Source organism: Chitinophaga sp. (assembly GCF_039596455.1).
Classification (GTDB): Bacteria; Bacteroidota; Bacteroidia; order Chitinophagales; family Chitinophagaceae; genus Chitinophaga.
On the sequence record NZ_JBCNJR010000001.1, the window covers coordinates 461,372 to 519,042 of the forward strand.

General features: G+C 51.4%; 51 protein-coding genes (1 of these 51 cut by a window edge). 20 read left to right on the plus strand and 31 right to left on the minus strand.

Annotated features, from left to right (window positions below; all coding sequences use genetic code 11):
- Positions 1-2,133, minus strand: partial view of a TonB-dependent receptor gene (locus ABDW36_RS01830; RefSeq protein ID WP_343700174.1) — the 5' portion only. 198 nt of this gene lie to the left of the window's left edge; the window shows 2,133 of its 2,331 coding nt (coding positions 1-2,133); it begins with the start codon at positions 2,131-2,133; the stop codon falls past the left edge of the window.
- A 125-nt stretch (positions 2,134-2,258) separates the two neighbouring features.
- On the opposite strand from ABDW36_RS01830, the gene ABDW36_RS01835 reads away from it, so the two are divergent.
- On the plus strand, positions 2,259-2,483 hold the full coding sequence (locus ABDW36_RS01835) for a hypothetical protein (protein WP_343700175.1): 225 nt from the start codon (positions 2,259-2,261) through the stop codon (positions 2,481-2,483).
- A gap of 1 nt (position 2,484) precedes the next feature.
- Here ABDW36_RS01835 and ABDW36_RS01840 read toward each other — a convergent pair whose 3' ends face one another.
- Entirely contained in the window at positions 2,485-4,530 is a 2,046-nt protein-coding gene (locus ABDW36_RS01840) for an ATP-binding protein (protein ID WP_343700176.1), read from the minus strand.
- Positions 4,531-5,184: 654 nt separating this feature from the next.
- Here ABDW36_RS01840 and ABDW36_RS01845 point away from each other — a divergent pair.
- Together ABDW36_RS01845 and ABDW36_RS01850 are read left to right on the plus strand one after the other, a co-directional pair.
- Positions 5,185-6,138, plus strand: coding sequence for a YafY family protein (locus tag ABDW36_RS01845; RefSeq protein ID WP_343700177.1), 954 nt, complete (start codon positions 5,185-5,187; stop codon positions 6,136-6,138).
- Positions 6,139-6,188: 50 nt separating this feature from the next.
- Positions 6,189-6,791: a GyrI-like domain-containing protein gene (locus ABDW36_RS01850; RefSeq protein ID WP_343700178.1), complete on the plus strand. Its 603-nt coding sequence runs from the start codon at positions 6,189-6,191 to the stop codon at positions 6,789-6,791.
- Positions 6,792-6,802: 11 nt separating this feature from the next.
- Here the strand turns inward: ABDW36_RS01850 and rnc are convergent, their stop codons facing one another.
- From rnc to ABDW36_RS01865, 3 genes are read right to left on the minus strand one after another with little or no spacing between them, the layout of a single operon-like run.
- The gene (rnc, locus tag ABDW36_RS01855) at positions 6,803-7,534 is read right to left on the minus strand and encodes a ribonuclease III (RefSeq protein WP_343700179.1); all 732 of its coding nucleotides are present in this window, start codon (positions 7,532-7,534) and stop codon (positions 6,803-6,805) included.
- A 4-nt stretch (positions 7,535-7,538) separates the two neighbouring features.
- On the minus strand, positions 7,539-8,792 hold the full coding sequence (gene fabF, locus ABDW36_RS01860) for a beta-ketoacyl-ACP synthase II (RefSeq protein ID WP_343700180.1): 1,254 nt from the start codon (positions 8,790-8,792) through the stop codon (positions 7,539-7,541).
- A gap of 23 nt (positions 8,793-8,815) precedes the next feature.
- Complete coding sequence (locus ABDW36_RS01865) at positions 8,816-9,052, minus strand: acyl carrier protein (RefSeq protein WP_012788038.1); 237 nt, start codon at positions 9,050-9,052, stop codon at positions 8,816-8,818.
- Positions 9,053-9,446: 394 nt separating this feature from the next.
- Here ABDW36_RS01865 and ABDW36_RS01870 point away from each other — a divergent pair, with 394 nt between their 5' ends.
- The 3 genes from ABDW36_RS01870 (at position 9,447) to ABDW36_RS01880 (ending at position 15,069) form a co-directional block, all read left to right on the plus strand.
- Positions 9,447-10,532, plus strand: a complete 1,086-nt coding sequence (locus tag ABDW36_RS01870; protein WP_343700181.1) for an efflux RND transporter periplasmic adaptor subunit — start codon at positions 9,447-9,449, stop codon at positions 10,530-10,532.
- 69 nt (positions 10,533-10,601) lie between these two features.
- Positions 10,602-13,730: an efflux RND transporter permease subunit gene (locus tag ABDW36_RS01875; RefSeq protein WP_343700182.1), complete on the plus strand. Its 3,129-nt coding sequence runs from the start codon at positions 10,602-10,604 to the stop codon at positions 13,728-13,730.
- Positions 13,731-13,749: 19 nt separating this feature from the next.
- Positions 13,750-15,069 (plus strand): TolC family protein, encoded by a 1,320-nt coding sequence (locus tag ABDW36_RS01880; protein WP_343700183.1) that lies wholly within the window; start codon positions 13,750-13,752, stop codon positions 15,067-15,069.
- A 246-nt stretch (positions 15,070-15,315) separates the two neighbouring features.
- Here ABDW36_RS01880 and ABDW36_RS01885 read toward each other — a convergent pair whose 3' ends face one another.
- The gene (locus tag ABDW36_RS01885) at positions 15,316-16,068 is read right to left on the minus strand and encodes a carboxypeptidase-like regulatory domain-containing protein (protein WP_343700184.1); all 753 of its coding nucleotides are present in this window, start codon (positions 16,066-16,068) and stop codon (positions 15,316-15,318) included.
- Positions 16,069-16,214: 146 nt separating this feature from the next.
- On the opposite strand from ABDW36_RS01885, the gene prs reads away from it, so the two are divergent.
- Together prs and ABDW36_RS01895 are read left to right on the plus strand one after the other, a co-directional pair.
- Positions 16,215-17,144 carry a ribose-phosphate diphosphokinase gene (prs, locus tag ABDW36_RS01890; protein ID WP_343700185.1) on the plus strand — a complete coding sequence of 310 codons (930 nt, stop codon included), beginning with the start codon at positions 16,215-16,217 and terminating at the stop codon, positions 17,142-17,144.
- A 12-nt stretch (positions 17,145-17,156) separates the two neighbouring features.
- Positions 17,157-17,609 (plus strand): GNAT family N-acetyltransferase, encoded by a 453-nt coding sequence (locus tag ABDW36_RS01895; RefSeq protein WP_343700186.1) that lies wholly within the window; start codon positions 17,157-17,159, stop codon positions 17,607-17,609.
- Here ABDW36_RS01895 and ABDW36_RS01900 read toward each other — a convergent pair.
- Together ABDW36_RS01900 and ABDW36_RS01905 are read right to left on the minus strand one after the other, a co-directional pair.
- Positions 17,585-18,085 carry a YcxB family protein gene (locus ABDW36_RS01900; protein WP_343700187.1) on the minus strand — a complete coding sequence of 167 codons (501 nt, stop codon included), beginning with the start codon at positions 18,083-18,085 and terminating at the stop codon, positions 17,585-17,587. The genes ABDW36_RS01895 and ABDW36_RS01900 overlap by 25 nt on opposite strands.
- A 17-nt stretch (positions 18,086-18,102) precedes the next feature.
- On the minus strand, positions 18,103-18,591 hold the full coding sequence (locus ABDW36_RS01905) for a hypothetical protein (protein WP_343700188.1): 489 nt from the start codon (positions 18,589-18,591) through the stop codon (positions 18,103-18,105).
- A 226-nt stretch (positions 18,592-18,817) separates the two neighbouring features.
- Here ABDW36_RS01905 and ABDW36_RS01910 point away from each other — a divergent pair, with 226 nt between their 5' ends.
- Positions 18,818-19,576 carry a diphthine--ammonia ligase gene (locus ABDW36_RS01910; protein ID WP_343700189.1) on the plus strand — a complete coding sequence of 253 codons (759 nt, stop codon included), beginning with the start codon at positions 18,818-18,820 and terminating at the stop codon, positions 19,574-19,576.
- 1,030 nt (positions 19,577-20,606) lie between these two features.
- Here the strand turns inward: ABDW36_RS01910 and ABDW36_RS01915 are convergent.
- Positions 20,607-23,933, minus strand: coding sequence for a vitamin B12-dependent ribonucleotide reductase (locus ABDW36_RS01915; protein WP_343700190.1), 3,327 nt, complete (start codon positions 23,931-23,933; stop codon positions 20,607-20,609).
- Between the two features lie 277 nt (positions 23,934-24,210).
- On the opposite strand from ABDW36_RS01915, the gene ABDW36_RS01920 reads away from it, so the two are divergent.
- Complete coding sequence (locus tag ABDW36_RS01920; protein WP_119078020.1) at positions 24,211-24,972, plus strand: geranylgeranylglyceryl/heptaprenylglyceryl phosphate synthase; 762 nt, start codon at positions 24,211-24,213, stop codon at positions 24,970-24,972.
- Positions 24,973-25,069: 97 nt separating this feature from the next.
- Here ABDW36_RS01920 and ABDW36_RS01925 read toward each other — a convergent pair whose 3' ends face one another.
- From ABDW36_RS01925 to ABDW36_RS01935, 3 genes are all read right to left on the minus strand, one after another.
- Entirely contained in the window at positions 25,070-25,372 is a 303-nt protein-coding gene (locus tag ABDW36_RS01925) for a hypothetical protein (protein WP_343700191.1), read from the minus strand.
- Positions 25,373-25,503: 131 nt separating this feature from the next.
- Positions 25,504-26,232: a response regulator gene (locus tag ABDW36_RS01930; RefSeq protein ID WP_119078019.1), complete on the minus strand. Its 729-nt coding sequence runs from the start codon at positions 26,230-26,232 to the stop codon at positions 25,504-25,506.
- A 37-nt stretch (positions 26,233-26,269) separates the two neighbouring features.
- Complete coding sequence (locus tag ABDW36_RS01935) at positions 26,270-27,304, minus strand: histidine kinase (protein ID WP_343700192.1); 1,035 nt, start codon at positions 27,302-27,304, stop codon at positions 26,270-26,272.
- Positions 27,305-27,480: 176 nt separating this feature from the next.
- Between ABDW36_RS01935 and dxs the strand changes: the two genes are divergently transcribed.
- From dxs to ABDW36_RS01950, 3 genes are read left to right on the plus strand one after another with little or no spacing between them, the layout of a single operon-like run.
- Positions 27,481-29,409: a 1-deoxy-D-xylulose-5-phosphate synthase gene (gene dxs, locus ABDW36_RS01940; protein ID WP_343700193.1), complete on the plus strand. Its 1,929-nt coding sequence runs from the start codon at positions 27,481-27,483 to the stop codon at positions 29,407-29,409.
- Positions 29,406-30,524 (plus strand): ferredoxin--NADP reductase, encoded by a 1,119-nt coding sequence (locus ABDW36_RS01945; protein ID WP_343700194.1) that lies wholly within the window; start codon positions 29,406-29,408, stop codon positions 30,522-30,524. Before dxs ends, ABDW36_RS01945 begins: the two co-directional genes overlap by 4 nt.
- A 52-nt stretch (positions 30,525-30,576) precedes the next feature.
- Entirely contained in the window at positions 30,577-31,746 is a 1,170-nt protein-coding gene (locus tag ABDW36_RS01950) for a PAS domain-containing protein (protein ID WP_343700195.1), read from the plus strand.
- Positions 31,747-31,757: 11 nt separating this feature from the next.
- Here ABDW36_RS01950 and ABDW36_RS01955 read toward each other — a convergent pair whose 3' ends face one another.
- The 12 genes from ABDW36_RS01955 to ABDW36_RS02010 form a co-directional block, all read right to left on the minus strand.
- Entirely contained in the window at positions 31,758-32,135 is a 378-nt protein-coding gene (locus tag ABDW36_RS01955; protein WP_343700196.1) for a hypothetical protein, read from the minus strand.
- Positions 32,136-32,304: 169 nt separating this feature from the next.
- Positions 32,305-33,345: a mechanosensitive ion channel domain-containing protein gene (locus ABDW36_RS01960; protein WP_343700197.1), complete on the minus strand. Its 1,041-nt coding sequence runs from the start codon at positions 33,343-33,345 to the stop codon at positions 32,305-32,307.
- A 111-nt stretch (positions 33,346-33,456) separates the two neighbouring features.
- Entirely contained in the window at positions 33,457-34,170 is a 714-nt protein-coding gene (locus ABDW36_RS01965) for a pirin family protein (protein ID WP_343700198.1), read from the minus strand.
- A gap of 169 nt (positions 34,171-34,339) precedes the next feature.
- Entirely contained in the window at positions 34,340-34,750 is a 411-nt protein-coding gene (locus ABDW36_RS01970) for an OsmC family protein (RefSeq protein ID WP_343700199.1), read from the minus strand.
- A gap of 119 nt (positions 34,751-34,869) precedes the next feature.
- Entirely contained in the window at positions 34,870-35,499 is a 630-nt protein-coding gene (locus ABDW36_RS01975) for an NAD(P)H-dependent oxidoreductase (protein ID WP_343700200.1), read from the minus strand.
- Between the two features lie 13 nt (positions 35,500-35,512).
- Positions 35,513-36,040, minus strand: coding sequence for a YceI family protein (locus tag ABDW36_RS01980; RefSeq protein WP_343700201.1), 528 nt, complete (start codon positions 36,038-36,040; stop codon positions 35,513-35,515).
- A 25-nt stretch (positions 36,041-36,065) separates the two neighbouring features.
- Positions 36,066-36,938, minus strand: coding sequence for a pirin family protein (locus tag ABDW36_RS01985; protein WP_343700202.1), 873 nt, complete (start codon positions 36,936-36,938; stop codon positions 36,066-36,068).
- Positions 36,939-37,162: 224 nt separating this feature from the next.
- Positions 37,163-38,065, minus strand: a complete 903-nt coding sequence (locus ABDW36_RS01990; RefSeq protein ID WP_343700203.1) for a helix-turn-helix domain-containing protein — start codon at positions 38,063-38,065, stop codon at positions 37,163-37,165.
- A gap of 6 nt (positions 38,066-38,071) precedes the next feature.
- A complete protein-coding gene (locus ABDW36_RS01995) occupies positions 38,072-38,863 on the minus strand; it encodes a segregation/condensation protein A (protein ID WP_343700204.1) in 792 nt (263 codons plus the stop codon).
- A 66-nt stretch (positions 38,864-38,929) separates the two neighbouring features.
- The gene (locus ABDW36_RS02000) at positions 38,930-39,874 is read right to left on the minus strand and encodes a DUF3078 domain-containing protein (protein WP_343700205.1); all 945 of its coding nucleotides are present in this window, start codon (positions 39,872-39,874) and stop codon (positions 38,930-38,932) included.
- Between the two features lie 75 nt (positions 39,875-39,949).
- Positions 39,950-40,324, minus strand: coding sequence for a large-conductance mechanosensitive channel protein MscL (mscL, locus tag ABDW36_RS02005; RefSeq protein ID WP_343700206.1), 375 nt, complete (start codon positions 40,322-40,324; stop codon positions 39,950-39,952).
- A 65-nt stretch (positions 40,325-40,389) separates the two neighbouring features.
- Positions 40,390-41,145 carry a PPK2 family polyphosphate kinase gene (locus ABDW36_RS02010; protein ID WP_343700207.1) on the minus strand — a complete coding sequence of 252 codons (756 nt, stop codon included), beginning with the start codon at positions 41,143-41,145 and terminating at the stop codon, positions 40,390-40,392.
- Positions 41,146-41,226: 81 nt separating this feature from the next.
- Here ABDW36_RS02010 and ABDW36_RS02015 point away from each other — a divergent pair, with 81 nt between their 5' ends.
- Complete coding sequence (locus tag ABDW36_RS02015) at positions 41,227-42,093, plus strand: DMT family transporter (RefSeq protein WP_343700208.1); 867 nt, start codon at positions 41,227-41,229, stop codon at positions 42,091-42,093.
- 45 nt (positions 42,094-42,138) lie between these two features.
- On the opposite strand, the gene frr is transcribed toward ABDW36_RS02015, so the two are convergent.
- Positions 42,139-42,702: a ribosome recycling factor gene (gene frr, locus ABDW36_RS02020; RefSeq protein ID WP_343700209.1), complete on the minus strand. Its 564-nt coding sequence runs from the start codon at positions 42,700-42,702 to the stop codon at positions 42,139-42,141.
- 98 nt (positions 42,703-42,800) lie between these two features.
- The gene (locus ABDW36_RS02025) at positions 42,801-43,958 is read right to left on the minus strand and encodes an MraY family glycosyltransferase (RefSeq protein WP_343700210.1); all 1,158 of its coding nucleotides are present in this window, start codon (positions 43,956-43,958) and stop codon (positions 42,801-42,803) included.
- Between the two features lie 158 nt (positions 43,959-44,116).
- Here ABDW36_RS02025 and ABDW36_RS02030 point away from each other — a divergent pair, with 158 nt between their 5' ends.
- The gene (locus ABDW36_RS02030; RefSeq protein ID WP_343700211.1) at positions 44,117-44,953 is read left to right on the plus strand and encodes a transketolase; all 837 of its coding nucleotides are present in this window, start codon (positions 44,117-44,119) and stop codon (positions 44,951-44,953) included.
- Positions 44,954-45,030: 77 nt separating this feature from the next.
- Here ABDW36_RS02030 and ABDW36_RS02035 read toward each other — a convergent pair whose 3' ends face one another.
- Positions 45,031-46,257, minus strand: coding sequence for an ABC transporter permease (locus ABDW36_RS02035; protein WP_343700212.1), 1,227 nt, complete (start codon positions 46,255-46,257; stop codon positions 45,031-45,033).
- Positions 46,258-46,260: 3 nt separating this feature from the next.
- On the minus strand, positions 46,261-46,626 hold the full coding sequence (rbfA, locus tag ABDW36_RS02040) for a 30S ribosome-binding factor RbfA (protein WP_343700213.1): 366 nt from the start codon (positions 46,624-46,626) through the stop codon (positions 46,261-46,263).
- Positions 46,627-46,789: 163 nt separating this feature from the next.
- Between rbfA and ABDW36_RS02045 the strand changes: the two genes are divergently transcribed.
- The 3 genes from ABDW36_RS02045 to ABDW36_RS02055 all read left to right on the plus strand — a co-directional run bounded on the left by ABDW36_RS02045 (position 46,790) and on the right by ABDW36_RS02055 (position 50,791).
- A complete protein-coding gene (locus ABDW36_RS02045) occupies positions 46,790-48,616 on the plus strand; it encodes an ABC transporter transmembrane domain-containing protein (RefSeq protein WP_343700214.1) in 1,827 nt (608 codons plus the stop codon).
- 150 nt (positions 48,617-48,766) lie between these two features.
- Positions 48,767-50,305 carry a glycosyltransferase gene (locus ABDW36_RS02050; protein ID WP_343700215.1) on the plus strand — a complete coding sequence of 513 codons (1,539 nt, stop codon included), beginning with the start codon at positions 48,767-48,769 and terminating at the stop codon, positions 50,303-50,305.
- Positions 50,306-50,476: 171 nt separating this feature from the next.
- A complete protein-coding gene (locus ABDW36_RS02055) occupies positions 50,477-50,791 on the plus strand; it encodes a hypothetical protein (protein ID WP_343700216.1) in 315 nt (104 codons plus the stop codon).
- Between the two features lie 363 nt (positions 50,792-51,154).
- On the opposite strand, the gene ABDW36_RS02060 is transcribed toward ABDW36_RS02055, so the two are convergent.
- Positions 51,155-51,739 carry a TraR/DksA C4-type zinc finger protein gene (locus ABDW36_RS02060; protein WP_343700217.1) on the minus strand — a complete coding sequence of 195 codons (585 nt, stop codon included), beginning with the start codon at positions 51,737-51,739 and terminating at the stop codon, positions 51,155-51,157.
- A 1-nt stretch (position 51,740) separates the two neighbouring features.
- Here ABDW36_RS02060 and ABDW36_RS02065 point away from each other — a divergent pair, with 1 nt between their 5' ends.
- On the plus strand, positions 51,741-52,241 hold the full coding sequence (locus ABDW36_RS02065) for a hypothetical protein (RefSeq protein ID WP_343700218.1): 501 nt from the start codon (positions 51,741-51,743) through the stop codon (positions 52,239-52,241).
- Here ABDW36_RS02065 and ileS read toward each other — a convergent pair.
- Positions 52,221-55,547 (minus strand): isoleucine--tRNA ligase, encoded by a 3,327-nt coding sequence (gene ileS / locus ABDW36_RS02070; RefSeq protein WP_343700219.1) that lies wholly within the window; start codon positions 55,545-55,547, stop codon positions 52,221-52,223. The two genes, ABDW36_RS02065 and ileS, sit on opposite strands and share 21 nt — an antisense overlap.
- Before the next feature lie 234 nt (positions 55,548-55,781).
- On the opposite strand from ileS, the gene ABDW36_RS02075 reads away from it, so the two are divergent.
- On the plus strand, positions 55,782-56,249 hold the full coding sequence (locus ABDW36_RS02075; protein WP_343700220.1) for a hypothetical protein: 468 nt from the start codon (positions 55,782-55,784) through the stop codon (positions 56,247-56,249).
- Positions 56,250-56,642: 393 nt separating this feature from the next.
- Here the strand turns inward: ABDW36_RS02075 and ABDW36_RS02080 are convergent, their stop codons facing one another.
- Entirely contained in the window at positions 56,643-57,569 is a 927-nt protein-coding gene (locus ABDW36_RS02080) for an AraC family transcriptional regulator (protein ID WP_343700221.1), read from the minus strand.
- Positions 57,570-57,671 lie beyond the last annotated feature (102 nt).

Below are 57,671 nucleotides of genomic sequence, written 5' to 3' on the forward strand. Positions count from 1 at the left end.
GTCGTTCCTTTCAGAAAACGCTTTCTCTTCCTGGTACACGGCATATTTGGCCGCTACCGTGGCCGGCACGTCAAAAGGCGTGTACCATTGGCCGCCGGCATAGCTCAGCTTGCTGTCTACGCCAATGTTGAAGCCCGGCTTCAACGTCCACTCCTTACCGGCCAGCATATTGGTAACGTATTGCGAATTGAAGGGCGTGTTGCGCCATACGTGATCGCTACCCCGGTATTTTGAGCTGAACAGGCTTTGTGTGAACAGGAAATAAAACCCTTTGTGCAGGTATTTCTCCAGCGTGAGCTCCACACCGTAATTACGGCCCAGCCCGGCATTCATCAGGTTGGCCTCATTGGGGAAACCAAAACCTTCCCCGGCAGTCAGCAGGCTGAAAGAAGTTGGAAGCCGCTCCACCGCCGCGTCAAACAAATGCTGGTAGTAGGTTTCCGCTTTGAGGCGCAGTTTTTCCGCCAGTTGAACATCGTACCCCAGCACGGCATGCCAGGCGCGCGTGGCGGTGAGATTTTTGTTGGTACGCTGGCCTTCCGTTTCATAAAAATATATTTCGAGCGGCTGCAACTGGCTGTGGAGGCCTCCCCCCAGGCTCAGCGCATGGCCCGGCAAAAAGGCGTACCGCAGGCTGAAGCGGGGCTCCACATTACTCGTACCGTTCAAGGCAAAATGTTGCGTGTACACGCCGGCATTAGCAACCAGTGTGTTGCTGAAGCGGTGCTGCCAGTTTGCCCAGCCCTTTACAAAGCCGGCAGATTCTTTGGTGTTGACAAGCGTTGATAACTGCGTATCACCGTTCCTGATCAGCTCCTTGTGCAGGGCCAGTTGCATCAGCTCTGCGGACACGCCGCCGCTGAGCTGGTTGCGCGCGCTGAAGCGGTGTACCAGCTGGTAACCGGCGCTGGCTTTGGTGAGCTTGTAATTCACCAGCAGGGTACGTTCGTCACGCACTGCGTCTTTCACCATAAATTCGTCCAGCTTGCTTTCTGTGGAAGAGATGGCGGCAAACGCGCGGCCGTAGGTGTTGGAGGAAAAATTGTAACTGTGCGTGAGCCCTGCCACGCCGGTGTTGGAAACAGAGTTCAGCTCCCGGTCTCCTGTGTTGTAAAGGCTGGTAGAATCTTCTCCTGGCATGAAATTGATATTGCTTAAACCGCCCATGGCAAAGAGGTTAAAGGTGCCGGCGCGTTTGGTGGGCAGGTGTATCTTCATGTTGAGGTCCTGGTAATTGGGCACGTTGCCGGCCGTGCCCACGCTGAGGCCCAGGGCCTGTACTGCAGCCAGCAGGGAATAGCGGTAGTCTACCATAAAAGATGCCTTGCCCGGTTTGCCCAGCGGCCCTTCAGCAGCCGCTTCAAACCCGTTGAAGCCCACCTGCGCCAGAAACTCATATTTGTCTTTGTTGCCGTTGCGCAGTGTAAGGTCAAAAGCGCCGGCCAGGGCGTTGCCGTAACTGGCGGGAAATGCCCCGGAAAGAAAATCTGAATTGCGCAGCGTATTGGTATTGAGGATGGTGACCGGCCCGCCGGTGGCGCCCAGGGTACTGAAGTGGTTGGGGTTGGGAACGTCTACCCCTTCCACCCGCCAGAGCACGCCGGTGGGTGAGTTTCCGCGGATGATGATGTCGTTGCGCGCATCGTTGGCGCCGCTTACCCCGGCAAAGTTTTGCGCCATGCGGGAAGGGTCGTTGCGCGTGCCGGCGTAACGCATCCCTTCTTCCATGTTCAGCTGCCGGGCGCTCACCTGCGCCAGCGGGTTGATGGCCGTATGGCGACTGTTACCCACTACGGTGGCGTCTGCCAGCTTTACCACCGTTTCCAGCAAAGTGATTTCCAGCACGGTTTCTTTGCCGGCATTCACCTCTATGCTGCGCAACAACACGGCCTCGTAACCCAGCAGGCCGGCCCTGAGCGTGTGGCGGCCTACAGGCACGGCCGCTATTCTGAACTCCCCGCTTTCATTGGTAACGGCGCCCATGGCGGTGCCTGGAATGGAGATGGTAACGCCTGGCAACGGCCGGTGTGTGGTATGGTCTGTAACCCGGCCCTTCACCGTTTGGCCCGGCAAAGGCTGGGCCAGTGACGGCAGGGCGGCAAGCAGGCAGCAGCAAAGTAAAAATGTTCTCATTGGGGGTTTTTCCTGCAAAAATGCGGGTACTGCCGGCTGCGGGAAAGGAGAACGGACTGAATGGTTGTAAAAGGCATCTGAATGGTGGGAGCGAGAAATGCCATGGCGCCGTATCTTTGCCCAACATGGAGCCGTTTTCAGTAACAATAGGAGACCAAACATATGAGGTGCAGCCATATGCCAGGGGCTACGGCGTTTCTTTTCACATCACCAACGGCCCCTCTACCATTATTTTTGAGCTGGACGAAGAAGATAACCTGCGTGCGCGAAGCAGCGGCGAACCGGCTGATGCCGTGCTGGTAGGGCAATTGGCGGAGGCCATTACCCGGCATTACGGCGGGGCACAATAATTTAACAGGTGCCTGCGGCCAGCGCTTTCCCCAACACGGCGCTGCTGAAGTATTTGTCTATCACCCTGCGCAGCTCGTCAAACTGCACCGGCTTGATGAGATATTCGTTCACACCTTCCCGTAAAGCCAGTTCCTGCTGCTCCCGGAAGGCGTCTGCAGAAATAACCACCAGGGGCACATGCTGCAGCACAGGGTCTTGCCGTATGGCGTGGATCACCTCACGCCCGGTCAGCCGGGGCATGTGCATGTCAAGAATGATCATGTCAGGCAGGTGCCTGCGGGCCATTTGCAAGCCATCTTCCCCGTTGTCTGCCATGAGCAGGGGCATGCCCAGGTATTGAAAAAATTCCTGCATTACCATACGGTTTACCGCATTGTCTTCCATCAGCAACACTTTTTTATCTGCCTGCGGCCGCTTTTCTGCCGCCACCGGCTCCCCGCCGGGAATTTGTACTGCAATGCCCTGCCGCAGCGGAAGGGTTACGGTAAATGAAGTGCCTGCTCCCTGCTGGCTCCACACCGTTATTTGCCCGCCCAGCAGCTCGGCAATGCGTTTGGAAATGGCGAGCCCCAGCCCGGTGCCGCCAAAGCGCCGGTGAATGGAAGCATCTGCCTGTTCAAAAGGCTGGAAGATCAGCAACTGTTTTTCACCGGGTATGCCCTCCCCTTCGTCCGTTACCCTGATGCACCAGGCGTCCGCACCTTCCCGGAAGCAGGAAAGCGTTACTTTTTTTTGCGCCGGCGTGAACTTGACGGCGTTGGCCAGCAGGTTGTTGACCACCTGGGTGAGATGTACACGGTCTCCCAGCAATTGCACCGGCAGCTTGTGGTCTATCTGCACGTGAATACTCACATCCTTTACCCTTGCCGCATGCTGGTACACGCTGGCCACGCTGTGTGCCCATTCCCGCAATACAAAAGGCGCTTCGCAGATGTTATCTGTTTTGCCGGCTTCAATACGCGCCAGCTCCAGCACATTGTTAATGATCTCCAGCAGGTTATGCCCGCTGGTGCTGATATTCTCTATGTAGTTCACAATGCTCAGCGGTATCTTGTTGCGGTTATGCTGATCGTTCAGCAGCAGGTAGCTGATGCCTATAATAGCATTGAGGGGGTTCCTGATCTCGTGGCTTAGTTCCCGCAGAAAAACAGATTTGGCCGCATTGGCCCGTTCTGCTTCGTCGCGGGCCGCTACCAGGCTGCTTTTCAGGGTTTCCAGCTCCTTGACGTAACTTTCCAGCTCGGCATCTTTTTCCCGCAGCTGGTCCATGCTCCGGTTCAGGTCTACCAGCATTTTTTCCTGTATGATGTTGTTGGTTTTCAGCTCCCCGGTACGCTGCTCCACTTCCCACTCCAGCTTTTCATTGTAATGCTCCAGCAGGCGGTTGGCCTTTTTCAGCTCGTTCTCTTTCTGCAGCACCACCTGGTTCCTTCTCCTGAGAGACTCAGCCCTGCGGTGCAGGCGCTGCAAGAGGTTAGTGATATTCTGCTGGTGAAAGGTGATCACCATAAAGTTGAGTATCACCACCACCGTCATGATCAGCCAGCGGAACATATAAGTAGTGCTTCTGTCCATTTCCATAGGCGTAAACACCTGGTAGTAATAATTGGTTTCCAGCAAAAACAGGGTGAGCAATGGCATGGTGAGGCACAGGCAGCGCAGGGCACGTTCTTTTCTTGAGCAGATGAGCAGCGGCACGCCTATCAGGAACAAACCCAGGAAATGTACCTGCGTGCTTTCCCCGAACAGGCAGCCGTAATAAAGCATGACCGAACAGAACACGAACTGCAGCCCGAATTTGGCCGCGGCAAACCGTCTTTTGCTGTTGAAGAGCAGGATGCTGAGAAAGCCGCATACAAAGGCCATAGCGGTATAAAAGATCATCCAGTAGCCTGATATAACGGAGAGGTATATCCCGCAGAAGGTACACAGCAATGCCGTCAGGAAGCTGAAGGAATTGACCACCATGATCTTCCTGGCATCGTCTTCTTCCACAGCGGCCGTAAGCCCTGTTCTTTTGATCTTATTTAAGCTTTGGCTGAACATGTTCCTTCTTTTTTTAAGCCCTTGCACAACAATTGATTAACAAAATAAAGACGGGGCGGCGCAATAAAAGCTGCGCAGGTAAAGTCTGCCATACTATCTGAAATACTGAACTTTTGAGGTGATTTTTTTCGGTTGACTGGATGGAATGCCCTGCCTAAATTAATAACACGGTACGGATCGATTTGTTAAGCTCTCGTTAATGAAAGGCGGCCTTGCAGATATAAAAGGGCCCGGGGAGAACCCCAGGCCCAACAATACGCTCCAATTTAATTCATTGCCGCCCTTGCGGGTGGCAATTGTTCCAAATTTATATGCCCATGCACCGGATAGGTGTTAAAAATTTGTTATTGATTGCAAATGAAAGGGCCGCAGTGGCCCAAAAAGGAAGCCCCGGCAAAGAATTGCCAGGGCTTTACCATTTAACCTAACTATATGCTGTAACAGCAACTAGTACTTTACAACCGCTTAACCGGTTGAATATCTTTCAAATGGTTGTTTTTGACTTATTAGACGCCGTATTTCACAAATACATGCGTGTTGAAACACGTTTTTTTACCAGGTCACATTGTTAGACAGGCAGCCGCTCTGTAAGTTTAAATACGAGGAAAAAAAAGCCGGCGTTTGCTCTAGCGCGGGAAAATGTAAATTTGGCGTATGAATCGAATAGACCGGCTTACTGCCATTCTTGTACAGCTCCAGGGCAAAAAAATAGTAAAGGCCCAGGAAATTGCGGACCGCTTCAGCATCAGCCTGCGCACGGTATACCGCGATGTGAAGGCGCTTACAGAAGCCGGCGTGCCTATTGGAGCGGAAGCCGGCACAGGGTATTACATCGTGGAAGGCTACCACCTGCCACCGGTGATGTTCAACCGTACAGAGGCCGCGGCCCTGCTTACCGGGGAAAAACTGATGGAGCAGCACAGTGACCATTCCAACCGGCAGCAATTCAGCAACGCCATGCAAAAAATACGGGCGGTGCTGCGGGGCAGTGATAAAGACTTCCTGGAGTCTCTGGACGAGAACATTGCCGTACTGCGCGGCCGCCGGGGAGAATCAGCGTTCCCCAACCGCTTTCTGAGTGATATCCAGGACGCCGTGGCCCGCCAGCGCGTGCTCTCCATTGAATACTATTCTTTTTACAGTGATTCCACCAGCCGCCGCGAAGTGGAGCCCATCGGCATATTCCACATGAACAGCAGCTGGCACCTTATTGGCTACTGCCGCCTCCGCAATGACTACCGGGATTTCAGGGCAGACCGCATCAAATCCCTGACGCTCACGGAGCAGGCGTTTGACAAAAACAGCCGTATCAGCCTGCAGCAATACATTGCCAACGAGTTCCAGGCAGACCCTGACCAGCCTACGCTCATCAGGGTGCAGTTCCGGCATGATATAGCGCGTTACCTGGGAGAGCAGAAATACCATTACGGCATGGTGCAGGAAAAAACGGTGGATGATTATGTAGAAATAACCTTTATGTACAACAGCCTTGGCTATTTTTCCCGCTGGCTGCTGATGATGGGCAACCGGGCCACCGTTGTGGAACCGGAAGACCTCAAAATAATGGTGCGCCAGCACATAGAAGAATTACGCGGCCATTACTCCTGACATAGGGCTGTCATACCCGGCTGTTTACTTTGTATGAAATGCAAACAGTCATGCAAAAAACAGACCTCTCCAAAGAACAGAAACACTATTACCGCTCCAAACCCGCCCCCGAGCTGGTAACCATACCTGCCGCCAGCTACCTGGCCGTGGAAGGCAACGGAGACCCCGCCGCGGCGCTGTTTACCGCAAAAATGAAGGCGCTGTACGCGGCTGCCTACAACATCAAAAAGATCTGCAAGCTGCAGGGAAACGATTTTAAAATGCCTGCCCTCGAAGGCCTGTGGTGGACGCCCGGCGGAGAACAGCTCACGGAGGTGCCAAAGGAAGAATGGTACTGGAAACTGCTCATCCAGCTGCCGGCATTTGTAACAGTGAACGATTGCAAGCAGGCCATTGCGCTGGCCGGCAACCGGAAGCTGCGTTATCTCGATGAATTTGCGTTTGACCGCTGCCCCGCCACCCTGGCCGTACAACTGCTGCACACCGGCTCTTATCATGAAGAAGCGCCTTCCCTGCAAAAACTTTACGGTTATATTGCCCAGCATGAGCTGGAAGCCAGCAGCCCCCACCGTGAGGTATACATTACTGACCCCGGCAAAACGCCGGCGGAGCGGTTGAAAACAATTTTAAGAGTGGATGTGAGATCGAGATAAGAAGGGAAGGATCATTTTCCGTCGTCAGTTCCAATGCCCAGCAGCTCTATGGCCTGGGAGGCGGCTATCTGGCTGGCGTCTTTTTTATTGAAGGCCTTGCCGGTGCAGATCAGCTCACCGTTCAGCATGGCGCCCACGGTGAAAATGCGGCGGCCGTTGTCCATTTGTTCTTCAATGAGCTCAAACTCAAGGGTTTTGCCGTTTTTGTTGGCCCAGCCGTAGAGTTTGTTCTTGTGGTTCATTTCTACCGTTTCAAGCGCTTCAAGGTCTATGTACGGTACCAGTATGCGCTTGTGAACAAACTGTTTGGTCTGGTTATACCCGCGGTCAAGGTAAACGGCCCCTACCAGCGCTTCCAGCGTATTGCCGAATATCTGGCTGATCTTGAGGAAGGAGTTGTACTTATCGTAAATAGTGAGCTTGCGCAGGCCCATTTTGATGGCAATATCATTCAGCTGCTGCCGGTTCACTATTTTGGAGCGCATTTCCGTCAGGTAGCCTTCTGTTTTGTAGGGGTATTTTTTGAAGAGGTAATCCCCGATTATTGCGCCCAGGATGGCATCACCGAGGTACTCCAGCCGCTCGTTGCTTTCCAGGAACTTTTCCTTGCTGGAGCGGTGGCTTAAGGCTACTTCATACAATGCCAGGTTACCGGGGTGAAACCCCAGCAAGTTGTAAAGGTCTTTGTACAATTGCCTTTTCCCGTAGATGAGCTTATATAAATATCCTGGAAGTATTTTCACACAATCAAGGAACAAATTTTTTGAAAACAACAGAGGCGTTATGGCCGCCAAACCCGAAGGTATTGCTGAGCCCCGCCCTTACTTCTCTTTTTTGTGCAACGTTGAAGGTATAATTCAACCCGGCATCCAGTTGGGGATCGTCTGTGAAGTGGTTGATGGTGGGCGGAACAAGGCTTTCCAATATACTTTTGATAACTGCGATAGACTCTACAGCGCCTGCTGCTCCAAGCAGGTGCCCGGTCATGGATTTGGTGGAGCTGATATTCAGCTTGTAGGCCGCTTCGCCAAAAACCTGCTGTATCGCCTTCACTTCCGCTATATCACCCAGGGGTGTAGAGGTTCCGTGAACGTTGATGTAATCAATGTCTTCCGGCCGCAGGCCTGCATCGTTCAATGCCTGTGTCATTACGCTGCGCGCGCCCAGCCCTTCCGGGTGAGGCGCCGTAATGTGGTGAGCATCTGCCGTTGCGCCGCTGCCGGCCAGTTCTACATAAATTTTTGCGCCGCGGGCCATGGCATGTTCGTAGCTTTCCAGCACCAGTGCGCCGGCGCCCTCGCCCATCACAAACCCGTCTCGGTCCAGGTCAAACGGCCTGGACGCTGTTTTAGGATCATCGTTCCGCTCACTCAGGGCCTTCATGGCGTTAAACCCGCCAACGCAAGGCTCGTTGATGATGTTCTCAGATCCCCCGGTAATGATCATGTCCGCCTTACCGTAGCGGATGGCGTACATAGCCTCAATGATGGCATTGGTAGCTGATGCGCACGCAGATACCACCGAAAAGTTCGGCCCCCTGAAACCATGCCGCATGGATATATGCCCTGCGGCTATATCCAGTATGAGGCGGGTAATCAGAAAAGGGCTGAAACGCGGGGTACCATCTCCGGAATGGAATTCCTTTAGCTCGTTCGTGAAGTTGATCATCCCACCAACGCCGGTTCCCCATATCACCCCCACCCGGTCTACGTTAACGGAGTTCCGGTCCACTTTTGCGTCAGCCACTGCCTGGTCTGCCGCTATTACGGCTGTTTGGGTGAACGGGTCCATTTTGCGCGCGTCCTTCCTGTCCATATACTGGGCAGGATCGAAATCTTTCAGTTCGCAGGCAAAACGGGTTTTGAACTTGGAGGCGTCAAACTGCTTGATATAATCAGCGCCGGATACACCGTTCGCCAATCCCTGCCAATAAGCATCAACGGAATTGCCGAGCGGTGTCAGCGCGCCTAAACCTGTAACGACTACTCGTCTTGGTTGCATTAAAACAGTTCTGGTTTGTTGGATTATTTTACGTGTTCTTCCAGGTAAGCTACTGCCTGGCCAACAGTGGTGATGGTTTCTGCTTGTTCGTCAGGAATGGAGATGTTGAATTCTTTTTCGAATTCCATAATCAGTTCTACCGTATCCAAAGAGTCAGCGCCTAAGTCGTTGGTGAAGCTGGCTTCAGGAGTTACCTCGGCCTCGTCAACGCCTAATTTGTCAATGATGATCTTTTTAACTCTTGATGCAATGTCTGACATAATTTTAAGTGTTTTTGGTTTAAAACTTGACTGCAAAAATATAATTTTTATTCAATTGCCAAGGAGATAGCCAAATTTTAACCCAGATTTTCCAATTCAGTAACATATATATTTCCCCTGCAAATCACGCGCATAGCGGGTTACAACCTGATTAGCCTACCCCCTGGCATACTTAAAAAACATCATATTTAGCCTTCTTTTTACACCTTTATATATATAAGCCCCTCTTTGCAGCCTAATTCGGTGTTACGACATGCAAGTTGACCATTCAAACCCGTATTCAGCCACTTAACCATAAATAAAACCGGATCGGGAGCGGCTTAACGTCCAATTATTAAATTTGTCCGCCCGCGAAATCACGTAATTTGCAATAGTCTTTATATACACACGAAACATGCGCAATAAGACCTTTAGAATCGTTCTGTTATTCCTGGCGCTGGCCCTCGCCGGCTTCCTTATTTATAAACTGACGGCCAAAAGCAGCCCTAAAGAACCCGAAGCCGCCGGCGGCGCGGCCAAGGCTCCCACCCGTGGTGGCGGCCGCGGCACGCTTTCAGACGCCTACATAGTAAAACCCGTTAAGCTCGATCAGGCTATTGAAGCCAGCGGTACCCTCCAGGCCAACGAAGAAATTGAAGTAAAACCCGAAATTTCCGGCCGCATTACCGGCCTCTATTTTAAAGAAGGCACCCAGGTGGCCAAAGGCGCCCTCCTGGTAAAAATATATGATGAAGACCTGAAAGCCCAGCTTCAGAAACTGCAGTTGCAGCAACAGCTGGCCAAAACCACCCTGGAACGCCAGGAGAACCTGCTGAAAATAAACGGCATCAGCCGGCAGGACGTAGACGTGACCCGCAACCAGGTAAGCGCCTACGATGCAGACATCGCCTACACCCGCACCCAGCTCCAGAAAACGGAGCTCCGGGCCCCCTTCAGCGGCCGCCTCGGCCTCCGCAATGTGAGCCTCGGCGCCATTGTGGCCCCCACCACCATCATCACCACCCTGCAGCAAATAGACCCGCTGAAGGTAGATTTCTCCATTCCCGAGAAATACCGCACCATCGTAAAACAGGGAGATGCCGTGATGTTCAGGGCCGCGGGAGATACCAATACCTTCAAAGGCAGCATTTACGCGCGAGACCCGCAGGTGGACGTGGCCACCAGGACCATCCGCATCAGGGCCATGGTACCCAACCCCGGCACCCTGCTGCCCGGCACCTTTGCAAGGGTCACTATTTTCCTGAAAGACATGCCGGACGCTATCATGGTGCCCTCCCAGGCTGTTATACCCGGCACCAGGGACAAAACGGTGATTGTGGCAGACAGCGGCAAGGCCAAATTTGTAATAGTGGAAACCGGCATCAGGGATGAGAACAACGTACAGATCACCAGTGGCCTGAATATTGGGGATACTGTTATTACCACCGGCATTATGCAGCTGAGAGCGGGCATGCCCATCAAATACAACAAGGTACAATAGACTGTAGAGAACAGAATGTTTTTTGCGAACGGAGAATTATCGGATCTACAATCTTAAATGAACTAACTAATGAGCTTACCTTCCATATCTCTTAAGCGGCCGGTGCTGGCCATTGTGATGAACATCATCATAGTGATCTTCGGCCTGGTGGGTTTCTACTTCCTGGGGGTGCGTGACTTCCCCGCCATTGACCCGCCCATTGTAAACGTGCGTACTTCCTACGCCGGCGCCAACTCTGACATCATTGAAACACAGATCACGGAACCGCTTGAAAAATCCATCAACGGTATTGCCGGCATCAAGAACATCTCCAGCTCCAGCAGCCAGGGTACCAGCAGTATTACGGTAGAGTTTGAGCTGAACATAGACCTTGAAGCGGCCGCCAACGACGTGCGCGACAAGGTATCTCAAGCGCAGCGCAACCTGCCGCCTGACCTGGATGCGCCCCCCGTGGTATCCAAGGAAGACGCCAACTCTGATTACATCATTTCCATGACGGTGCAAAGCAATACCCGCAACCAGCTGGAAGTGACGGAGTATGCCAATAACGTATTGCTGGAAAAGCTGCAGACCATTCCCGGCGTAAGCTCCATCCGCATATGGGGTGAAAAGAAGTACGCCATGCGTATCTGGATGGACCCGGCCCGCCTTTCCGCCTATAGCCTGGCGCCAACAGACGTGCGGGATGCCCTGCTGAAAGAAAACGTAGAGCTGCCTTCCGGTAAAATAGCCGGTAACGCCACGGAGCTCACCGTGCGTACCTTTGGCCGGCTTGATACCGAAGAGGAGTTCAACAACCTGATCATCAGGAACGTAAACGGCAACGTGATCCGTTTGCGGGATATTGGCCAGGCGGTACTGGGGCCGGAAAATGAAGAGACCATCCTCAAGGAATCCGGCGTTCCCATGATAGCGCTGGCCCTCACGCCCCAGCCGGGCTCCAACTACGTGGCCATTACAGACGAGTTCTACAAACGGTACGATCAGATCAAGGCAGACATGCCGTCTGATATCACCACCAATATCGCAATTGACAATACCCGCTTTATCAGGAAGTCTATTGCAGAAGTGGAAGAAACGCTGGTGATAGCGCTCACACTCGTGATCCTCATCATCTACCTGTTTTTCCGTGACTGGCTCATGGCCTTCCGCCCGCTGATAGACATTCCCGTGTCTCTCATCGGCGCGTTCTTTATTATGTACGTCTGCGGGTTCACCATCAACATCCTTACACTGCTGGCCATTGTACTGGCCACGGGGCTGGTGGTGGATGACGGTATTGTGGTAACGGAGAACATCTACAAGAAGATAGAAGCGGGCATGCCGCGTATGCGCGCGGCCAAAGAGGGGTCTGAAGAAATATTCTTTGCGGTAATTGCCACCTCCATTACGCTCGCCTTCGTATTCCTCCCCATTGTGTTCATGCAGGGCTTCGTAGGCCGCCTGTTCCGGGAGTTCGGCATTGTAGTGGCCGGCGCGGTACTGATTTCCGCCTTTGTATCCCTCACGCTTACACCCGTGCTCAACGTAAAACTGGGCCGTAAAACGCATTCTCATTCCTGGTTCTACACTAAAACAGAGCCCTTCTTCAACTGGATGGACAACGGGTACAAAAACTCGCTTGCCAAATTCATGAAAGTGAGATGGATAGCTATCGTGATCATTTTTGCCTGCCTGGGCATCATCTTTATAATATTCAGGAACCTCCAGTCTGAGCTGGCGCCTATTGAAGACAGAAGCCAGTTCCGCCTCACCGTAACGGCGCCTGAAGGTACCTCGTTCGACTATATGGACGCTTATGTGGACAAGCTTTCGCAGTTCATGATGGATTCCATTCCTGAAAACAAGATCGTGCTGTCGGTTACCGCTCCAGGCTTCAGCGGCGGCGGCGCTGTAAACAGCGCCTTTGCCAACATAGCGCTGACAGAGCCGAATGAACGCACCCGCTCGCAAAAGGAGATCGTAGACATGGTGAACCGGAACATGTACCGCTTCCCGGAAGGCAGGGTGTTTGCCATTGAATCTCAAACCATCCAGGTAGGGCGCCGCAGCGGCCTGCCGGTAGCCTTTGTGCTGCAGCATATCAATTTTGACAGCCTGGCCGCGGCACTGCCCGTTTTCCTGGAAGAAGCGAATAAAAACCCGGTGTTCCAGGCGGTAGACGTAGACCTGAAATTCAACAAACCGGAGTTGCGTATCAGCATCAACAGAGACAAGGCCAGTGAGCTGGGCGTGTCCGTAGGAGACATCTCTTCCACGCTCCAGCTGGCGCTCAGCAACCTGCGGTACGGCTACTTCATCCGCAACGGTAAACAATACCAGGTAATGGGCCAGGTATTCCGCGGAGACCGGGACGACCCGAACGATCTGCAGAATATCTATGTGCGCAACAACCGCGGCGAAGCTATCCAGCTGGATAACCTGGTAACCATCCACGAGGAAACGAGCCCGCCCATTATCTATCACTTTAACCGGTACAAATCCGCCACTGTTTCCGCCAGCCTTGCGCCCGGTAAAACGGTGGGAGATGGTATTGACGCCATGTACGGCATATTTGCGAAGCTGAAGAAAGAAGGCGTGCTGGATGATTCTTTCAACACGGCGCTGAGCGGGGCTTCCCGAGACTATGCGGAAAGCGGCTCCAATACTTCCTTTGCGCTCATTCTGGCGCTGCTGCTGATCTACCTGATCCTGGCCGCACAGTTTGAAAGCTGGGTGGACCCGCTCATCATCATGCTGACGGTGCCCCTGGCATTTGCGGGCGCTTCCCTTTCTTTATGGCTATTCAATCAAACCTGGAATATCTTCTCGCAGATCGGGGTGATCATGCTAATTGGCCTTGTTACCAAAAACGGCATCCTCATTGTGGAATTTGCCAACCACATGCGAGACGCCGGGAGGGAAAAAACGGACGCGGCCGTAGAGGCCTCCGCCATGCGCCTCAGGCCCATCCTGATGACCAGCTTTGCCATGGCCCTGGGTGCATTGCCCATTGCCCTGTCATTAGGCGCGGCGGCCACCAGCCGTATTCCGCTGGGTATTGTAATTGTGGGCGGCATTGTGTTCTCACTGGTGCTGACCTTGTATGTGATTCCCGCCATGTACACTTTCCTCAGCCGCAGGAAAAAGGCCGTTGACGATGAAGAAGAAGCAGGTTTAGAAAACCCGGAAGCTGCAGCCGCTGCAGCCCACGCATAACTTATTTAATACAATGACTTTGACAGGAAGAATTTTAGCAGGTCTGCTTTTTATTTTGCTGGCTTCAGGAGCGCAGGCGCAACGGGTGCTTACGCTGGAGCAGGCAATAGACCTGGGCTTGAAAAATAACTACGACATCCGCCTGGCCCGCACCGATGCGGAAATTGCGGCCAACGATTTTGACTACGCCAACTTTGCCTTTGCCCCCCGCATAAACGGCACTGCTACCAAAACCTGGAGCAACAACGCCACCAAGCAGGAGTTTGGCAATGGTAACAAGCGGGATACCAGCGGCCTCAAGAACAGGCAGGTGCAGGCAGCGGTAAACCTCAACTGGACGCTGTTTGACGGTCTCAAGATGTTTGCCACCCGCCAGCGCCTCCAGGCCATTGAAATACTGGGCGAGCTGGGCGTGAAAAACCAGGTGGAAAACTCTATTGCAGACATCATCAACGCGTACTACAATATTGCCCAGCAAAAGCAGCAGCTCCGCGCTTTTGCAGAGCAGATGTCTATTTCAGATGAAAGGGTAAAGCTGTCTGACGCCAAGTTCCAGACCGGTCTGGCGCCCAAAACAGATTATCTGCAGGCCAAGGTAGACTATAACGCGCAGCGCGCCATGTGGCTGCGCCAGCAAACGGTCATAGAACAAAGCAAGGCCGCCCTCAACCAGCTGCTGGCCATTGCAGACGAAAGCACCAATTATGACGTGATGGATACCATCCCCGTTAATCTTTCCCTCGTATATGGAGATGTGGCGGCTAACATCCAGAACACCAACCCGCAATTGCAGGTGGCGCGTCAGAACGTAGAAGTGTCAAGGCTTACCGTGAAGGAACGGAAAGGTGATTTCTACCCCGTTGTTTCTTTCAACTCTGCTTATAACTTCAACCAGTCACGCGCCAGCGCGGCCGTGAACCAGTTCAGCCCCGTGTTTAACCAGAGCCGCGGCTTTAACTACGGTTTTTCCGCCACAGTGCCCATTTTTAACGGCCTCAACGCCCACCGGGAACTGAAGAACGCAAAGCTGAACATGGCTTACCAGCAACTGGCGCTGGAAAACCAGCAGAGCCAGGTAGACCTGCTGCTGAGAAATGCGTTCAAAGATTACGAGTATTATAAAACCGCGCTCAACCTGGAAGAAGAAAGCGTGGAGCTGGCCCGTGAAAACACCATGGTGGCGCTGGAGCGCTTCCGCGAAGGGGTGTCTACCACGCTGGAGGTGAAAGAAGCCCAGCAAAGCCTGGAGCTGGCCGTTACACGCCTCATCCAGGCCCGCTACAATGCCAAGATAGCTGAAACAGAGCTGCGCCGCCTAAAGGGCGACCTGCTGAAATAACTAACAGGAAAGTTATACATGAAATAGCCGGTTGCAGCATGCGGCCGGTTTTTTTATGGTACCAGCGGCAGCGTGCTGACCGGGCCGCCGTTGTGTCACTCCCTTCAGCGTCAGTGCAGGGCCGGGCAGGGGCCCATTGGCCGCGGATATTCCATGGGGCCATTGAGACACTGCACCACAGTGGTACAGGATGCAGCCCGTCAAGGGCAACAGCGCTAATTTTCAGGTAGTGGACGCAATATTAAATTACTGCTGCGGTTCTGAAGAGTCTTTCGGGAGCAGCCCCTTCTGCCGGGCAAATTTTTCGTAAGACTGTTTGATGAACAGCATCAGGTCATACTCCGAAGCGTTCATAAGAAACGTATAGCTGGGCCGGTAGGCGTACATGAAAGAGTCCAGCATGGGGCTTTCCAGCTTGGTAATGCGCGCTACCAGGTCAGGGTTGTACCGGTAGTCAATATGTTTTTCCGCTTCCCAGTACCGTAGCTGCTCCCCGAACTTCTCCCTCCGCTTGCGCGTTTTGCTGGGTATGAGGTAGCTGAGCGCCGTAATGGGGTTGCTGGGCAGGGTTTTCAGCACGTCCATGGCGCCGGGCCGCTTGTAGTCAAATATTCTCCCGTATTCATCACGCATGGCCAGCGAGTCTCGCCGGTAAATACGGCCCTTTACGTTAACGCCCTGCAGGCCAAACACATGCCGCTTCAGCGCAATGTTCTGCGTATTGGAAACAACGCCCACCACAATGTGCGTGCGTACATAGCTGATCATGGAAAATTCAATGGTATCTCCCGGCATGGCCTCAATGTAATAGCGGCCGGTTTCATTACTCACAGTACCATAGCCGGAGCGTTTGTTCCAGATACTCACAGAAGGCAGGCCGGTATGGGTATCCGCATCGGACACCATGCCGGATATGCGCACCTGGGCCGCAGCCTCCTGGAGGGCGGGCACAACAAAGAATAAAAGTGCAACAGTGTATCTGAACAGAACATGCTTCATACTAATCTCTCAAATTTAGCGTTCCAACCTCAAAAAAAACGTTAAATAATTTTCTAAGGCAACGCAAACATCCGGAAAATTTATATTTTTTATTTCCTACGGCAGTTTTCTCTATTTTCGGGTACTTACACCAGAAAAAAGCGCCCATGCCTCAAAAAATACTGTTTTGCACCCAGCGGTACCAATACCTGAAAGACAGGGTACTGGCCCTGGCCCCGGCCGGTTGGGAAAACGGCAGCATTACCATCCGTGATTTCCCTGACGGGGAGCACTACCATCGTATAACCAGCAACGTTAGCGGAAAGGAAGTGGTGCTTATTGGCGGCACCATAGATGACAAGGAAACCCTGGAGCTGTTTGACATTGCCAACGGCTGTATCCAGAACGGCGCGCAGTGCCTCAATATCATCATCCCCTACTTCGGCTACTCCACCATGGAAAGGGCCGTCAAAACCGGGGAAGTAGTAAAAGCCAAGAACCGGGCCATATTGTTTTCCGCGCTGCCCACCACTGCCGCCGGCAACAAAGTGATCATGATAGACCTTCATGTAGACGGCATCACCTATTATTTTGAAAGCAATGTGCGCCCCGTACACCTCTATGGCAAGCTGATAGTGCGCAATGCCGCGCTGGAGCTCTCGCAGGGCCGGCCTTTCGTAATGGCCAGTACAGACGCCGGCCGCGCCAAATGGGTAGAATCTCTCGCCAATGACCTGGGCGTGCAGGCAGCCTTTGTGTTCAAACGCCGCCTCTCCGGGGAAGAAACGCAGATCACCGCTATCAGCGCTAACGTGGAAGACTGTATGGTCATTATTTATGACGATATGATACGCACCGGCGGCTCCCTGCTGCATGCCGCCCAGGCTTATGCGGACGCAGGGGCCAGCAGCATTGCCGTTATTACCACCCACGGCATTTTTGCGGGAGACGGTTTTGAGAAGATCCGCAACAGCGGCCTCATACAACAGGTGGTGTGTACAGATACGCATCCCAATGCGCTGCAGATCAATGATCCCATGCTCACCGTGAAATCTGTGGCGCCGCTGATAGTGGATTATTTTCAGAGCATTCCATAGTACATTTGCCTCATGAGCACCATCCGTACTATAGAATTCGGCAGCTGTGATTACCAGGCCATGGTGGCCCTGCGTGACAAGGTCTTGCGCAAACCACTGGGCCTCACTTTTTCTCCCGAATACCTGCAGCAAGAGATCAATGATGTGCTGATAGGCTGTTTTGAAGGAGATGCCCTGCTGGGTTGCTGCATACTCAGCCCCCTGAGCGAAACAGCTGTGCAGCTCCGGCAGATGGCGGTAGACAGTGATTTACAGGGCAAAGGTACCGGCAGCCACATACTGGCTTTTGCGGAAGAACAAGCCCGCGCCGCAGGTTTTACGGAACTGATGATGCATGCACGCAAGGAAGCGCTGCCTTTTTATGTCAAAAACGGGTACCAGGTAAGAGGCGAAGAATTTGTGGAGGTAGGCATTCCACACTACGAAATGTACAAGCAGCTTCAGGCGCCGTTCAGCCGCCGGTAGTCACTGAAAATAGACTGCATCAGCTTGCTGAAACCGTTCAGCGCTTCTTCGTTCTCAAAGGCGCTGGTAGGTATCAGAAAAAAGCTCCGCTTGTCACGGTACAGGAAAAAGAAAGATTTTGTTTCGATGATCTGCGAGAATTTATCCCAGGGTACCGCCCGCTCCCCCTGGCCGGTGGCTATGGCCATGCCTTCCTCATTATAACGCAGGCGTATATTGTCTTTGAATGTAGCCGCCTTGTTGTAGGTAGAAACCGGCAGCAGGTACCAGAAGGCCCAGCCCAGTATCACCATCATGAGCGCAATGCCCAGCAGGGCGTTGAAATTCACTACCCTGAACAGGTAACCGGCCACCGTGGCTATCAGCAAAATAATAAGGGTATTACGAAATACCTTTATTTCGCCGCGGCGCAGAAAGTGGAAACGTAATGCATGAATAACCTCTTCCTTGTTGTAAGTGAACTGCAGAAAATGCATTCAACGAACTTACGAAATTATTTTGAAGGGCTCAAGGATACCGGCGCGTCCAGGTCAGGAGAATAAGAGACGGGTGCAGCTTTACGATTGGCAGAAGTAACATTGCTCTTATCCATCAGGTCTTCTTCATTCAGCCCGGGGAAATTCTTTTTGATAAATTTCAGGTACTGTTGTAACACCTTGCGGTCTACCTTGAAGGGAGCTACTATATTATCTTCCTCATCACCATTAACGGAGGGACTGTTATTGATACGGGTTTCGTTCTGTAAATACCATTTGTACAGGTCTACAATAGCTTTTTGTACGTCGGACTCATCTACTTTCTCTACCCTGCTGCCTTGCGGAAGGGTCCATATGAACTCTTCAAGCCGGTTGGCAGTTTTGGCTTTAGCCCCTTTATCGGTTTTATCGCCGTTATTAAATCCTTTTTCGCCATTATCGTTATGGGCGAACGCTGCAGTGGTGGTTACCATACCCAGTACCATCAAAAACAACAGCTTTTTCATACGGGTAAATTTTAATGACCTAAAAATACAAAATAAATAATATAAAATACTGCCGGCGTTACAAACTGGCGTTTTCACGGTACCAAATGCGGATTTCCCGGTGTTAACTGAGGCCGTATATCAAAAAGACGAGCCGGTTGTCAAAAAGTTGCAAAATCAGCCGAAAATCTTTCCGCCGGGGCAGGAAAGCCTCATTTTATGGTCCTTTCCCTATTTTTACGGGTATATGAACGCTTATATCAACTGGAGCGGGGGAAAAGATGCCTCTTTTGCCCTCTGGCGCCTCCAGCAGGAGGGCAACTGGCAGGTACGGTACCTTTTTACCACCCTCAGCGGCCCCTACCGGCGGGTATCCATGCACGGCGTGCGGGAGGAGCTGCTGGACGAACAGGCCCGCCAAACGGGTATTGCCCTCAAAAAGGCGTATCTCCCGGAAAACGCATCCATGGAAGACTATAACCGCATTATGACGGAGCAGCTGGCCGCCCTGCAGGCGGAAGGCATCCGCCATGCCGTTTTCGGGGATATTTTCCTGGAAGACCTCCGTGCCTACCGGGAAAAACAGCTGGCCCAGGCAGGCATGGAAGGGGTGTTTCCTCTCTGGAAGCGAGATAGCGCTGAACTGGTGCGGGATTTTATCAGGGCCGGCTTCAAGGCCATTGTTGTATGCGTCAATGCGCGGTACCTGCCAGCCTCTTTTTCGGGGCGGCTGATTGATGAGGCCTTCCTCGCCGATCTCCCTGCCGGGGTAGACCCCTGCGGAGAAAACGGCGAGTTCCACAGCTTTGTGTTTGACGGCCCCCTCTTTGCCGCACCTGTGGCATTCCAGGTAGGTGAAACGGTTGAAAGAGTGTACGCCCCGGCCTCCACCTCCAGCCAGGGAGGTGATTGCTATAAAGATGATGGCGAAAAAAACGGTGACGTAAAAGACGACCCGGCCCACTGGGACACCCGGTTCTTTTTCTGTGATCTGCTGCCAGTCTGAGCGGACTTCGTTTCAGGGTTTTTGTTAATTCCTTCCTTCCGGTATTCCTGCACTTCCTGAAAAAACAAAAGCAATGGAAAAATCCATTGCTTTCGAGAGTCATTTACTTTGCAAGAAGATTCTCGCGGTGTAGGAATATTTGGTTTTTCATAGGACAGTAACCATATAAAAAATTAATACTTTAACAAATATAAAATAAATTGAATAACTATTGCCGCCCTTACCGGAATATTCAAAAACCTCAAAATATGTCGTTTTAAATTAAAAAAAATAAATATAAGGGCCATTTTTTGAACAAAATTGAATTAAAAAGCAAGAATTGGATAGCGGGAAGTGGTAAAGACGGGCTAATAATTCCTTTTTTATTAACAAATGAAAGGCCTGGCGAAAGGAAAGTACAGGCAGGCGCCCCGTTAAGGTGGGCCAAACCAGTGTCTCGCAGAAAGCCCGCTGCCTTCATGGCCGGGCAAAAGACGAACCTACAACGAAGCTTCCCCCGGTGATGAACGGACCTTCAGCCGAAAGCTGTAGGTTCGTTGTAGGTTCGTTGTAGCTTCGTTGTAGGTTCGTCTTTTACCCGTTTGAAACGGAGAATGGTGCATACCGTCTTTGCTATGACGGGCACCAAACACAGCCATCCACCAGCTTGAGATCATTTCGTTCAATTTCGTTCCACATTCTTTCTGGAAAACGGGCGCTCAAAACGCACCCGGAGAGGTGCGCACCTGCATAACGGGGCACAAAAAAAGGAAACATGCCTGTTCCCTTCAAACTCTTTATCATAGCGTAATTAAAAAGAAAAAGGGCACTTAGAAAAGCGCCCTCAATTTGTTACTATCCTATGAAAACCCTATTTGTATACAAAGGTATATCAGTGTTAACTTTATTTGAAATTTTCAGGGTTGAATAACAAATAATTAACAAAGTAAATATTCATCTCAATCCCCAGAAACTCCCTGCCACCGCTGCTTTCAGAGAACCGGTGTTTTGCTCTTCTTAAGCGGCGTTTGTTAAACACTCCTAAATTATGTTAGCTGCAACCCATGCTGTTGCCGCAATTCAGGCATTTGTAGCATGTGCCGGAGCGCACTGTAATATGACCGCAGGTGTTGCAGGCCGGTGCGTCGCTTTGCATGCTGCGCATGTAGTCCTGCGTGCTGCTTTCCCCGCTGGGAGCCGCTACTGCCTGCGGTTTGGCCGCTTTCGGGGCAGTGGGCGCCTGCACCTGGCTTACCACCCTTACATTGGAAAGTTCGGGTTTCACCACGGGCTCATCCCACTCCTCTTCCCCGGTGTTGCCCGGCGCGTCCAGTATGTGCACAAGATCAGTTCGTCCAAGGTATTCATACCCCAGCACCCTGAAAATATAGTCTATCAGTGAAGTGGAAGAGCGGATGTTCGGGTGGTCTACCATACCGGCAGGTTCAAAGCGGGTGAACACGAACTTATCTACAAACTCTTCCAGCGGCACGCCGTACTGCAGGCCTACAGACACTGCTATGGCAAAACAGTTCATCAGGCTGCGCAGGGTAGAGCCCTCTTTGGCAAGGTCTATGAATATTTCGCCCAATGTGCCGTCATTGTATTCCCCGGTGCGCAGGAAAATGGGTTGGCCGCCCACTTTCGCTTTCTGCGTGAAGCCTCTGCGCTTGGCCGGCAAGGTTTTTCTTTCCACTATGCGGGAAAGCGCCCTTTTCAGCGAAGTGTCTGCACTGGCTATCATGCGTTTGTTCAGCTCTTCCAGCAGCTCATCTATGGTGAGTTTGTTCATGTCTATGATCTGGGCTGCTGCGGCTTCGGGCGCAGTTTCTGCCGCTTCGGCGGTTTTTTTCTTTTTATCGCTCTTATTGCTGAGGGGCTGGCTCAGTTTAGACCCGTCACGGTAGAGCGCGCAGGCTTTCAGGCCCAGGTCCCAGCTCAGTTTATAGGCGTCGGCAATTTCTTCCACCACGGCTTCATTGGGCAGGTTGATGGTTTTGGAAATGGCCCCGGAAATAAAAGGCTGCGCGGCGGCCATCATGCGGATGTGGCCATGCGGGTGAATGTAGCGCTCGCCTTTTTTACCGCATTTATTGGCGCAGTCAAATACGGGCAGGTGTGCCTCCTTCAGGTAGGGCGCTCCCTCTACCGTCATGGTGCCGCACACGTAATCATTGGCGGCCTCTATCTGCTCGTCTGTAAAGCCCAGTTCATGCAGCAGGCTGAACTCCAGGCTGAAATACTGCTCCGGCTTGAACCCTAACCGCTGCAGGCATTCTTCGCCCAGGGTGTATACGTTGAATACAAAACTGATATCAAAAGAGGAGGCCACCGCGGTATCCAGCTTTTTCAGCTCTTCCGCAATAAATCCTTTTTCGCTGAGAGATTGTGTATTGATGTAAGGCGCTCCGGCAAAGCTGCCCGTGCCTTTGGCATAATCCACAATGGCGCGGATCTCGTTGTCTTTATATCCCAGGTTGCGCAAGGCAGTGGGAATAGACTGGTTAATGATCTTGAAATAACCGCCGCCGCTCAGCTTTTTGAACTTCACGAGGGCGAAGTCCGGTTCTACCCCGGTGGTATCGCAGTCCATCACCAGGCCAATGGTGCCGGTAGGGGCAATTACAGTGGCCTGCGCGTTGCGGTAGCCGTATTTTTCGCCCAGCTGCACGGCATCGTCCCAGGCCTTGGTGGCGGCAGACAGCAGGTAGTCAGGGCAGAAACGGGCGTTGATGCCCTGGGGTTTTATTTCTATGCCTTCGTAGGCATCTGCGGCGTCGTAAGCGGCGGCGCGGTGGTTGCGCATTACCCGCAGCATGTCTTCCCGGTTTTCTGCATACCGGGCAAAGGGGCCCAGGTGGCTGGCCAGTTCGGCGGAAGTTTTATAAGATACGCCGGTCATGATGGCGGTGATGGCGCCGGCTATACCGCGGGCCTCATCACTGTCATACGCAATGCCGCTCACCATCAGCATGGAGCCGAGGTTGGCATACCCCAGGCCCAGGGTGCGGTAATCGTAACTCAGCTGCGCTACTTCTTTGGAGGGGAACTGTGCCATGAGCACGGAAATCTCCAGCACTACCGTCCACAGCCTTACCGTGTATTCAAAGCCGGGCACGTCAAAGCGGTTGTCTGCCTCGTTGAAAAAGCGGCGGAGGTTCACGGAGGCCAGGTTGCAGGCCGTATTGTCCAGGAACATGTATTCGGAACAGGGGTTGGAGGCGTTGATACGCCCGCCCTGCGGACAGGTATGCCATTCATTGATGGTGGTATCGTACTGGGTGCCGGGGTCTGCGCAGCGCCAGGCCGCGTAGGCAATCTGGTTCCAGAGGTCGGAGGCCTTTACGGTTTTAACGGTTTTGCCGTTCATGCGGCCTTTCAGCTCCCATTCGCCGTCTTCTGCCAGGGTGTGGAAAAAGCTGTTGGGGATCCTTACGGAGTTGTTGGAGTTCTGCCCGGAAACCGTGCGGTAGGCCTCTCCTTCATAGTCTGAAGAATAACCTGCGGCAATCAGGGCGGCCACTTTCTTCTCTTCCTCCATTTTCCAGTTCACAAACTCCAGTATTTCAGGGTGGTCCAGGTCAAGGCATACCATTTTAGCGGCGCGGCGGGTGGTACCACCGCTTTTGATAGCGCCGGCGGCGCGGTCTCCAATCTTCAGGAAGCTCATGAGGCCGCTGGAGGTACCGCCGCCGGAAAGTTTCTCCCCTTCCCCGCGTATCTGGGAGAAGTTGGTGCCCACGCCGGAGCCGTATTTGAAGATACGGGCTTCCCGTACCCAGAGGTCCATAATACCGCCGTCGTTCACCAGGTCGTCACTCACGCTTAATATGAAACAGGCGTGCGGCTGCGGCCTTTCATAGGCCGAGGTGGACTTTTCCAGCTTGCCGGTGTTCTGCTCCACATAATAATGGCCCTGGGGCTTGCCTTTAATGCCGTAGCTTTCGTACAGGCCGGTATTGAACCATTGGGGAGAGTTGGGTACGCAGGCCTGGTTGAGCATGCAGTACGCCAGCTCTTCATAAAAAACCTGGGCATCTGCGGGGGAGGCGAAGTAATCGTATTTTTCGCCCCAGGCGCGCCAGCAATTGGCCATGCGGTGCACCACCTGTTTCACGGAGGTTTCGCGGCCCAGCGAGCCGTCTGCCTGCGGCACGCCGGCTTTTCTGAAATATTTTTGTGCAAGTATATCGGTAGCTATCTGCGACCATGCTTTGGGCACTTCCACGTTATTCATCTCAAACACCACGTCTCCGCCGGGGTTGCGGATCACTGACGAACGCATTTCGTACTCGAACTGATCGTATGGGCTGACTCCATCCCGGGTAAAGTGGCGGGTAAAAGCGAGGCCGCCAGCCTTCTTAACTTGATTTTTCATATGCCCTAGAAAATTTAACAGGATTAAACAAAATTGAAAATATTCCTACTCTCTGTGCGGGATTACTAAAATAATTTTTAATGACGTCCGTACCCATTTTTATTATCCACAGCGTGTGCATAATGGCAGCAGTCCGTTTCATTAACAAATGGCCCCCTTTTTGCCCTCTTTTTCCGCTCTATCAGTTGCAAAATCAATACCATGCATATTTATTTCACACTGTGGCTTATTAGAAAAAAATTTATACATTTGCCTCAACCGGAACAATGCATAATTAATGTACAGAAAAATATACAGTTCCTTTATTGACAGAAAGGCAAAAGGTACAAAGTCATTCGCAGTTCTGATCGATCCGGACAAGGTAACCCCTGTCGGTATTGCTGATCTCGCTGCCAAATGCACTGAGGCGAAGGTGGATTATATTTTTTTGGGCGGCAGCCTGGTGATCACAGACCATCTTGATGAGGTGGTGCAGCAGATCAAGGCCAGCTGCTCCATACCGGTGATACTTTTTCCCGGCAGCCCTTCCCAGGTTTCCCGGTACGCTGACGCCTTGCTGTACCTCTCCATGATCTCCGGCCGCAACCCGGAGCTGCTGATCGGTCAGCACGTAGTATCTGCCGCAGCCGTTAAAAAAAGCGGGCTGGAAGTTATTTCCACCGGATATATGGTGATTGACGGCGGCGCCCCCACCACCGTTTCTTATATCAGCAATGCTACGCCCATACCGGCAGACAAGGATGACATTGCCATGTGTACCGCCATGGCGGGAGACATGCTGGGCATGAAAGTGATCTATATGGACGCCGGCAGCGGCGCCCGCAAACCGATCACAGAAAGCATGATACACCGCGTGGCCAGCCAGGTAGATGTTCCCGTTATTGTTGGCGGCGGCATCAGGGATGCTGAAAAAGCGTACCTGAATTGCAAGGCCGGCGCAGACATTATTGTTGTAGGCAACGCTATTGAAAAAGACATTTCACTCATCAAGGAAATTGCAGACGCCGTTCACCGCGCACCGGTTACTGCCAGCCGTTAACCCCCGCCCCGCGGGCTTTTGCGCCGCATCAACCTAAGTTATCCTGTACGGCCCTTTCAGCCTGAAAAAATACCTATAAATGAGTATTTCTGCACCTTTACCCATAAAGTTGTATGAAAAAACGAAACCGTTGCATATCTTGCAGCGGTGCTTGAATACTTATTCCTGCACACCGAAAAAAACCAACCAAAACCAAAGTATCCCTGGTATACCGTGTAATGTGATGTTGTGAGTGACTAGTCCATCCCAGCGGCTTATTTTCCGTTTTGTACCATAATTGCTTTTCTTCCATCCAGGCTGCCATTACCGAAGAGACATGATAGCGTTGCCGCTGCATTGCCATGCCCGGTAGGAAAGCTCTTTTTACACAGGTTAATTGGCCCACAAGGCCTTTTTTCATAAGCATAATTTAGCCGGGCCGTCTTTTCCAGGACGGCCCCTTTTGTTTCGGAGCGTCCCCGGCTAAAAGAACAGGGAACACGGAAGCGCCGCTCCCATTATTCCCTGCCTTCAAATATTGTAAAATGGCCCTTAAAGGCTCATCATTTCCTTAAACTTCACCGCCTGCCTGCGGCTTACCTCAATTTTCTCCCCTCCGCGCATTTCCAGCAGCAGCCCGCCGTTGAAATAAGTGTCAATCCGCTCTATCATGCGGAGGTTTACGATGTGCTTACGGTTGGCACGGAAAAACACCCGCTCGTCAAGCCGTTCTTCAAGAGCATTCAAAGATTTGAGGATCAACGGCTTGTTGGTCTCAAAATACACCCTTGCATAGTTGCCCACACTTTCAAACAGCCGTATTTCCTGCAGTTTTACGAACCAGCAGCGGTCTCCGTCTTTCACAAACACCTGGTCGTTTTCACCCAGTATGTTGCGGATGCCGGAAGCGGCCGCCAGGCGCTCTTTTTCCTCCACCTGGTGCAGCTTGTGAATAGCGTCTGCCAGGCGTTTGGGCTCTATGGGCTTCAGCAGGTAATCCAGCGCGTTATATTCAAATGCCTTCAGCGCATACTCGTCATAGGCAGTGGTAAATATCACCTGCGGAGACCTTTCCAGTTCCGCCAGCAGGTCAAAACCCGTTTTGTCCGGCATCTGGATATCGAGGAACAGCAGGTCAGGCCGTAATGTTTCGATCTTCTCTATACCATCTTTCGCATTCACCGCCTCTCCTACCACCACAATTTCCGGATGGTCTGCCAGCAGCTTCTTCAACTCGCTCCTGGCCAATCTTTCATCATCTATGATCAATGCTTTTTTCATACTAACTTTTACGTTATTGGTTGATGACACTTATGGATTACAGCAGCGGCATCTGCACCCGGGCTTCCACCGTTGCCTTGTCAAAATTGTATATCTCAAAAAAAGCGCGGCTGCCAAACAGCAGGCTCAGCCGCTGCCGCGTGCTGGCCAGGCCGAGGCCAAGCCCGTTCATGTCTTCCACTATCTGCCCCGTATTCCTGATGGTGATCTCGTGCTGCATGTTGTGCACATGGGAGCTGATCACTATCAGGCCTCCCCTCACCTCCCTGGAAATACCGTGCTTGATGGCGTTTTCCACCAGGGTTTGCAGCATCATGGGCGGCACGGGCAGCTCCAGCGTTTCCGGGTCTATATCGTACTGCACTTTCAGCCGCTCCTCAAACCGGATATTTTCAAGCGCAAGATAATCTTTTACGATGCTCAGTTCGTTTTCCAGGCTCACCGTTTCCGCCTTGTCTGCCTGCATAGAATTGCGGAGTATATTGCTAAGCTCCGTAATGGCCGTGCGCGCCCGGCGCGGATTTTCATCTACCAGCGCCCTGATGCTGTTGAGCGCGTTGAAAATGAAATGCGGGTTCAGCTGGGATTTGATGGTTTTCAGCTCCAGCGTGCGCACCGTAGCTTCCAGCTTCAACTGACTCACCTGGGAATTACGGCTTTCCTCCACATAGTGCCAGAGGAAATAGATCACCGCCCAAAGGGCCATAAACACGGTCTGCGAGAAAAAAACCCTCAGCCAGCTATCCCTGAAATCCGTTTCCGGCGGGCCGCCCGGCAGCAAAAAATGTGAAATGCAGGACAGCAGGAACGAATCTACGATGGAACATACCAGGATGCCGAAGAAAAAGTATACCGCTACACTCTCGAACGGCTTCTGTATCCATCTATATTTGACGATAACTGTTCTGAATCCATGTGTGATGAGAATCCCGAAAAGGGAGCTGAACAGGATGTACTGCACCTGGGAGGTCTCTATCCTGTAGAAAAAAAAGCCGAAGAACAAGAAAAGAAAGGCATAGGCTCCCCACCCCAGTATCTGGCACCACCAATATTTTGATATGCGTTTAAACATCCCTATAAGTTAGCAAAGTCCTCCGACTTAAAAAAAACCTTGCGATTGCTCCAAAAATACCACCTGTGTGGGATGGCGGCCAGCCAATTTTTATCAATGGCCGTATAGGCGGTTAAATGGGGGGCTTCAAATAGCGTAAAAACATGTATTTTTGGGCATTAAACCCTAATGCTGATATGGAAATTACAGCCGGTCAATTACTGAGCCAGATCGAATACCCTTCAGATCTGCGAAAACTGAGCAGGGAGCAACTGCACCAGGTGTGCGACGAGCTGCGCCAGTTCATTATTGACGTGGTGAGCGTGCATGGCGGCCATTTTGGCGCCAGCCTGGGGGTAGTGGAGCTGACCGTAGCGCTCCATTACGCCTTCAATACCCCCTATGACCAACTGGTTTGGGACGTGGGCCACCAGGCGTACGGGCACAAAATTCTCACCGGGCGCAAAAATGTATTCCATACCAACCGTAAGTATAAGGGAATCAGCGGTTTCCCCAACCGCGGCGAAAGCGAATACGACACCTTCGGGGTAGGTCACTCCAGCACCTCCATAGGAGCGGCGCTGGGCATGGCCATTGCCTCCAAGAATAAAGGCGAGCATGACCGGCAGCATATTGCCGTTATCGGAGACGGGGCCATGACGGCCGGTATGGCCTTTGAAGCCCTCAACCACGCCGGGGTGGCCAACGCCAACCTGCTGGTGATCCTGAATGACAACTGCATGTCTATAGACCCCAACGTGGGCGCACTGAAAGAATATCTCACAGACATCACCACCTCCCATACCTACAACAAGTTCAGGGACGATGTCTGGAACCTGCTGGGCAAACTGCCCGTGGGCAAAAAGTTCACGCGGGATATGGCCTCCAAGCTGGAAGCCAGCGTAAAGGGCATGGTGTCCAAATCCAGCAACCTGTTTGAAAGCCTGAACCTGCGCTACTTCGGCGCCATAGACGGGCACAACATCACCAAGCTGGTAGATACCCTGCACGATCTCCGCAATATTCCCGGCCCCAAGCTGCTGCATATTGTCACCACCAAGGGCAAAGGCTACGCGCTGGCGGAAAAAGACCAGACCAAATGGCACGCGCCGGGCCTGTTCGACAAAATAACCGGCGAAATATTCAAAAAGAACATTGAGGCCCCGCAGCCTCCCAAATACCAGGATGTTTTCGGCCATACCATCATAGAGCTGGCCGAACAGAACAGCACCATTATGGGCATTACGCCCGCCATGCCTTCCGGCTCTTCCCTCAAGTTCATGATGGAAAAAATGCCTGACCGCGCCATAGACGTGGGCATCTGCGAACAGCATGCCGTAACGCTCTCCGCCGGCCTGGCCACCCAGGGCATGACGGTGTTCTGCAACATCTACTCTTCTTTCATGCAGCGGGCGTATGACCAGGTGGTACACGATGTGGCCATCCAGAACCTGCCTGTTATTTTCTGCCTTGACCGTGCCGGCCTGGTAGGGGAAGACGGGGCTACCCACCACGGGGCCTACGATATTCCGTATATGCGCGCCATTCCCAACATGATCGTAAGCGCGCCCATGAATGAGGAAGAACTGCGTAACCTGATGTATACCGCCCAGCTGCCCACCAACAAGTCTCCCTTTGTGATCCGCTACCCGCGCGGGGAAGGCGTGATGCCTGACTGGCGCAAGCCTTTCAGCGCCATCCGCATAGGCACGGGGCGTAAAGTACAGGACGGGCGGGACCTGGCCATCCTCACCATTGGCCACCCCGGCAATTTTGTAACGGAGGCCATGAAAGAGCTGATGACAGACGGGTTACAGCCGGCGCACTACGATATGCGTTTCGTAAAACCGCTGGACACCGACATGCTGCACGATATTTTCCAGCGCTTTGACCGCGTGATCACCGTAGAAGACGGCGCGCTGCAGGGCGGCTTCGGCAGCGCCGTACTGGAGTTTATGGCAGATAACGATTACAAGGCAGACGTAAAGCGGCTGGGCATCCCCGACCGCCTCATTGAGCATGGCAAACCCGCCGAATTGCAGCGGGAGTGCGGCTACGATGCCGCAGGCATTGCCGCCGCCGTCAGGGAAATGCTCCGGTCAAAAATTACCGTCACCGCCAGTTGATAAAACACATTCCGCTGCAGCCATGGCCAGTTCTGACCATGGCTGCAGCTTTTTCCACCATGCGCGATCTCTACATACAATTACGCATCACCGACATTATTCCGGAAACGCCGGACACATACACCTACCGGCTGGAGCCCGCAAACGGCGAACCCGTTCCCTACCAGGCAGGGCAGTTCCTCACCTTTCTGATTACGCTCCACGGCACGGAATACCGCCGCTCCTATTCCTTCAGCTCCACCCCCGGCGTTGACGCGCAGATGTCTGTTACCGTAAAGCGGATCACCAACGGCGAAATATCCCGCCACATTCACCGCACCTGGCAGGTGGGGCAAACCGTTACTTCCCTGCTGCCTTCCGGCCGTTTCACGCTGGATGCGGCCCCGGGTGAGGAGAGAGACCTCTTTTTCCTGGGCGCGGGCAGCGGCATCACGCCCCTGTTCTCCCTCCTGCAGCATGCGCTTTATTTTGAGCCGGCCGCTCATGTTACCCTTATTTACAGCAGCCGCAACGCGCAAAACGCCATTTTTTACCAGCGCATACTGGAACTGCAGCGGCAGTTTCCCGAAAGGCTGGTCATTCTCTGGCTGTTCAGCGACCCCGGAGATGAGCCGGCGGCCTACCGCCGCATGAGCAACAGCCTGCTGGAAATGCTGGCCCCCAAACACCTGCAGCACCCGCGGGAAAAGGCGCAGTTCTACATCTGCGGCCCCGCAGACTACATGCGTATGGCGCAGTTTACCCTTACTTTCATGGGCTTCAGAACAGACCAGCTGCACAAGGAAAACTTTGTGGTGAACACCGCCGCCAAAATTGCCCGCATACAGGTACCTGACGATGCCGGCATTAAACAGGTATTACTGAAACACGAAAACAAAACCCAGGTACTGCCGGTACCCGGCAACGAAACCATCCTGCATGCCGCACTGCGCCAGGAGGTGCCCATGCCCTACAGCTGTAAAGGCGGCGTTTGCGGTTCCTGCATTGCCCGTTGTACCAGCGGCAAGGTGTGGATGACGGTGAACGAAGTGCTGACAGACAAGGAACTGTCACAGGGCCTTGTGCTCACCTGTACCGGCTATGCGCAAACGGACGAAGTGACGCTGGAATGGTAAATGAAATTGGCCGTTAACCGGAATTTCCATACATTCATTTCAAATTATGGCTATGAGCGCTACTGCTCTGAAAGCGGCAGGCCTGTACCTCCTTCTTGGATGTATATGGGCCGGCACTAACAGCATGTTGTGGCTTTCTCTCGCAGCACATTTTCCCCAGGTTAATCCCGCTTTGCTACCATATATCATGCATGCGGCCTTTGTTACGGTATCTACCGTACTTGTTTTCGTGCTCGTCAGAAACAACAGCAGGCGAAACAATTACCGGTTGCTCTTTTATGAGCACCCGCTGCCCATGTGGATCTACGAATGGGGCACCTTGAAATTCCTGGCGGTGAACAATGCCGCCGTTAAAAAATACGGCTACAGCCGTAAGGAATTTATGGGCATGACCATTCTTGACATCCGACATCCCTCTACTGTAAATGACGTGCTGGAAGATGTGCGCAAAACCAGCCAGCAGTTTATTTACCGCGGGGTATGGCAGCACCAGAAAAAGAACAAAGAGATATTTCCGGTCGAGTTATACTCGCACAGCACGCATTACCGCGGGCATGAGGCCCGGCTGGTGATGGCCGTGGATATTGATGCAGAAATAAGATCTACAGTTATGGCAAAAGATATAGGCACCCGTTATGAACTGCTGGCGCAGGTTACGCAAGACTACATTTATTACTGGGATATGGTATCAGATCATGTAACCCGTAACCACGGCCCTTCTTCCCTTTTCGGTTACATGGAGGAAGACATTACGTCCCATGGCAACTGGTGGTATGAAAAAATACATCCTGAAGATGCCGGTACCATAGAACACCGCTTCCAGGCCTCCCTGCGCAACCGAACTGTTCAATGGAACGCTGAGTACCGCTTCCGCTGCGCAAACGGGCAATACAAGTTTGTGCATGACCGCGGGCATATCATCTATAATGAAGAAGGCCAGCCGGTAAGAATGATCGGCGCTGTGCAGGATATTACGGAGAAGCAGCAATACGTAGAACAACTGCAGCAGCAAAACACAGTGCTGCAGGACATTGCGCACATCAACTCTCACGAGATACGGAAGCCTGTGGCCTCCATACTGGGCATCATGTCTATGTTTGACCTGGACAAGAACGAACCGGCGTTTAACAGCCGCCTGCTGGGCCTGCTGCAACAAAGCACAGCCGAACTGGATGGCCTGTTGCACCAGATCCAGCATAAGCTCAGGTCACTCAATAAATAACAAATAAATGTTTACCGGTAAGATTCAAACCGGTTAAATTCTCCTTTCAGCTCATCGTGTAACTTGTGAAAAACCTGCATACGGTCATGCAGGGTATCGTAATCATCCACAGGCCTATCCAGGTGAACAATAGCCGGGCGCCCATTGGCGAAGCTTTTGGCAGACTGTTTTAAATCGTGGAACATTTCGTCTGCTACCTCCAGTTGCCTGATAAACTGGTTTTGAAAGTGCTCAATTTCCACCATTCTTTCATGGTCGGGATGCCGCCCCGCGGCCATTTCTTCTAACCTGCCACGCATTTGCCGCAAACTTCCGCGCACCTGTTCAACTTCACCTTTCCATAAATTGCACTGTGCCTGCAGGTCAGTAGACTGTGTTGGTACTTCCATGATATATTGATTTAAGTTAAATGATGACGATAGCCGTAGGGAAGCTGTATCCATCATGCATCCATGCTTATTGGTCAATATGCCTTATCCCCTCACTTCTAATTTACGACACTTTTTTATACTACCGTGCAAAGGGGCGGCAGAAATTATCCACCGTCCCGGCTGTTTTTCAATTGTTAAGAAAGAGGGTTTGGGTGGGATGCGCAAAGCGGATGCCCGCCTGTTCAAACCGCTCCATCAGCCGCAGGTTGATCTGCTGCTGCACGTCCATGTACAGCAGGTAATCGCTGCTGGCCACATAATACACACATTCAAATTCAGGCCCGTAATCTCCAATGGCAGCCATGTGCGCACGGTCAAACGTAATGTGCTCAATGCCGTCAATAATCTCTTTCATCATGTCTCCTACCCGCGCCAGCACACCGGCCGGCGTCTGGAACGTAACCTTTACCCTGAACACAATACGGCGGCGCTCCATGCGCTTGTAATTGTGAATACGGGAATTGGTGAGATCTGTGTTGGAACAGACAAGCTGCTCGCCGGTAAGGCTGCGGATGCGGGTGGTTTTAATACCGATGTACTCAATTCCTCCTATTTTATCTCCCACAATAATAAAATCTCCCACTTCAAAAGGCCGGTCAAACAATATTACAAAATAGCTGAACAGGTCTCCCAGTATGTGTTGTGTGGCCAGCGCAATGGCAATACCGCCAATACCAAGGCCAGTAATGATGGTGGTTACGTCAAAGCCCCAGTTGTCCAGCAAAAACACCGCGCCCACTACCCATATAACAATGGAAACAATAACCATCACGCCGCGCACCTGCTTTTGTTTCTCGGCGCCGTTCTCCTGCCTGGACAAATATTGCATCAGCATGAACCGCAATATGTCTGTAATAAGCCGCACCACAATGAAAGTGAGGTAAAGAAGTGAAGCTACGTCAATTACACGTGCCGCTTTGGGATGCAGGTTGAGATATTGTACCGCGCCGAAAAACACGCCGTAGTACAGCAGCGGAATAATGGAGCGCTGCATCTGCCTTACAATAAAATCGTCTGTTGTACCGTCTGAATTGTCTGCCCAGCTTTTCAGCCTGGCCAGCAATACTTTCTTCAATGCCATGATCAGCAAAACGCCTGCGCAAAAGATCACCCCTGCAATGATCCAGGATTGCACACTGTTGCCCAGGAATTGTTCTTGTAGAAACATATTCATTTTCAATTTGTGTTTGGTCCTGCCGCAAATATAAAAACCAGCGCCCAAAGGACACTGGTTTTTAGGATAAAATTAACACTAACGTTATTGGATATACGAACAATTCTACTGCAGCATGGGCACGTCCATGATCAGTAGTTCCGCGTCTTCCAGGGCATTGACATCAAGTTTATCGTAATCCGTAACTCCCATGGCATCACGCGCTTCAAGCACCTCTTCACCAATTTTCACGCGACCGTTCAACACAAAAATATATGCACCGTTCTGTGCGCGTTTGGACGCATAGGAAAAGGAATTATTTTTTTCGAATTTGCCCAGAGAGAACCAGGCATCCTGGTTGATGTGCAGGGCATCATCCGCTCCATCAGGCGCCACCACTGTTTGCAGGCGGTTTACGCGGCCTGCGGGGTCAAATGCTTTTTGCTCATAGCGGGGCGCAATGTCTTTCTCTTTCGGGAATAGCCAGATCTGCAGGAATTTCACAGGCTCCGTTTTGGAAGCATTAAATTCCGAGTGCTGGATGCCGGTGCCCGCGCTCATGATCTGCACATCGTGCTGGTTAATGATCTTGTGGCGACCGGTATTGTCTTTATGCTCCAGCGCGCCAGACAAGGGAATGCTCACTATCTCCATGTTGTCATGCGGGTGCGCGCCAAAACCCATGCCGCCTTTCACTGTATCGTCATTCAGCACGCGCAGCGCGCCGAAGTGGATGCGCTCCGGGTTGTAGTAACCGGCAAAGCTGAAAGTGTGGTAAGACTGTAACCAGCCGTGATCTGCAAATCCGCGGGTGTTACCGCGGTGAATAATAGTTTTCATATCATCTTCCTCCTGTAATTTTCTTTATGCAAAGATCCGTTGTTTGCAGGGGGGTATCAATGGACAAACCGTTTAAAAGCATGGACAAATATTTGCCCTCTAAAACGCAGGCCGGGCGTGGGTTTCAATTCCCTCGCCCGGCCTTTGCGTATAATTCGTTACAATATTCCTACACCAGTTTGGCGTCCATGGTAATATTGGTGTTCAGCAGCTTGGAAATGGGGCAGTTGGCGCGTGCGTCTTCCGCCATTTCCGCAAACTTGGCCGCATCCAGGCCGGGTACGCTGGCAGTTACTTCAAGATGGCTGTTGGTAATAGCGCCATTCTCGAAAGTGATGGTAGCCTTGGTATCTATATCACCGGGGGTAAGGCCCGCGCCGGAAATCACGAAGCTCAGTTTCATGGTGAAACAGCCGGCGTGAGCTGCTGCAATCAGTTCTTCGGGGTTGGTACCGGCACCGTTCTCAAAACGGCTGGTAAATGAATAGGCTGTATCTTTCAGCACACCGGTTTCTGTAGAAACGGTGCCTTTTCCTTCTTTACCGGTACCTTTCCAATTGGCAGATGCGGATCTTTTCATGATTAAAACTTTTTACGGGTGAGATTATTATGATTAGAGGGCTTAAAATTAACGAATTAACATCAAAAAAACCGGGCGAAATAATCCGCCCGGTTTCACCTAAAACCTCTGACTCCCTGTTACACTAATTCCACAAAATCTTCCAAAGGCTTCCTCACTTTCTTCGCATGCTGCATACCGTCATCTTCCGCGCGAAAACCAACCGCCGCAATTACTACCGTGCGCAGGTTCTTCTCTTTCAGTCCTAAAATCTCATCGTATGCCGCCGCGTTGAATCCCTCCATGGGGCAGGCATCCACCCCGTCTGCCGCACAAGCCGTCAGCAACGTGCCCAGCGCCAGGTAAGCCTGTTTGCCGGTCCAGATAGCCGCTGCGTCTTTATCCAATGCTTTCACAGTGCCTTTCACTACATCTTCAAATCCGTTCAATTGTGTCCGCTGCAGCTGGCGTGTGCTGGCAATGTTCTCCATATATTGGTCTACGTGTTGCTCCTCCAGGTTGTCATATCTCGCAAATATCAGCAGGTGCGAGGCATCGGTGATCTGTGGCTGGTTCCACGATACCGCTTTGAGTTGTTCCCTTACAGCCGGGTCTGTTACTACAATTACTTTGTATGGTTGCAATCCGTAAGAGGAGGCAGAGAGGCTGGTAGCGCGGATGATCCGTTCCAACTGCCCCTGTTCCAGCTTCCTCGCAGGATCGAACTTTTTAGTGGCGTACCGCCATGTCAGTTTCTCCAGGATGTCCATTGTTATGTTTTTGTTATGCTTGTTTGACCAGTTGTACAGCCAGTGCCAGGCGCACGTCATCACTTACTACCAGGCCGCCGGCTTCTGTGGTGGCAGACCATGTAAGGCCGAAATCCTTACGGTTGATTTTCCCGGTCAGCTCAAAGCCTGCCTTGGTTTGGCCCCAGGGGTCTACCGTGATGCCGGCATATTCTACGTTCAGTTCTACCGGGCGGGTAGTACCGCGGATGGTAAGGTCTCCCTTCAATACAAAGGTTTCCGCGTCTTTCTGCTTCACTTCGGTAGATTTGAAGGTGATTTTCGGATGATTGGCAGCGTCAAAAAAATCAGCGCTTTTCAGGTGCTCGTCACGCTGGCTGTTTTTAGTGCTTACGCTGTTCACGTCTGCTTCAAAGGTAATGCTGGCATCACTGAAATCATCTTTGGATGCCGTCACGGTGCCGTCGTATTGCCCGAAGTGGCCGGTTACGTTGGTGATCATCAGGTGTTTCACCTTAAATTCAATTTCGCTGTGTGCGGGATCAATTTTCCAGGTTGTCATTGTGTATAGTTTTAAGTTTTAAAGTTTAGTTGAGGCGGCCCATTTTGCCATTATTGTAATCATTGATGGCATCAATGATCTCGTCTTTCGTGTTCATCACAAAAGGTCCGTAGGCAAATACGGGCTCGTTGATAGGCTCCCCGTTCAGCACCAGCAGCGTGGCATCTGTATTGGCGGTGATGCTGATGCTGTCTCCTTTGGTGTCAAATACGGCTATTTCCACTTCTTTGGCGGTGTGGGTGCCGTTGAAGGCGGCTTCGCCGTGAAGCACCACAATGCCTGTGTTGTAGCCTTCGGGCAGATGAAGCGTAATGCTTTTACCTGCTTTCAGCCGTATGTCAAAAAGGTTTACCGGACTGAACGTTTTTGCAGCGCCTTTCACACTGTCAAAATCACCAGCAATTACGCGTGCATAACTGCCGTCTCCCAGGTCTGCCACGGGAATCTGCTCATTGTCGAAGCCCTGGTAGCGGGGTTTGTCCATTTTATGCGCCTTGGGCAGGTTTACCCAGAGCTGCACCATTTCCAGCGTGCCGCCGTTTTTCGTAAACTCGTCATCATGCTTTTCTTCATGCACCACGCCGGAGGCGGCCGTCATCCACTGTACACCACCGGGGCCTATTTTGCCGCTGTTGCCGCCGGAATCCCGGTGCTGCAGGGCGCCCTGATAGGCAATGGTGACGGTCTCAAAACCACGGTGAGGATGCTCGTCTACACCGCGGGGAGTGTCTGAAGGGGGAAAGTAGTGGGGAGCAGCATAATCCAGCAGAAAGAAAGGGCTGAGCTGTTTCCCGATGCGGTTGCCGTTGGGGAAGAGGTTCTGCACCTTAAACCCGTCTCCCACCATGTGGGATTGGGAGCTCTGGTATACTTTCGCTACTTGTTTGATGGATGTCATGGTTTGTTTCTCCTTTTTTCTTAATGACAATACAAAAGTACATGTTGCAACACCTAATTGGAATGGATAGATCGCAGGAAAGCATGTACTTTTTTCTACAGGCCTATCAATCTATTGAAATACAATTAGTTGTGAAGAGAACCCGAGGCGGCGTGCAAAGGCCGCTGTTTATCTAACAGATTTTGGGCGGAGAGGTTCGGTTTTACGTTATTTGGCGCAAGGCATCATACCCTTGCCAGCTCCTTAAACTCTGAAGGTGACTGGTTGGTGTATTTCTTGAAAAAGCGGGAAAAATAATGCGGGTCTTCAAAGCCGAGCTTGTAAGCAATCTCTTTGGCGGTGAGGTCGGTATTGTACAGGTACCGCTGCGCCTCCAGTATCACCCGGTTGCGGATGTGCTCCCCGGCCGTGATGCCAGACAGCTGTTTGCTGATCTCGTTGAGCAAAACGGGTTTTATATGCAGGAGGGCAGCATAGTCAGACACGTTCTTTAGCTGGCGGTACCTTTCTTCTATGAGGGTTTTAAAGTTCATGAACAGCGCACTGTTGTGCTTTGACTGGTACTCAGGCACCACCTCTACCGGGCTGGCAGCGCTGCGGGAGGCTACGATCAGGAAGTATTGCAGCAGGTTCTGGAAAGCAACGGCATAATTGGGGCGCCGCTCATCTACCTCCTGTATCATCCGTTTCACCATCCAGTCCAGCTCCTTTTCGTCTTCTTCGTTGCTGATCTGGATAACGGAACTGAAGCGGTCGTTCACGAACAGGCCGTTGCGTACGGCGGCCATGTCAGACTTGTCACTTGGGCACATCAGGGAGTCATGAAAGGCGATCATATACCCGTCTACCTTTTCGGAAAACTTCATCTGGTGTACCTGGCCGGGCGCCAGGAAGAAGAGGGTGTTTTTCTTCACCACATGCGTTACCGTATCAATGGTATGGGTCAGCTGGCCTTTTTTGATCCAGTAAATTGTATAAAAATTGTGGCGGTGCGGCGCGTTCTGGTGCTCAAAGAAATTGCAGCCCAGGTTGCAAAGGGAAGATACGCTGAACTCCGCATTCTCCTGCGCGTTTTGCGCATATGCAGGTAATGATAGCACTTCTATCTGGTCTTTCTTTTCCGCCATGGTGTGTTATTCTTCAAAAACTACCGGTTCCCCTTCGGGTCTTTCGGAGGGGTCCACATATTCAATAATAAAATTATTTCTTCCATCTCCCACCATAATGCTCAGGTATTTGGCCTGTACCAGCTCCAGCATGCCCAGGAAGAGGAAAATGGCATGCACACGGTCTTTACAGTGGTCGAATATTTTCTCGAAGGCAATGGTCTTTTCCGCGCGGGCCAGGTCCAGCATGTACTCACGGGAGCCTTCCATGGTATAATCGTACTTGTACACCACGTGCTGGGGTTTGTTGGTACGCTCTTTTACCCGCTGCATCACCTTTTCAAAGGTTTGGGTGAGCTTGAAAAGCGTCAGCGTCTGCATCTCGGTGCCCTCGCTGGTGACCTCCCCTATTTCGGCCAGCTCTTTGGCTATATTGCCGCGTTTTATCTGCAGCATCCTGTTGGCCTCCTGTTCCGCCAGCTCCACAGCTGCCTGCTTGAAACGCTTGTATTCCAATATCTTATCTACAAGTTCCTGCCGCGGGTCTATTTCATTCCCGGCCTCGTCCAGCTCCTTGCGGGGCAGCAGCATCTTGGCCTTGATGCGCATGAGCGTGGATATGAACAGGATGAACTCGCTGGCCAGCTCTATGTTCAGGGACTCCATGTGGTGGATGTAATCCAGGAAGTCATTGGTGAGGCTGGTGATGGGAATATTGTAAATATCCAGCTCATCCCTTTCAATAAAGAACAGCAACAGGTCAAACGGCCCTTCGAACTGGGGTAATTTGATCTTGTAAATTTCTTGTTCGTTGCTCATGGTAAAATTTAAAAAACCTGCCGGTAAGCCCCGACAGGTTTATCAAAAATAAGAAAATTCCGGCAATCAGAACTTGGCGGTCAAACCGATGCTCAGCACCTGCTTCACCTGCAGCCTGGCGCCCTTGACCCCTGTTTTGGGGTTTTCGAACTCTTTCACGTCATCGTCATAGATCATGTCTACGCTCACATTGGCGCTGATCCACTTATTCACCTTCAGAGCCAGCATATTGGTCCAGAAAACGTCTATGTTCTGCGGGTTCTTTCTATAGTTCGAAAAAAGTTCCAGCTTTGACTTGTAGGTAACGTTCTTCATGATCTCCTTGTTCCAGGTGGCGGTTACATAGGCGCCAAACTCGCTTCTCACGTGCTTGCCGGTATCTACGCCATAGGCGCCGCGGGCAGACAGGCTGTCATCCATCACCACTACCCAGCGGGCGGTAACGGGAGACATGAACAGGGAAAACTCCTTGTTGGGCATGTAGTCAATACCCGGAGACAATACTATATAGGCCGGGGCAAAAAAGCGGGACACCTTTTCCGGCGTGGTATCTGCCGGGTAGAGGTAACCATCTGTAAACTGGGTGCGGAGGTTGAAGAGGCCGCTCAGGTACCAGTTTTTGCCGATCTCGTAACCATATTTGGAGGTGAGGTCTATCCGGTCGTCGCTCTTACGGGTGCCCAGGCTGGTGGTGTTAACATAACCATAGGCAAGGTCAAGGTTATTGTCCCAGGAGTGCCTGCCTTTTTTATAATTGGCAAAAGCGTTGAGGGTGCCCAGCAGGGAAAGCGAGAGTTTGTCACCACCCGCAGCCCAGTTGGTCAGCGAGCCCTGGTTGAACATGAGGCCAAAAGTGGCTCCTTTTTTCCAGAGCCGGCCGGTAGTGTCCTTTTCGCCGTTCTTGATCTTTTTAGCGGTTTCTTCCCGCAGTTTCCGCATGGAGTCGTCTTGTGCAAATACAGCCGTGGCGGCCAGCAGCAGCATGGTCACTGCCAGGTAAAATTTCTTCATTTGCGTATTTGGTTAATCTGGTGTAATAGCAACGGTTGGCCGTGGGTACAGCCAACCGTTCACTGGAGTAAATGACTATTTTTTCTTAAGCTCGTCCCGGATCTCTGCCAGTAATTGTTCAGTGGGGGTTGGAGCTGGTGGTGCAGCAGGAGCCTCTTCTTTCTTCATCCTGTTTATTGCTTTAATGACCAGGAACAGCGCAAAAGCAATGATCAAAAATTCTACAATAGACTGAATGAACAACCCATACTTAATTTCAGCAGTCCCTACTTTTACCATGAGAGATTTGAAGTCAAACCCGCCAATTAGTATACCCACAACAGGCATAATGATGGCATCTACAAGGGCGGACACAATTTTCCCGAAAGCAGCACCGATAACGATACCAACTGCCAGGTCAATCACATTCCCCTTCATGGCAAAAGCCTTAAATTCACTGAAAAAAGACATACGCTTTAGGTTTTAGAGTTAAAGAAAGGTGGTGTAACAGGTGCGATATTAATAATTTATCTGCATTATTTTTTAACATCATCCAGTTTCGGGAACTTCATTTTCAATGATTTCAGTGTATCCAGCACCGTTTTGGCTATCAGGTATTCCTTATACCAGTTATGGTCTGCCGGCACAATGGTCCATGGCACATCATTACAGTATTTGAACACATCTTCATAGGCTTTCCTGTATTCCTTATACAATTTGGCTTCTGCAAAGTCTTTTTCGTTGTACTTCCACATCTTGCGCGGGTCTTTGGTGCGCTCTTCCAGCCTTTGCATCTGCGCTTCGGCAGACACGTGCAGGTAAAACTTCAGGATGTGTGTGTTGTTATGCCTTTCCAGCAATTGCTCAAAGTGGTTAATAGCGTCAAACCGGCGGTATATGGTTTTAACGTCTACCCATTTATGCACACGCTGTACCAGCACATCTTCATAGTGGGAGCGGTTAAACACCTGTATCATGCCCTTTGCGGGAGCATGCTGGTGTATTCTCCAGAGAAAATCGTGGTCCGCTTCCTCGGGCGTAGGCGCCTTAAATGGCTGAACACGCACCCCCATAGGGTTCATGGTGCCAAATACGTCCCTGATCACCCCGTCTTTCCCGCTGGCATCCATGCCCTGTAATACAACCAATAAACTGTGTTTATGTTCAGCGTAGAGCAAATTTTGCAGATCGTCCAGCTCCTCCAGTATGGTTTTCAGACGTTCTTTTGTTTCTTCTTTCCCGAATTTTTTGGGAGGTACGGTGGGGATGGCAGAAAGTTTTACAGCAGGCATATACGTGAGTTGTTTTCTTAAATTTAAGGAAAATGTACAAGAATAGGCGGCGATACGGGGAATCGATATCTTTGCACAGCTATGGACCAACGCTTGCTTAACTGGGGAATATTTTTGCTGCTTTGCCTCACCTGGGGCAGCTCTTTTATACTGATGAAGCTGGGATTGCTTTCTTTCAGCCCCTACCAGGTAGCCGGCCTCCGGCTTATTTCCGCGGGCGTTGTACTGCTTCCGTTCTTTTTCAAATTCATCCGCCAGACCCCACGGAACAAAATACCCGTCATCATACTTTCAGGCCTGCTGGGCAATGGTATTCCGGCATACCTGTTCTGCATAGCCGAAACCAGAATAGACAGCTCGCTGGCGGGCATGCTCAACTCTTTTACGCCCGTATTTGCGCTCCTGTTCAGCCTTTTATTATTCCGCGCGCCAGTGCAGCGCCGCCAGCTGGCGGGTCTTGCCATTGGTTTCATAGGGGTGATCTGCCTTTTCCTGGCCAAGGGGGTGGATGCCAATGAATACTGGTATTACGGCCTTTTTATAGTAGCCGCCACGGCCTGCTACGGCCTCAACATTGCACTGGTACACCATTACCTGAAGGGGTATTCCACCCTTCAGCTGGTGTCTATCTCGCTTTTCTTTATGGCCCTGTTTTCAGCACCGGTGCTTATTTTCAGTGATTTTACGCTGGCCTTTGCCCGTTCAGAGAATGCCTGGGTGAGCCTGGGCGCCAGCATGGTGCTGGGGGTAATGGGCACCGGGGTAGCTTCTCTGTTGTTTTACCAGCTGATCCGCTCCGCGGGCGCCATGTTCGCTTCTATGGTCACCTATGGTTTGCCGGTGGTAGCCATTGGCTGGGGGCTGCTGGCTGGTGAGCATGTAAACGGCTGGCAGGTGCTTTGCCTGGCCGGCATTATGGGCGGCGTATACCTCGTGAGCAGGAAATAAAAAAAGACGGGGCTTCCCGTCTTTTATACTTATAAGGTGCAGGCCTTAAATGGCCATGATCTCTTTGTCTTTTGCAGCACAATGTTTGTCAACAAAGGCAATGAACTTGTCCGTCAGCTGCTGTGCTTCCGCTTCTGCATCTTTGGCGGTATCTTCACTCAACCCTTCTTTCTGCAGCTTTTTTACACCTTCAATAGCGTCTCTGCGAATATTACGGATGGCCACTTTGGCATGCTCTCCTTCTCCGTTCACCCTTTTCACCAGCTCTTTGCGGCGCTCTTCCGTAAGCGGGGGAAGAAACAGGCGGATGATCACACCATCATTCTGTGGGTTGAGCCCTATGTTGGAAGCAATAATGGCCCGTTCTATAGGTTGCAGCATATTCTTTTCCCAGGGCTGGATTGTCAGCGTACGGGCGTCGGCTACACTGATATTGGCTACCTGGTTGAGAGCCGTAGGGGCGCCATAATAATCCACCATAATACCATCCACTATCTGAGGGTTAGCCTTGCCGGCGCGTATTTTCGTTAATTCCACCTCCAGATGCGAAATTGCCTTCTGCATTGCGTCTTTTGCGTCATCCAGAATTAAATTAAGTTCGTCTTGCATAAGAAATAATACTTAAGTGCTTGCAAACCTACATGAAATCTTTTAATCATCAAAGGGATGAGCAGTACATGGAAAGGACGATGGAGAAATCTGCGGAACTATTTGTCTTGCAGCACAGTTTCGGTATTGACCCGTAGAATTTTGGGCTTGGTGATACCTTCGCTGGCCGCTTCGGGAACTTCCACTGCCGCTGCCGCCGCCATGCTGCCGGCCACTTCTGCTTCTTTCCGCTTTTTGAGGATGAACAGGACGGTGGTGAGGCCCAGCGCCAGCGCGCCTATAAGGCTCAACAGGTAGGTGGTGCCTATATCTTGCAGGCTGAAAGCCAGGGTGATAAACCCTATGTTAGACAAAACGGCCACAGATGTAGCCTGGCTATGGCTGAGGCCCAGGGCCAGCATATAGTGATGAATATGATGCCGGTCTGCCGTAAAAGGCGAGCGCCCGCGAGACATCCGGATGGCAAATACCCGCAGGGTATCGAACAGGGGCACTATCAGGATGGCAAAAGCAATAGCGGGTACGGACTGGATGGGCATTTTGCCTGCAGGGTTACCGGCCACTTCAATGAACTTCACAATGAGGGCCGCATTTACGAGGCCTATCAGCAGGGACCCGGTATCTCCCATGAAAATTTTTGCAGGGGTGATATTATAGATCAGGAAGGCAGCCAGGCCGGCGGCCATGGAAAAGCCCATCACGGCATACAACACCTCGTTCACATACAGGAAATATGCGCCCAGCACGGCAGACACGAGCATGCCTACACTACCGGCGAGGCCATCTATACCGTCTATCAGGTTGAAGGCATTGATAACCACTATGAAGGTGAAATAGGTCAGCAGCAGGCTGAAGTGATAGGGCAGCTCCCCGATGCCAAAGAACCCGTACATATTACGGATCTGGAGGTTACCCAGGTAAATGATCACAAAAGCCGCTATCAGTTGGCCTACCAGTTTCTTCACCGGCGAAAGGCCTACCAGGTCGTCTTTCATGCCCACTATAAAAATGATAAAAAAGGCTGCGAGCAGGTATTGTAACGGGAAAGTTTGCTGAGAGGGAACACAAACAGCAGAGGCCAGCACAAAGCCGGCGAAGAAGCCCAGTCCACCCAGGGTTGGGATGCGGGATTTGTGAGATTTACGCTCGTCCGGCTCGTCATAAAGATGCTTCAGCTCTGCTACCCGGATTAAAACGGGGATCGCAAAGTAGGTTATAACGAAACTCAGGACAGTTGCGATAATTACATTCTCCATACGGGGGGTTGTGGTGCAAAGATATTAATTTCAGTGATATGCGTATCAAATATTTTTAAAACCCATGGATTTTCACCATTCTGGTAAAAAATCATTCAATACGCTGAAAATCTGGTCAATTTCTTATTACTTTTGCGGCTCATAAAAACGCCAATATCATGCCAGAACTGAAAGATATAGCTACCCAGATCCGGCGGGACATCGTCCGCATGGTGCATGCCGTACAGAGCGGGCACCCGGGAGGCTCCCTGGGTTGCACCGAGTACTTTACCGCACTGTTTTTCAAGGTAATGCAGCACCAGCCGGTACCTTTTGAGATGGACGGTAAGGGGCAAGACCTCTTTTTCCTTTCCAACGGCCATATTTCCCCGGTGTATTACAGTGCGCTGGCCCGTTCAGGGTACTTCCCCACGGCAGAGCTGGCTACTTTCCGCAAAATCAACTCCCGCCTCCAGGGCCACCCCACCACGCATGAGCATCTGCCCGGCGTTCGTGTGGCCAGCGGCTCCCTGGGCCAGGGCATGAGCGTTGCCCTTGGCGCGGCATTGACCAAAAAGCTGAATAAAGACCCCCGCATTGTATTTTCCCTCCATGGAGACGGGGAACTGCAGGAAGGGCAAAACTGGGAAGCCATCATGTTTGCGGCCCACCATAAAGTAGATAACCTCATTTCTACCATAGATTATAATGGCCAGCAGATAGACGGCCCTACAGATAAGGTGATGAGCCTGGGAGACCTTGGCGCCAAATTCACCGCTTTCGGCTGGAAAGTAATGCACATGAACGGCAATGATATGGACGAGGTGGTAGCTACCCTTGAGAAGGCCAAAACCGAAACAGGCAAGGGCCAGCCCATTGTTATTCTGATGAAAACGGCCATGGGTAAGGGGGTAGACTTTATGGAAGGCTCCCACGAGTGGCATGGTATTGCTCCCAATGACGAGCAATTGGCCAAAGCGCTGGCACAACTGCCGGAAACCCTGGGTGATTATTGATCATCTCCAGATAACGATATAAAAAAGGGGCAGACCACAACATACGGTCTGCCCCTTTTCTATATATATCCACCCGCTCAGGTGGCTTTTAGCGTTATTTCCTGCCGCGCCGCACGGGATGCGGGATACCAGCTGGCCAGCACACCTATAACAAGAATGGTGACGCTCACCAGCACAAAGTCTTCCCCGTGCATCTCCACCGGGAAGGCATCTATTAAAAAGGAGCCGCCCCCCAGCTTGATAAGACCGAAATGCTGCTGCAGCAGGCAGATAATAATAGCCAGGCTGAAGCCAATGATGCTGCCCACCCCGGCAATAATGAGGCCTTCTCCCAGGAAAATGCGCTGCACGAGGCTGTTGCGCGCCCCCATCGCTTTCAGGATAGTAATGTCTTTTTGTTTTTCTATGACCAGCATGGAAAGGGAACCTATCATATTGAAGGCGGCAATTACCAGTATAAAACTGAGGAATACGTACACCACCCACTTTTCCGTCTGCATCACGTTATACACCGTAGCGTTCTGCTCCACGCGGGTTTGCACCTTCACGCCGTCTCCCAGCAAGGCCTGCAGCCTGCGTTTTACTTTCCCTTCCGATGCCCCTGGCTGCAGTGACAGTTCCAGGGCAGACACTTCACCGGGCGCCATGTCAAGCAGGTTGCGCATAAAGTCAATGTCCATGATCACGTATTTGGCATCAAACTCCTGCTGTATGGCAAAGGTGCCCACGGGGTAGATCACGCCGTTGTTGATGGACTGTTCGGGCATGCCCACGTTAAAGGAGGCATTGCGGCGCGGCATATACACATTGATAGGCACAAAACTATGCTCCACATCCACGCTCAGCGCGCTTTCTATACCCAGCCCCAACACGGCCTGGTAGCCCGTTTCCCTGCCAAGGTCAAATTTGCCGCGCACCATTTTATGCTGCACGCCCGCCACGCTGGTAAAGTTCCGGTCTACGCCTTTCAGCACGGCTATCGTTTGCTCGTTACCGTTACGCAGCACGGCTTTTTCCTCTATGCTGCGCGCCACATGGGCAACACCCTCCGTAGCGGCAACAGCTTTCAGCTGCGCGTCTGTCAGCAGCAGGGTTTTCCCTGTGGCGGGGGCCACTTTGAGCGTAGGGTAAAACGAAGAATACAGGGATTTCACCAGGCCGGTAAAGCCGTTGAATACGCTCAGTACCGTAATAAGCGCAGCTGTGCCCACGGCAATGGCGCCTACGCTCACCCATGCAATGATGTTGATGGCGCTGGTGGATTTACGGGCCCGGAAGTAACGAAGCGCAAACTGCCAGATCATGGATTATTTCTTCTCCTTTTCTTCATTGATCTTTTTAAACAGCTCTTCCATACGGAATACATGGTCGAGCGTATCGTCCAGGAAAAAGATCAGCTCCGGCACCCGGCGAAGCTGCTTGCCCACACGGTTGCCCAGCTCGCGGCGGATCTCCCCTGTCTTTTCCTTTACCCGGGCCATCATTTCCTCCGGAGACCTGATCTGGAACATGCTCAGATATACCCGGGCTTCCAGCAGGTCTGGCGTCATCTTCACGGAAGAAATGGAGATCATGCCGCCCTCCGTAACATTAAAGCCCATGCGCATGAATATGTTGCTGAGCTCTTCCTGCACAAGCTGTCCTACCTGTTTTTGCCTTTTTGTTTCTGACATTTTTCTCAATTTAAGCTTAACAATCTGCCCGGTTCCCTGCAAAACAGGGATTTCGCCCAAAATTAACCATTTTAACCCGGTTCTGCGCACAAGCTTCCGCTATACCCGTTCAACAGCATTATTCCCCCTTTTACCGTACTTTTGCAGACATTAATATACCGGGATGAAGACATTCAAACGCTTGCTTGGGTTTGTACAGCCACTGCGTCATTACCTGCCAGAATACCTGATCTATACCATCATTGGCGTGCTGTTCGGCATCGTCAACTTTGCCATGCTCATACCACTGCTGCAGATACTGTTTGACCAGAAACAAGCGGCAGAGCCCGTTACAGCTCTGCCGGAATTTGCCATCACTATCGACTATTTTAAAGACCTCTTTACATATTATTTCGTCCGCTTCATCAATGAAGAAGGGAAAATGTATGCACTTGGCTTTGTATGCGTAGTAATTGTTAGCGCCTCCCTGCTGGCCAATTTCGGACGGTATATGAGCATCCGGGTAATGGTGCGTATGCGCATGAACGTTCTTGAGAGGCTGCGTAATAACCTGTACCGGCATACTTCAGAGCAATCCCTTTCTTTCTATAACAAAAGGCGCAAGGGAGATATGCTTTCCACTATGACAAATGATGTAATGGAAGTGGAAAACACCTTTGTGAACGCTATACAGGTTTTGCTGAGAGATCCGCTTATCATCATCTTCACCTTCATTGTACTTTTTTATATTTCAGCCAAACTGACCCTGTTCACACTCATCTTCTTCCCAATTTCAGGATTGCTTGTTTCCTATATTTCCAAACAATTGCGGAAGAAAGGTTTTTACAGCCAGGAAATGCTGGGCAAATTGCTCAATGTTTCGGAAGAATCTTTAAGCGGCGTACGCGTAATACAAGGCTTTACAGCCGAAAAATATATGCAACGCCGGTATGCAGCCCTGGCGCGTCAATTCACGAGGCTGAGCAAGGCTATTTACAACCAGCGGGAGCTGGCCTCTCCTGTATCTGAGGCCATGGGCGTTTCACTGGTGGTAGTACTGGTAATGGTAGGAGGCTATATGATACTAGATACCGGGGAAATGGAAGGGCCCGAATTTATCGGTTACCTGAGCTTGTACTTCACCATTCTGCAACCCGCCAAAAATATCTCCAACGCGTTCACCCTGATGCAAAAGGGCATTGTATCCGCTCAAAGGATATTCGGCTTGCTGGACGAACCTATCGCCATACAGGACAAACCTTCCGCCCAACCGCTGCCCTCTTTTGAGCGCAGCATCGCGTACGAGCAGCTTTCTTTCCGGTATGATGACCAATATGTGCTCAGGAACATCAACCTTCATATTGAAAAAGGGAAGATGATTGCGCTGGTTGGCCGTAGCGGCGCCGGCAAATCAACCATGGCAGACCTGCTGCCCCGCTTCTACGACGCCACAGAAGGCCGCGTGGCCATTGACGGTAAAGATGTGCGGGACGTAAAGCTGCATGACCTGCGGCAGCTGATGGGCATCGTATCACAAGAGGCCATACTTTTCAACGACACTATCACCAACAACATTGCGTTCGGCCACGACATCCCTGACATGGAAAAGGTGAAAGAGGCCGCCCGCATTGCCAATGCGCATGAATTTATTGAACAGCTGGAAAACGGCTATGACACGCTGATCGGCGACCGTGGCAGCAAGCTCAGCGGCGGCCAGCGGCAGCGCCTCACCATTGCGCGCGCTATTTTCAAGAACCCGCCGATACTCATACTGGATGAAGCCACCTCCGCGCTTGACACAGAATCCGAAAAACTGGTGCAGGACGCGTTGGACAAACTGATGCAAAACCGCACCACTATTGTAATTGCGCATCGCCTTTCCACCATTCAGCACGCACATGAAATTATTGTGATGGATAAGGGCGAGATCATGGAACGCGGCCGGCACGATGTATTGCTGGCACAGCAAGGCATTTACAGGAAACTGGTGGAAATGCAGGAGTTTAAATAGGGAAAAAATATTCACAGCGTAACTGTGCCACATATATACGGCCGTGAAAACCCCGGCCGGTTTTTAATTGCAGCCTGTGAATGGTACCATTTTTGGTACTAAGAGGCTGCCAGAAGGTACCTTATTTGTTCACCAAACTTATACGCACCTATGATTTCGGTAATTATACCAGTGCTTAACGAAGGCGGCACCATACGCCAGGTTATCAAAACAATCAGGAAAACCTCCAGAACGATAGAGATAATTGTGGTAGACGACAATTCGACAGACAAGACGGTGGAAGAAGCCATGAAGGAAAAAGTGAGAGTGATCACCAGCAGCCAGCGCGGCAAGGGCATTTCCATGCGCGAAGGCATGATGGCGGCCAAACATGATATCATCATGTATGTAGACGGCGATATACTGACCTATCCTGAAAACCTTGTTGAATTACTGACAGACCCTATTGTGAATGATGAGGCCGACTTTACGAAATCCTTTTTTGAACGGCAGGCCGGCCGTGTTACACAACTGGTGGCCAAACCCTTGCTGAGCATCCTTTTCCCGGAACTGGCCGGCTTCAATCAGCCGCTTAGCGGCATGATAGCTGCGCGCAAATCTTTTTTACAGAAAGTACATTTTGAAAATGACTACGGTGTGGACATTGGCTTGCTGATAGATATGCACCTGCTGCAGGCGCGCATCAGCGAAGTGAACATCGGCCGGCTGGAAAACGCCATGCAAACCTGGGAGCAGCTCAGTAAAATGAGCCGTGAAGTATCCCGCACCATATTGCGCAAAGCGGAAAGCATTCCGCAGCAAAACCTGGAAACGCTGGGTAATATCAACATCATCCGTGAGCAGATGGAGTTCTCCATTTTGGAGTCTATAGACAAGCTGCAGAAAATGGTGATCTTCAACCTGGACGAAACGGTGTTCACACAAAATTATACGTACCTGGCCGCCGTGGCCTTCGGGCAGGAAGAAGCGCTTTGCCAGGTGCTGGAACACTATTCAGATCCTGTTTCCATCCTGAAACGCTCGGCCGCCTTGTTCCAGGGCCGCAACCTGGCGGAGCTGCTGGAAGTGGCGGATGAGATACCTGTAACGCCAGACATCCGCCATGTGATTCGGGAGCTGAAGCGGCGCGGCTATGTATGCGGTTTTATTACAGACGGTTTCGAATGTGTGGCCAACCACATGAAAAACAAGCTGGGCGCCGATTTTGCGTTTGCCAACCGCCTGCACCTGATACACAGCGTGGCTACCGGTGAAATCACCATCCCTGAATACTTCATGCCGGTAAAAGGCAGCATGCCCGAATATGACAAGAGCCACATCCTGAAATACATTTCCGAAAAATACCACATTGCCCCGCAGAACGTGATCTATGTTGGCAATGGGGAAAGTGATACCACAATGTTGCAGGAAGCGGGCGTGGGTGTGGCATATCATCCACAGTTTGTGGACGCGGAAACCGTGGCGGATAAAGTTATTGAAGACATTTGTATGGCGCCGCTGCTGGACATTGCACAGGCCAGTCCGCAACGCCAGGGAAACAAGTGGCCGTCCAAACGGCAGGTGCGCAACATCGGCATCGGTAGCCTGGCGGTAGTAGCCACGGCGGGTTTGTTGTACCTGGCCGCACGGCAGATCAGAAAAGCCGTCCGGCCGGATGAAGACGAGCTGCCTGCATTAAAACCTGCCTGATAAATAATTGACCTGTATTTGCACAAGCTTTCCCGCTGTAACGGCGGGAAAGCTTTTTTTATGAGATTTTATCACCTACACCGAAATATTTACTGATTTTCCCAAGAAAGTATCGGTCATAAAATATTGGTTTGTAATTACTTACAGCGAAATTAGCATGAAATAAATCTTATGAAAATATCTACAATGCGCAGCCGCCTGCATGAAGGGATCAGGCTTGCATCCGATGAAAAGATCCGCTTGCTGTTTCACTTTATTCCCCTGGAAATCAGCCGCAGTGAACACCTGACGCTGGAGCAGATGCGGCAGGCGGTCAGGGAAGCGGAAAGTATGCTTCAGGAATGTATGGAGCAGCTGAAAGAAGAAAGAAAAAAGCCGAAAGAACAGGAAAGGGTAAAGCGGATAAAAGAAATTGTGCTGGTGATGTTAAACGATGATGAAGCGGATGACGAGGAGGATGTGGATGACGAAGATAAAGGGGATTGATCTAGGACCAACCATTTCCGTTCCTGGAACGGGTTTCATGATGGGCTATTGGGATATGGGAATAATAAACCGGGGCCGGGGTCGCCCGGCTCTGTATTTTTCAGGTTTTCAGGCCACCATATAATCGAACTTTTTCCTGTCGAAGTTATTACCGGGCAATGGTGGAGTACCTCTAAGGGAGTATGTATCAAGGGGTATTCTACCCGCCCGGTTAAAGTTACCTTGGCCTGTATTGGCAAGGTATTACCTGGTTCATTGAAATGAAAAAGGGCCGTTCTTCCGAACAGCCCTTCCATCATATTTTCAGCTCATGGCCTCCGTGTGTTCCCGGCCTTGTTTCCCGGAATACACTTGCAGGCTGGCTTATTTGCTTTTTGCGAGTTTGGCCTCAATACTGAGGGTAGCATGCGGTACTGCTTTCAGGCGGGCTTTGTCAATCAGCTTGCCTGTTACACGGCAGATGCCGTATGTTTTGTTCTCGATCCGCACCAGTGCCTTTTCCAGGTGGTCAATGAACTGGATCTGGCGGCTGGCCATCTGGTTCAGCTGTTCACGCTCCTGTGAGCCGCTGCCGTCTTCCATGCTCATGTACTTGTTTTCGGTATCATCTGTACCTGCTTCGTCTTTACGGGTAATCAGGCCCTGGAGGTATACCAGTTCCTTTTTGGCAGCCTCCAGTTTTTTCAGGATGATCTCTTTGAACTCCTGCAATTCAGGATCGCTGTAACGATATATGGGACCGGCAGGTGTTTCCGGCTGATCTAATACGGATTTGGTGAATTCCGGCGCATACGTCACAGTTTTCATGGCCGGCCGGCTACCACTGGAGGAAGCCCTGGAAGCAGTTTTAGTAGTAGGCCTTTCAGATACCCGTTTAACAGGCTCCTCAATCTTGGTCTTCTTTACTGGTTCCTTGTCTGGTTTTTCCTGCTTATTCTTTGATGCCATCTTGTCTACTTTTTCTACGGGTTTAGAAATCACCGGTTCTGCGGTTTTAGCCGCTGGTTTACTGGCAGTTACCGGAACCGGTTTTGCCTTGGGAGCCGGGGCAACCGCCTTTTTAACGGGTGCCTTGGCTGCAGAAACCGTCTTTTTAGACGGGGCCGCTACCGCTTTTTTAGCAGGAGCCGCCTTTGATTTAACGGGTTTAGCTGATGATTTCGCGGGCCTGGCTGCCGGTTTAACGGCCGCCTTTTTTACCGCAGCTTTCTTAGGAGCGGGTTTAACAGAAGATTTGGCCACCTTGGGCGATGCCTTTTTTACTGCTGCTTTCTTGGCAGGTGCCGCTTTTTTCGCAGGCGCAGGCTTAGCCGCCGCCTTCTTGGCCGCAGGTGCCTTTTTTACCGCTGCTTTTTTCGCTACAGCTTTCTTGGCAGGAACCGCCTTTTTGGTAGTCTTGCTAGCAACCTTCTTCTTTGTTGCCATGGGATTAGCTTTTTTTGTTAACTAATACGTTGAATTTAAGATCGTTAACTTCTACTTCAATGCCCTCCTGTAATTGCGGCACTACATCCAAACTATCTGCCAAAATTTCCGTGCAAATATAGTCATTAAAGTTAATTATCGCCGTTTTCAAGCTGTCTACCTCCGCCACTTTTACCGCAATACGGTCAGTTAACTCAAAACCACTGTCTTTCCGTATCTTCTGAATCCGGTTTACCAGTTCACGGGCATTGCCCTCGTCCAGTAATTCAGGCGTAATGGTAATGTCCAGGGCCACGGTCAGCGCTCCTTTGTTGGCTACCGTCCATCCCGGGATATCCTCAGAGATGATCTCGACATCTGATAATTGGATCGGAATCCGTTCATTATCAATTATTAAGCCAAATTCACCGTCCTTTTCAAGGCTGGCAATATCATGTTGGCTGAATGCGGAAATGGCGCCTGCCACTGCCTTCATCTTTGCCCCCATTCTACCGCCAAGGGTTTTGTAGTTCGGCTTAATCTTTTTCTTGATAAAACCTTCAGTTTCCGTAAGATACTCAATTGTTTTTACATTCACTTCGCTTTTTACCAAATGCTCCACCAACTCCAGCTGTTCCCGCATATGAGGGTTCAATACGGGTATCAGCACCTTCTGTAAAGGCTGCCTAACCTTGATATTGGTCTTCTTACGGAGAGACAGCACCAGGGAAGACACATCCTGCGCCAGCTGCATCCGCTCTTCCAGGTCCGCGTCTATGGCGCCAGCCTCCACTACGGGGAAGTCTGTCAGGTGAACAGACTCCGCCTGCAGGCGGCCGCTCACCCCGTTCAGGTTCCGGAACAGCCAGTCCGAGAAGAAGGGAGACACCGGGGCCATCATCCGGGCAATTTTCTCCAGGCACTCATACAGCGTCTGGTAAGCTGAAATCTTGTCCTGCTCATACTCACCCTTCCAGAACCGGCGGCGGCAAAGCCTTACGTACCAGTTGCTAAGGTGCTCGTCTACAAACTCCTGCACTGCACGCCCGGCCTGGGTGGGCTCATAATCGTCCAGGCTCTCGCCCACTTCTTTTACAAGCGTGTTCAGCACGGAAATGATCCAGCGGTCAATTTCCGGGCGGTCTTTCAACGGTATATACGCCTCCCTGAACCTGAAATTGTCAAGGTTGGCGTACATGGCAAAGAAGTTATACGTATTATATAATGTACCGAACAGTTTGCGCTGTACTTCCTTGATGCCCTCCGCATCAAACTTCATATTATCCCAGGGAGAGGCGTTGGTAATGAGGTACCAGCGGGTAGCGTCTGCCCCGTACTGCTGAATAGTAGTAAAGGGATCTACCACGTTACCCAGGCGCTTGCTCATCTTGTTACCGTTCTTGTCAAGCACCAGGCCGTTGGAAACCACTGTTTTATACGCCACGCTGTCAAACAGCATTACACCCAGCGCATGCAGGGTATAGAACCAGCCGCGGGTCTGGTCAACGCCTTCAGCAATAAAATCTGCCGGGAAGGCCTTGCCCTGCTCCAGCATTTCCCTGTTCTCGAAGGGGTAATGCCACTGTGCAACAGGCATGGCGCCGCTGTCAAACCAAACGTCTACCAGGTCAGGCTCGCGGCGCATGGGTTTACCGGTGGAGCTTACCAATATGATATCGTCCACATACGGCTTATGCAGGTCCAGGATGCCTTCATGCAGGTAGTTTTTATTCACGTCGCCGCCCAGCACCTCATTGGCGAGGCGGATGCCGGCATTCAGCTCGGCAATGCTGCCGATGCAGATCTCTTCAGAGCCGTCTTCCGTACGCCAGATGGGCAGCGGGGTACCCCAGTAGCGGCTGCGGCTCAGGTTCCAGTCTACCATGTTCTCCAGCCAGTTGCCGAACCGGCCGGTGCCGGTAACGGAGGGCTTCCAGTTGATGGTCTTGTTCAGCTCCACCATCCGGTCTTTCAGGGCGGTGGTTTTAATGAACCAGGCATCCAGCGGGTAATAAAGCACCGGTTTGTCTGTACGCCAGCAGTGGGGATAGGTGTGTTCGTACTTTTCCACCTTGAACGCACGGTTCTCCTTTTTCAGTTTCACCGCTATGTCTACGTCTACATCCTTATAGTCAGGGTCGTTCTTGTAATCTTTTACGTAACGGCCGCCAAACTCCCCTACGGAGTCAAGGAACTTGCCCTGCCGGTCTACCAGGGTGAGCATGCCGATGCCGTATTTTTTGCCCACCCGGTTATCGTCCGCGCCAAAGGCAGGGGCCGTGTGAACAATGCCGGTACCGTCTTCCGTGGTCACAAAGTCTCCCAGCAGCACGCGGAAGGGGTCTCCCTCTTCGGGCTGTGCGTAGGGCAACAGCTGCTCATACCGGATGTTTTCCAGCTGGCTGCCTTTGAACTGCGCCAGGATGCGCCAGGGCAGTATTTTATCTTCAGGCTGGTACGCGTCAAACGCCCCGTTCTCCCCTTCCGGCCTGAAGTACTTGCCGGCCAGGTCTCTGGCCAGCACTACATTGATGGGCAGGTGAGTATAGGGGTTGAAGGTTTTGACCAGCACATAGTCAATATTGGCTCCCACGGTGAGGCCCAGGTTGGAGGGCAGCGTCCAGGGGGTGGTGGTCCAGGCCAGGAAAAACACCTGGTCCGAGCCGGCCGCTTCAAACAGGAAGCGGGAAAGGTCAGATTCCACGGCCTTGAACATAGCCACTACCGTAGTGTCTTTCACATCTTTATAAGTGCCGGGCTGGTTCAGTTCGTGAGAGCTGAGGCCTGTGCCGGCGGCGGGAGAATACGGCTGTATGCTTACGCTTTTATAAAGGAGCCCTTTTTTATACAGCTGTTGCATGCACCACCAGAGACTTTCTATATAGTCATTCTCGAAGGTGATGTAGGGGCGCTGCAGGTCTACCCAGTAGCCCATTTTCCGGGTCAGCTCCTCCCAGCGGTCTTTATATTTCAGTACTTCTTTCCGGCAGGTGTCATTATATTCAGCAATGGATATTTTTTTGCCGATGTCCTCTTTGGTAATGCCCAGGGCTTTTTCCACGCCCAGCTCTACCGGCAGGCCATGGGTATCCCAGCCGCTCTTGCGCTTCACCTGGAAGCCCTGCATGGTCTTATACCGGCATACAAGGTCTTTCAGGGCACGGGAAATAACGTGGTGAATACCGGGAAGACCGTTGGCGCTGGGAGGCCCTTCGTAGAATACAAAAGGGATGGCCCCATCGCGGTTGGTCACGCTTTTTTCAAAAATCTGGTGCTGTTCCCAGGCTTGCAATATATCCTGTTCTATTTGCGGTAAATTCAGTTGACTATATTCCTGATATTTGCTGGACATAAACAAATCACCCCACCGGGTTATTAAAAGTTTGTACTTGAAATAAAATTCTGCAAAGTTACGAAAATACAGGGAGGTTTCAGAGAACGGTGACCGTTCATAAAAAATAAGGGTGTTGTCAAGAAAAATGCGGCAAAAATTAACTATTTTACAATAAACTATGCTTACTTTGCGTTTTTGGCATTGTTTTGGTTGAGGAATTGAAAGAGTATTACGCAGAAAACCATATCTTTTATGAAAAAAGTAACGTTATTCATATGCGCTGCTGTCTTCACTTCCGGCATAGCGTTTTCACAACAGAAATCAACGAAAAAGAGTAAAACCGTAGCCAAAAAACTGGAGGCGCCCGCCCCTGTAAAAGAGGCCTTTGGGCAAAACGCCGAGTTTGCCGGAGCTGCCGATGCAGTTTGGACCAAAACGGCCGGTGGCAACTGGGTAGCCAGGTTCAATAAAGAGAACGTAAAAACCAGCGCCGAATACAATGCCGAAGGTACCTGGATAGCTACCCGGAGCGAGTACCAGGCCGGGGCCCTGCCGGAAGCGGCTTTGGCCACCCTGAAGAACAAATACCCCTCCGCGGTTGTTAAAGAAGGGTGGAAAATTGAGCGGGCTGACGTGGCGGCATATTATAAAGTAAATATTGACGACAATGGGACTGCCAAAACAGTGCTTCTGAATGATGCTGGCACTATTGTTGATTAAGAATATTTATAAAGATTTTAATTAAGTATTTCATAGGTATAGGGATAAATAGGACAGACCCTGCTCTTTTGGGCGGGGTTTTTCTTTTGTATGCACCGCCGGTCCCGGCACATAAAAAAGCCGTTACATAGAAAGTAACGGCTTTATGCAAATTACGGGGGAAAACTTACGGACAAGCAATACATACCTTTAGGTCATGGTGTTTGATATGAGTATTGCAATTAATGGCTTTACTAATTGTCTGCAAGCCCTCCCAGGTCAAATCTGATAAGGAAGCTTATGAGGAACAGCGGATAGATATCCAGTGATCGTACCACAAAGAAAGTACAAACTTCATGCACCCGTTTGTCAATTCGGGAAAAGAAATGATCGTAAAAGGAAAAATGAAAAGCGTTAGCGCAGCAGCAGCTCACAGGGCTTCAGGCCGGTGTGCTTCTTGAAGGCGGTAGAAAAGTGGGAGATGCAGGAATAGCCCATCATGATGGCCACTTCGGATACGGAGAGGCCTTTTTCATAAAGCAGGCCCTTGGCTTTTTCCATGCGCTCTTTCTGGAAATAATCATAGATGGTGGTGCCGAACATGGCTTTGAAACCTTTCTTCAGGTAACATTCGTTCATGGCCACGCGCCGCGCCAGGTCACGGATGGTAATGGGGGCGTCCAGCTGCTCCAGCAGGATGCTGCGGGCTTTTTCAATTTTTTCCCGGTCTTCCATCTGCGTGAGGAAGCGGCAGCCATAACGCTCATCCGTATCATTCTGGATGAACTGGTCTGAGCTGAAAAGCAGCAGCTCCAGCGCCTTGCTTTGCAGGAAAATATTTTTCAGGATACCTTCGTAATTATGATGCACCATTTGCTCCAGTACGGTTTTGGATTTGGTGCAGGGCTGTATGGTTTTTACGAAAGGTTTGCGGGATTGTAATTCGAAGAGGGAGAAAGACGTGTTCCCTTTTTGCAGGGATTGGATAAAAGCAGGCTGAAAACGCACGGTGATCATGTCTACAGAAGGCAGCTTGTCATTACATTCTTCCTTCTTCCTTTTTTCAGCGCATACCTGGTCTGTACAGCCAGGGTTTTTGCAGTATTTGCTGCCGGCCACACAATAACGCAGCTCAATAGCGGCGCTCTGGCCTCTTTTGGCGGGCTGATACACTACCATGGCCACGTCTTCTACCGGCAGGGGGTGCTCATATACGTAGCGTTGCAGGCTATAATCCAGGCAGTCAGGCACGGTCACCGTGTCTGCCTCGGCCAGCTGCAACTGGTCGCTCATGGCGGGTTGCGGGATGGCCAGTGATAATATTTCCTGTACTTCTTTCATATAGTGCGCCACAAAATTAACGAATCATTGTTATAATATTATTAGTTTGACAAATCGCTTACAATTGGCGGCGCTTGGTATAATATTGGCAACCTGATAAAC

Excerpts from the sequence above, each read along its gene's own strand:
- ABDW36_RS01835 (WP_343700175.1), top strand. The coding sequence starts at position 2,259 with ATGGAGCCGTTTTCAGTAACAATAGGAGACCAAACATATGAGGTGCAG.
- ABDW36_RS01840 (WP_343700176.1), bottom strand. The coding sequence starts at position 4,530 with ATGTTCAGCCAAAGCTTAAATAAGATCAAAAGAACAGGGCTTACGGCC.
- ABDW36_RS01845 (WP_343700177.1), top strand. The coding sequence starts at position 5,185 with ATGAATCGAATAGACCGGCTTACTGCCATTCTTGTACAGCTCCAGGGC.
- ABDW36_RS01850 (WP_343700178.1), top strand. The coding sequence starts at position 6,189 with ATGCAAAAAACAGACCTCTCCAAAGAACAGAAACACTATTACCGCTCC.
- fabF (WP_343700180.1), bottom strand. The coding sequence starts at position 8,792 with ATGCAACCAAGACGAGTAGTCGTTACAGGTTTAGGCGCGCTGACACCG.
- ABDW36_RS01865 (WP_012788038.1), bottom strand. The coding sequence starts at position 9,052 with ATGTCAGACATTGCATCAAGAGTTAAAAAGATCATCATTGACAAATTA.
- ABDW36_RS01870 (WP_343700181.1), top strand. The coding sequence starts at position 9,447 with ATGCGCAATAAGACCTTTAGAATCGTTCTGTTATTCCTGGCGCTGGCC.
- ABDW36_RS01875 (WP_343700182.1), top strand. The coding sequence starts at position 10,602 with ATGAGCTTACCTTCCATATCTCTTAAGCGGCCGGTGCTGGCCATTGTG.
- ABDW36_RS01885 (WP_343700184.1), bottom strand. The coding sequence starts at position 16,068 with ATGAAGCATGTTCTGTTCAGATACACTGTTGCACTTTTATTCTTTGTT.
- prs (WP_343700185.1), top strand. The coding sequence starts at position 16,215 with ATGCCTCAAAAAATACTGTTTTGCACCCAGCGGTACCAATACCTGAAA.
- ABDW36_RS01895 (WP_343700186.1), top strand. The coding sequence starts at position 17,157 with ATGAGCACCATCCGTACTATAGAATTCGGCAGCTGTGATTACCAGGCC.
- ABDW36_RS01900 (WP_343700187.1), bottom strand. The coding sequence starts at position 18,085 with ATGCATTTTCTGCAGTTCACTTACAACAAGGAAGAGGTTATTCATGCA.
- ABDW36_RS01905 (WP_343700188.1), bottom strand. The coding sequence starts at position 18,591 with ATGAAAAAGCTGTTGTTTTTGATGGTACTGGGTATGGTAACCACCACT.
- ABDW36_RS01910 (WP_343700189.1), top strand. The coding sequence starts at position 18,818 with ATGAACGCTTATATCAACTGGAGCGGGGGAAAAGATGCCTCTTTTGCC.
- ABDW36_RS01915 (WP_343700190.1), bottom strand. The coding sequence starts at position 23,933 with ATGAAAAATCAAGTTAAGAAGGCTGGCGGCCTCGCTTTTACCCGCCAC.
- ABDW36_RS01920 (WP_119078020.1), top strand. The coding sequence starts at position 24,211 with ATGTACAGAAAAATATACAGTTCCTTTATTGACAGAAAGGCAAAAGGT.
- ABDW36_RS01925 (WP_343700191.1), bottom strand. The coding sequence starts at position 25,372 with ATGAAAAAAGGCCTTGTGGGCCAATTAACCTGTGTAAAAAGAGCTTTC.
- ABDW36_RS01930 (WP_119078019.1), bottom strand. The coding sequence starts at position 26,232 with ATGAAAAAAGCATTGATCATAGATGATGAAAGATTGGCCAGGAGCGAG.
- ABDW36_RS01935 (WP_343700192.1), bottom strand. The coding sequence starts at position 27,304 with ATGTTTAAACGCATATCAAAATATTGGTGGTGCCAGATACTGGGGTGG.
- dxs (WP_343700193.1), top strand. The coding sequence starts at position 27,481 with ATGGAAATTACAGCCGGTCAATTACTGAGCCAGATCGAATACCCTTCA.
- ABDW36_RS01950 (WP_343700195.1), top strand. The coding sequence starts at position 30,577 with ATGAGCGCTACTGCTCTGAAAGCGGCAGGCCTGTACCTCCTTCTTGGA.
- ABDW36_RS01955 (WP_343700196.1), bottom strand. The coding sequence starts at position 32,135 with ATGGAAGTACCAACACAGTCTACTGACCTGCAGGCACAGTGCAATTTA.
- ABDW36_RS01960 (WP_343700197.1), bottom strand. The coding sequence starts at position 33,345 with ATGTTTCTACAAGAACAATTCCTGGGCAACAGTGTGCAATCCTGGATC.
- ABDW36_RS01965 (WP_343700198.1), bottom strand. The coding sequence starts at position 34,170 with ATGAAAACTATTATTCACCGCGGTAACACCCGCGGATTTGCAGATCAC.
- ABDW36_RS01970 (WP_343700199.1), bottom strand. The coding sequence starts at position 34,750 with ATGAAAAGATCCGCATCTGCCAATTGGAAAGGTACCGGTAAAGAAGGA.
- ABDW36_RS01975 (WP_343700200.1), bottom strand. The coding sequence starts at position 35,499 with ATGGACATCCTGGAGAAACTGACATGGCGGTACGCCACTAAAAAGTTC.
- ABDW36_RS01980 (WP_343700201.1), bottom strand. The coding sequence starts at position 36,040 with ATGACAACCTGGAAAATTGATCCCGCACACAGCGAAATTGAATTTAAG.
- ABDW36_RS01985 (WP_343700202.1), bottom strand. The coding sequence starts at position 36,938 with ATGACATCCATCAAACAAGTAGCGAAAGTATACCAGAGCTCCCAATCC.
- ABDW36_RS01990 (WP_343700203.1), bottom strand. The coding sequence starts at position 38,065 with ATGGCGGAAAAGAAAGACCAGATAGAAGTGCTATCATTACCTGCATAT.
- ABDW36_RS01995 (WP_343700204.1), bottom strand. The coding sequence starts at position 38,863 with ATGAGCAACGAACAAGAAATTTACAAGATCAAATTACCCCAGTTCGAA.
- ABDW36_RS02000 (WP_343700205.1), bottom strand. The coding sequence starts at position 39,874 with ATGAAGAAATTTTACCTGGCAGTGACCATGCTGCTGCTGGCCGCCACG.
- mscL (WP_343700206.1), bottom strand. The coding sequence starts at position 40,324 with ATGTCTTTTTTCAGTGAATTTAAGGCTTTTGCCATGAAGGGGAATGTG.
- ABDW36_RS02010 (WP_343700207.1), bottom strand. The coding sequence starts at position 41,145 with ATGCCTGCTGTAAAACTTTCTGCCATCCCCACCGTACCTCCCAAAAAA.
- ABDW36_RS02015 (WP_343700208.1), top strand. The coding sequence starts at position 41,227 with ATGGACCAACGCTTGCTTAACTGGGGAATATTTTTGCTGCTTTGCCTC.
- frr (WP_343700209.1), bottom strand. The coding sequence starts at position 42,702 with ATGCAAGACGAACTTAATTTAATTCTGGATGACGCAAAAGACGCAATG.
- ABDW36_RS02025 (WP_343700210.1), bottom strand. The coding sequence starts at position 43,958 with ATGGAGAATGTAATTATCGCAACTGTCCTGAGTTTCGTTATAACCTAC.
- ABDW36_RS02030 (WP_343700211.1), top strand. The coding sequence starts at position 44,117 with ATGCCAGAACTGAAAGATATAGCTACCCAGATCCGGCGGGACATCGTC.
- ABDW36_RS02035 (WP_343700212.1), bottom strand. The coding sequence starts at position 46,257 with ATGATCTGGCAGTTTGCGCTTCGTTACTTCCGGGCCCGTAAATCCACC.
- rbfA (WP_343700213.1), bottom strand. The coding sequence starts at position 46,626 with ATGTCAGAAACAAAAAGGCAAAAACAGGTAGGACAGCTTGTGCAGGAA.
- ABDW36_RS02045 (WP_343700214.1), top strand. The coding sequence starts at position 46,790 with ATGAAGACATTCAAACGCTTGCTTGGGTTTGTACAGCCACTGCGTCAT.
- ABDW36_RS02050 (WP_343700215.1), top strand. The coding sequence starts at position 48,767 with ATGATTTCGGTAATTATACCAGTGCTTAACGAAGGCGGCACCATACGC.
- ABDW36_RS02055 (WP_343700216.1), top strand. The coding sequence starts at position 50,477 with ATGAAAATATCTACAATGCGCAGCCGCCTGCATGAAGGGATCAGGCTT.
- ABDW36_RS02060 (WP_343700217.1), bottom strand. The coding sequence starts at position 51,739 with ATGGCATCAAAGAATAAGCAGGAAAAACCAGACAAGGAACCAGTAAAG.
- ileS (WP_343700219.1), bottom strand. The coding sequence starts at position 55,547 with ATGTCCAGCAAATATCAGGAATATAGTCAACTGAATTTACCGCAAATA.
- ABDW36_RS02075 (WP_343700220.1), top strand. The coding sequence starts at position 55,782 with ATGAAAAAAGTAACGTTATTCATATGCGCTGCTGTCTTCACTTCCGGC.
- ABDW36_RS02080 (WP_343700221.1), bottom strand. The coding sequence starts at position 57,569 with ATGAAAGAAGTACAGGAAATATTATCACTGGCCATCCCGCAACCCGCC.